A 55,859-nucleotide genomic window follows, 5' to 3' on the forward strand; every position below is an offset into this window, starting at 1 on the left:
TCAGAAATGCTTCTGACATCCACGGATCAATGCGTTCTGCCTTCTTCACCATGTCATCACCACTAACATTAGCAACATTGATAAAACAGCGATGCCTATTTCGAGTTCTTTCATGCTGCAACCCTCGCTTTGATTCGCTCTTGATAAAGCTTTTCGTAATAAGCCTGAGCATGAGGAATTTTGTCTTTGATCTTCTGAATCATTGATTCATCACGCTCGTAGCGAACCGTTGTTAAACGCTCTCTAAGATCAATCTTGTCAACCAAATCAATTAGCTGATCTCGATCATCCCAATCGCTTGTCAACTCGACAGGGCAAGGGAGTAGCCAAAAATCAACTTCTGCAACTTCACAATCGTAAAGCCACATGTAGCCTTGCATCTGCCAGTCATAGCCAGCCTTCTTGGCTTTTTCCTGTGCTTCATCTTGGAAAAATGGATGTGTTCCAATATCCCAACAGCATTTTGTATCAATGATCAGCTTTCGATCTAAATCGAGAACATCGCACTCACCAGTGATAAAGTCGTTATTAACTCGACCACTGTGTTTTGTAAGCTTACGAAAGCGAACCTTACCGGATAGATCAATTGCAATTTCTTCAAGTGCATTACCTTTAGCTGTGTACTGATTGCCCTTGAACGATCTGAAAGTTGTTAAATCTTCTTTAACAATTGTTCTAATCTCAGATTTTGCTGTATCAGACAAAGATTGATTCTTGAGTTGCTCAATGATTGAGTTCTCGCTATCTGAACGCTTACGCTTCTTGATTAACGTTTCAATTTCCTCAGTTCTAAGCTCTTGAGCGATGCTTTGAGCATCACCCATTAACTTAGATAAGCTGGAGCAGCGGAATAGTTTCATCACTGAGCCTCCACCGCTATACGTTGAGCATCAGTTAGGCTGTAACCATCTAAGATGAAATCTTTATCAACTGCCTGAGCATTCAGCTGATCTAACAAAGAATTAAAAGCATCATCATCAAGCATCGGTTTTTGCTCGATAGCTGCAACACTCTCCTGGTGATCAATGTATTCAAAATCATTTGTAGCAACATCATGAACAATTGCTTGATCAGCTAATTGAGCTGTTTGCATTTCAATTGAAAGTGGCGCTTGTTTTGAAAGCAAAAGCTTTGTAACTGTTTTAAGAGCCATTGCCTCAAAGTTATCTTTCCACACGCCACCATATTTGAATGATTGACTGTACTTTCCTGCATGTTTAAGGATTTCATCCTTGCTCATGTAAAGTTCGGCAGTAAAACCATTTAGCAACTTAAAGAAAGCAACATATCCGATTGCTTCACCTTTGTTTTCAATAGTCCAATCAAACTCATATCCGAGCAGGGGATTAGCAGAAACTAATTGACCCTCATAAACAGGAGTAGCAGCAATACGTGAAAACTGTCCTGAACGTTGAGCTAATTGAATAAAGCCCTTGTAGCCCATTTGGAATTGAGCTTCATTGCTTTCCTGCCAACGTCCTTGACCATCTTTAAACTTACGTTTGTAAGGTACGATGTATGCAAAACCCAAGTTGCTGTTGATTGGCAAATCAAGCGTAGCTGCCATCATTGCAGCATTCACCACGGTTGCAGGTACCGCATTTTTTAGGTGTGCTTGATTAGCAACTTGCATCACTGATGCTAAGAAACCTTGTGTCTTCTTCCCTAAAATTTCCTCAAACTTTTGACGAATCTTTGAATCACTAACATATGCCTTGATTGATTTAGGATCATGTTCAGCAATTTGATTTTCTGTTTTCACTTGTGCATTCATAACCTTCTCCTTAAAGATCGTCGTATTCTGGATATTCGTCATAGAATGCAGCCACAGGATCTTTACCATTTTCCCAATCTTCTAGCCATGCCTCTTCATCAAAACAATCACTACCCGTATGAGCGTCAAACAATCCACTTAATACTGATAAGAAATCTTCTTTAGACATTTTTTTCATCTTCTTCTCCTAAAACGGCAATTCTTGTGTGGTGTCGTTATAAATAACTTCGATTTGACCTTGAGTTGCTTCTTCTACAAGCATTTTGAAATAAGCCAATGCCTCAGCTAGTGTTGTTTCAGTTGTTGAGGCGGGGCGACGAACCAGCGTCTCTACAGCTTCGAGAAGCTTTCTTTTTTGTTGAACTTCCATCTTCTTCTCCTAAGCTGCATTCTTTAAAAGCTGTTCTGTTCTTTTGGATTCAATCGCTTTGATTTCAGCAATCCAGTTTTCGTATTCTTTACGATCTAAATGATCGAATTGGTAAAGTGTCTCTACTGCTTGATTAAGCTCAGAAGTTGTATAAACACGGTCAAGCTTTGACTTCATGTTTGAGAGATATGATTGAGGGTTCATTCACACACTCCACACAGCAGGGCAGATCACTTTGTAAAGCACGATCAGAGCTGCAAAAAAACTTAAGAACAAAAAGAACATTACGACTGCGAATTCTTTGTGAGGGTTAGTCATTGCTGTTCTCCGTGTTTAGTTGAGCATTTAACCTGTTGTAGACATCTCGGAATAAGGCCCATTGCGCTTTATCTTTGATTTCCCGAATGTAGCGATGAGCAACTACCTTTTTCTTTAAATCCCAAACAATTCGAGCCTTTTCAACACCAACAACAAAAAAGAAGTTAGGATTTTTTCGCCATTGAGTTAGAATTCCTTTTTCAACCAAATCCATGATTTCTTTTGGAATTTCGCTAGATAACGCCTCAACATATGCAATTTTTGATTCTTCACGTTCAATTGCACTTTTAGTTTTCTCAACACTTTGCTTTAAATTTCGCAATGATTCATTTTGCTTATCCCACCGATCCAGAGTCACCCCGCCATTGCGCTTATCATTTAACGGCTGGCCATTGGCTGACTTAACATCTGCGAAGTGATTCACAAGCTTCTCATTAAAAAGAATTTCTTTCTTTTCTAATGATTTTTTCAAAACCTCTAATCTGCTCATAACCTTCTCCACGGAGCGCTTAAACGCGCTCTCTTAGTTCTTGTTCGATGACATGAACGATCTCTTGAACACTTCGGCTATCCAAGTAGTAGTTTTCAACTTCACCGTTTTCGTCGTAGACGCGAGGCTCTTTTATTTCAAGTACATCAACTTCATTCCAACTTCCGCCCACACCATTATTGTGGTTAGAGAACTCAGCCACATACTCAAACTCAACAACGTATTGCTCATTTAGAGTTTCGACAGCAGCAAAACTTTTCTTAACGTTGATGGATTCGAGTTTGAATGGGGCGGTTACTTCAATCCGCTCAACCAAAGGAGCAACAGATTGTTCTTTCGCTGGGCTGAATGCATAAGCTGCAGTAAGCATTCCCATTACTCCAAGTGCTGTGCACATTGGTTTGACCAAATTCGTTTTTATGTTCATACTTATCTCGCTCTTTGAGTAAAAGTCCCGCGTCGCCAAACTGTCGGGGCTTTTTTGTTGTCTGTGAGATAATAGTAAACACGGCGTTTACTGTAGTCAAGAGGAATATTAAACAAATGTTTATTTATTTTGTTTTCTTTTACTAAACATAGACATAAAAAAAGACCGCATATAGCGGCCTTTTAAAACATTTTGTTTATTTCTTTATGGTAATGAGTTTTGCACGTTGAAAGCGTAAGCAACAACACTAAACTCTTGATCCATTATTTCCTCAGCAGTCAAAATATCTTCTGGGTATTCTTCTTTATTTGCACTGACAATACGAACACCACCCTTAGGCATCCTATATAAATATTTAAATTTAAATAATCCACCGTGACTTATTGCATAGATTTTACCGTCAACAATATTTGTTCTCCCAACATCAACATAAACGGTAGCCCCATTGTTAATAACTGGCGACATAGAATCACCAAAAGCGGTTAAAGCATAAGCATTTGAGGCATCAACACCATATTGTCTAAGAGTTGACTTGCTTAGCCTTAATTTTCTTGTTTCATTTCCTACCATCTCAGATAACGACCCCGAACCGCACGATACTAAAACCTCTTTGTAAAAAGGTATTTCAACTTCATCATTATCTATTGGGGTATCTGAATCCCATTCTAATACTTTAGTCACACCTTCGTTTTTAGTGGCTTCACCCTTAAGTATCCAATTTGCAGAAACAGCATATTTTGCTGCTGCCTTCAATGCGCCTGCTTTAGACACACCTCTTTTTTTCCAGTTTGTAATTGTTTGTGGTGACTCATCAATAGCCTTTGCTGTTTCTTCTTGCGAAACACCACTTGCTTCTAAAAGCCTTATGACAGAAGGGTGAGCAGCCTTTTCTTCTTTCATCACAATATCCCGATTCATTAATTTCTGCATTATCTAAAAAAGTAAACACTTTGTGTTAAACAAATGATTTGACTTTAGGAAACATCATGTTTACTATTAACTAAACAAACGTTTACTAGAGGCGACCATGTCTATCGAAGCTGATAAAGAAATTCTCTTACGGCTTGGTGGCTCTACAAGAGTGGCAGAGCTACTGGGCTTCAAAGATAAACAGCGAGTTCAAAACTGGATGACTAGAGGGATACCAGCGAAGGTAAAACTCCAATATCCACATTTATTTCTTAACCAAAACATTCAGAGCAGCAAAGCTTCCGCTGCTTAAGGCCAAACAAATGAGTCTCGAAAAAAAATCTACGCATGTGCGTTTGTCTCCTGAAAACCACGAACGAGCAAAAGTTCTGGCTGAAATTAAAGGTAAAGACCTTGCTCAATATCTCGCTTATTTACTTGAGAAAGAAATAGCGGGTGAGTGGCATGTACTTAATTTACAAGCAAAATCATTTGAGCGCTTGGGATTAGGCGCTTTGATGCGGGATCTCTCTACAGAAGTAATTTTTGCTGAGGGATTGGAAGGGAATCACAGGGATTTAGACAAAGAAAAAGCCTGATGTACAAGATCAGGCTTCGGTATTCATCAATTAGGAACCAATGAATGAAATCAAATTTAGCACATAAGCAGGAGGAGGACAACGTTATTACGTTGCACCCATCTACTGCGTTGAAAAAAGAGCGACAAGCTATGTCAAAGAAAGAAGAGGGCTATACCAGAATGCCTAACTCTTTAATTGACGACCAGATAATGGCGCAATTAAACGATAAGGCTTTTAAATGCCTAATGCTCATAGTGCGTCAAACGTCTGGTTTTGATCGTGCATTTCACACAATAGCAATTACTCAGTTTCAGAAATACTGTGGCATCAAAAAACGTGACACGGTTATGTCATGCATCAAGGAACTCGAAGACAAAAAAATCGTTCTTGTTAATCGTAAAACTGGGTGTTTAAACGAGTATTCAATCAACCCTAACCAGTCCCAGCAAACGGTACTACCATCAAACAGTACTAGTACCATTAAAGGTGACGGGACTAGTACCGCGAAACGGGATGGGACCAGTCCCGTCAAACGGGGCACTATTAAAGAAACACTTAAAGAAACACTTAAAGAAAATATATATGTCGTGTTTGAGTTCTGGAAAGCAACTTTCAACAGCCAAAAAACTGTACTCACAGAAAAACGCAAAAAGAAAATCGAAGCGCGTCTTGAGCAAGGTTATTCAGTTGAAGACATCAAGCTTGCAATCACAAATTGCTCTAAGTCTGATTACCACATGGGCAAAAATGATCGTGGCACTGTCTACAACGATATCGAATTGATTTGTCGTGAACCTGAAAAGCTAGACCGATTCATCAGCATGAGCACACCAGTTCAATCAAAAACAACTCAACCAGTTCTGGACAACAGAAACGTAAACGACGCATGGGCACAAACCCAGACTCATTACGAAAATGTTGGGCCTGTTGAACTAGAGGAGTGGATGGTATGAATGCGATGTTCAATGCCGAGATTCTTCAAAGTCAAAAGATTTGCCCAGATCACAAAACTCAAATGATTGTGATGTTTGGGCGTGAAACTTGCCCAGCTTGCGCAGTTGAGTATGTGAACAAATCAAACAAAGAACATGAGAAACAAGTCAATCGCCAAGTTTGTGAGAAACACTTTGCTGGGGCGATGCTACCAAAGCGTCATGAAAATTCTGGATTCAGAAATTACACGACTGAATTGGCTGGTCAGAAAAATGCGCTAACCCAAACCGCAAACTACGCAAAGAAAATCGTGAATGGCTCTGTGGTCAATCTTGTGATGGTCGGTAGTACTGGTACAGGGAAAACCCATTTGTCATGCGCTACGGCCCGTACTTTGCTAGCAAAAGGAAAATACGCTCGCTACATCACATCTGAAGACATGGCTCAGAAGATCATGAAAGCATGGGACAAGGACACTAAGGACCAGTCAGAAGCATCGGTGATCTATGAGTTCACTCAATACGACTTATTGATTCTTGACGAGTATGGATTGCATGACCGTGAAAAGCGCTTAGAGCTAGTTCACAAAGTTCTTTACTCACGTTATGACGATGCCAAAGCAACAATGCTGATTTCAAACATGACGCTTGATCAGCTCAAAGCAGATCTTGGTGATCGTTTGTGGTCCAGATTCCAGCATGGCGGCTTAACAATCGTTGAGTGCAATTGGAATGACGGAAGAGTGGGAGGTGCAGCGTGAAAGTACAAGTCCGAGTTACCGATATTAACCGCCAGAAGATGCAATTCACTGTTGAAGCAATCGATGGCTCAAATTTGATATTAAAAAGATCATTTCAATTCAAGACTGAATCAAAAAAACATATTGAATCGGTGATCAATAAGGAACTTAAAACATTCAATAAGCCATCGTATGGCGGGATTGAAATTGTATTTATGTGTCGATTAGGAGTGTTGTCATGAGAGCCGCAAACGATAACAAAACGCTTGATTGGATTGAAGAAATAGGTGTTGCCAAGTATGAGCACAAATTCACACACGGCACAGTCTACGCATACAACAAACACAAATGCCGCTGTGAGTTTTGCAAAGAGGCTAAATCAATTAGCAATCAGCGCGCAGCACTCAAGAAAGCCGTAGTGGCTCAGGGGGTGATGGTATGAGTCATCTAAACAATCAAAATATGGATTGGTGTGAGTCGATTATTGATACAGGCTCATTGATTGCACTTAATCAAGAAATTGCGGTCGGTAGGACGCTAAACATTTTGTACTTCGCAGCCAATCAGACAACACCATTTCAAGCTGGGAATGTAGTTGGTTTGGTGGATGAAGTCTCAAATTCAACAATCACTAGATATCTAAACACTCTAGTCAAATTACAGCTCTTAGAAAAAGTTACTTGCTTCAAGTATCAGGCGACAGCTCGGGCTAAGAAAATGATGAACATTGGAGGTGCTCAATGAACAAGAAAAAACAACTTAGAACTTGGTTGGATATCGGTGTTGGGCGAGGTACAGCATTGGCAAACGCGATGCGTGTTAGTCGACAGTTTATTCACAGCACTTCACAAGGAAAGGCAGGTATTTCAGATCACCAATGGGCGGCAATAACTTTTGCAATGAACATTGTGGAGCTTGATGAGATGCGCAGCCAAAAGAGTATTGAGCACAACATCGTTAAAGCAGCTCGCAACAGTCACAACAAAGATAGTGAGATCAAGAACATGTCTTTGGTTGAATTGGATAAGTGGGTTGATGTGTTGGGGAGAGTGGCATGAACTACAGAACAATGATGACGCTAAGAAGTAAATATAATCAGGGGCTTAGAACAGAAGAAACTAAGCTGGCTAATCGAATGTACTTGAAGTTGAGAAGTTGCGGGTTGTTGAAAGCCGTTACTAAACGTGACTCAAGTGACGGAGAAGGGCGATGAAAGACCTTAGATTCAACATGAAAATTGAAGCTTTAACAACTGCTGCTGTAATGATTGATGAGATATCTGCTGGGGGATTGACTAATGAGCACCTTGGACTTTCAGAGGAAGAATTTCAAGTATTCCTTTCTGAGTGCTCAAAGCTGGGGAAAAGCCTAAACAAGCAGGCCATTCGTTTACTTAAAAAACGTAGAGACAACCAGGAGCAAAGCCAATGAATGCGATCCAATTCATAAAAGAGCACGGTGTTGATAAGGCGAGGGAAGTTGTTGAGGGTGCGCCTGAAGCATCAACTGCTTTCAATAGTGTTTCTGGCTCAACTATTTATTACCAGCTATGCGACAACTGGTGGTGGTACAACCCACTAAAGAAAGAGTGGGAGATGGACTATAGCAAGTCTATGCGAATTAACCTTTCGGACCTCAAGCGCGTCGTGGAGAGCGTGGAACTTATTGGAAATATCAAATCAGGTGTGAGTTATAAGTTTCATCCGAAAACTCAAGATGAGTATGAGCAATTTAAGGAACTTTTATATTCAATTAGTTGCATGTGTCAGCACGACTCATACGAGAACATTCAAACAATCACTATTAGAAGTTTTTACTTTAACTGTTATGCAACGACGGATTTATCTATTGGTGATTGCACAGAAATAAGTCTGAATCAGCTAAAACAAGCCATCGCAGACTACGAGGCAATCTATTCAAATGATGTGACGCACGAATTGAGCTTTGGTATTTCTCTTATGCCGTCAGAACGCCTTGCTTGTATTGATTTAACGCCAAGACCTGTAATTGACTGCGAAACCCTAGACTTTCCCGAAGATTATACGAGTCCTAATTGCAAGAAAATCGACTTGGAGCAGGTGAAGTGATGAGAAGTGAATTTGAGAAGTGGTATGTAGACACTTACTACACAACCAATGAATTAGTACCACCTGCGGATTTATTCAACTGTTATGAGGATACATATCTCAATAACGATGTGTATCACCAAAACCTTGTTTGGCAACACCAACAATCCAAAGTGGATGAGCTGAAAAAGCGGGTGGATGCGTTTAAAGATCACGCTGCAATGCTCAGAGAAGCGGCTAAATCACATGCATATACAGAGCGTGAGCAGAATATCCTGCTTAGTCAGGCGGATGACATTGATAAGATTTTAGAAGTAGAGCAAGCGCTCAAGGGTGATCAATACGATAAACATCGTGAGAAAGCAGAACAGGCTATTTCAAATGGCGCAAGTCTGACTAACCATAGGATTGAGTTATGAACACTACATTCAAAGATTCTCAGCGCATTAGATTAAAACATGTGGCGCGTTCAAGTGTGCCACAGAAGTTTAAGAAGACAACGAGCAAAGGCGAATTAATGCTTTGCCAGCAGCTAGACATAATGAAAATCGACTATGTGCAGGAGTATCGATTTAATCCTGATCGCAGATGGAAAGCAGACTTTCGCATTGAAGGATATCAAATCCTTGTTGAAGTCGAAGGTGGTGCGTTTAGCAATGGTCGTCATACACGTGGCGAAGGTTACACGTCTGATTGCGAGAAGTACTCAACAGCGGCTGCAATGGGCTGGACTGTGATCAGAGGCACTACGAATCAAGTTAAAGAGGGATTGGTGCTTAAGTGGATTGAGTTGGCTATGGCAAGGGCGGAGGTGGCGTGATGGATATAGAGTGGATTAATAAGCAAAGAGAAGAACTTGATCGGCTTCTTGGCAGTAAGTTCGATAAGAACACAATTAAGTTTGGAGTCCAGTTGCTGTCTGATCAAAAGGTCGGTGCAGCAATGGATATTGGCTTTGCAAGCTTTGATCGTACACCAGAAGACAAGAAGTTTTTGCTAGAAAAGATCAAGGTTCTTGAAGAAGAAAACAAAGAGTTAAAACGCAAATTAGTTATGAAAACTCTAGCATATAGATAATTGAGGTGGCGGTATGAATGCGGCAGTAAACACAAAAGTTATGGATTGGACAAAATATACAATTGACGGATGGTTAGAGCAGTTCGGCGCTTGGTGTGAAACTGTGCGCATGAAAGGTGGTGATTTGCCTGATGGTCTGCATATCAATCAAATCTACTGGTTGATGCGTGAGGCAGGAAAGGAGATGCCAAAAGGTAAGTCTTATATTCGCTGTGAGATCGATGACTATGAGGCTGATCAAGTGCAAAACCTCATTCGCTCTGTCTTTAACTCAAACAAGGTAGATTACACAACCAAGTTTGCTCTTATGTGTCTTGTTAAATGCAAGGTTGAGAATCGCTCATTGAGCATGGTGGCTGATATAACGAATCAATCAAAGGCGCAGGTGAATATCATGGTGAGTTGTGCTAGATTTTATCTTCTCGGTAAATATAACTTTTTAAAAATAGGCTAAGACATGTATAAAACAGAATTGATTAAATCACAAACAGCGAATGGAATAAAAAACAGAGTTCAAGCATGGCTTGATGATCAGAGCAGTCAAAATGCAAGACTTAAGCTTATCTCTGTGAGTTATACATTTGAACATGATCAAGGATACAGAGCATTTATTACTTATTTTGATTAACTTGACCGTTTAAACGCGGAATGATATATTTCTGTTATAGTGGACGAAGTTATAGTAATTCACTAATAAGTGGAGATACGCGTAATGGCGATGCTGTCAGACACCACTTTAAAAAAACTGGAGACCCAGTTTAAGAACTGACAAATCTTTGGCTGCTGGAAAGACAGCATAAAATATTAAAGCTCATCGAAAGGTGGGCTTTTTTGTTGTCTTAAATCCAACTAAAAACAATTAAAGTAATTTACAATAGAGAATATTTACTATTGAGAATCAATAACTTACAACACAATAAAGCTTGCTTGTTTTGTTTTGATCATGCATATTAACTATTCATTTATTTGGATGGAAAATAGTTATGAGTAAGGTTGAGATTGAGGTTGGGGAAGAGGTTAAGATTCTTCCTGAATTTAATAAATTCACAGTTGTTGCGATAAATGGAAATATAATTTCATGTAAGTTTGAGGATAGTGATGGGTTTGTTGGTGTAGTTAATCTTCCCAAAAATATACTAGGCACATTAGGTGCTGGATTTTTAGATTCATTGCTGTAGTTGGAAGCAAGATGTTAACCGCCCCTTAATTGGGGCTTTTTTATTGGTGAAATATGGACATAATCGAATCAAAGAAAAACCTCGAAATATATAAAAGCAATCTCAGCAAACTTCGTTCATACAATCATCTATTCAGCAGCTATTCATTCAAATCAGATTGCGAGCGTGAAGAACGTCAATTGAAAGAACGAATCGAGAACTTAGAAAATGCGCTCGACAAAGAGACTAAACGAAATAAGAAAGCTGCCATGCGTTAGGTGTGGTCAGAGTCCAAGTCAAGCGGCTCACTCTAATAGCTCGAAGCATGGTAAAGGTCGCGGCATCAAAGCGAGTGATGAGTTCACAGTACCGCTTTGCTATGCCTGCCATTCTGCATTTGATCAATTTAAATTAGGCAATAGACAAGAATCAGAAGCAATGTTTGATGTGTGGTTGGAAAAGACTGAAAGGATGTTGAATCTTAAAGATCAGGATGATGTTTTTTGATAAGATAGTTACTCTATTAATTAGGGCAACAATAATGGATATAAATCAAGCATATAGAGCAATTAGAAATAAAGATGGATTTGAAGTAATTAGGATTCCAAAATTTGGTGAAAATTATTTCCCCAAAGAATATCAAAGTGAAGGAAGAACCTTTTATAAAGCTCATTTTGAAATAAATAATCAAGATATTGTTATTTATGTTGATCAGCTAATGTATGGCGATATTGAATATCAACAAATTGAGCAAGAGTGGAAAAGACAATTTAATAGTTAAACAAAGCCACCCTCGGGTGGTTTTTTATTATGAGGTGAGCATGAAAACAAATAAACCAGAAATTGAAAGCAAGTTAATTAAAGAGTGCAAGGCTGAATCAATTAAAGCCGCTTTATCAATGCACGAAATATTAAAGAAGAAATACCCACAAGCAACGAAGTAGTGTAGAGGTGTGAGCATGAGAACAGCAGTGTTCACAATCAAAGATCACTCAGATATTACAAAAACAATTTCATATATACACACCAACTACACTCAAGCCAACTTTGAGAATAAACCTCTGGTTGTTGAGATCAAGCCATTTGAGAAAGACAGATCAAGAGCTCAAAACCGTTTGTACTGGTTGTGGATGGCTCAGTGGGCTAAACATCAAGGCACAGATAAAGATACAGAGCATCTTTACTTTAAGAAGAAGTTTCTTGCACGGATCTATGATCGTGATGATGTTGGTCAATACAAAGCAACATTTGCCGCTGTGCTGGCACTTAAGAAAGAAAACCACGCAATGTATCAGCAAGTCGCTGATGGGTTGAATGAACTGATAAGCACTACAGATGCAAGCGTTGCACAATTCACCGAATACTTAAACGATATACATGCATTTTGCTTGAAACAAGGGTGTTATTTGGAAGCGCCCGATGATCTTAAATATGCGTTGGAGAAATAACATGACAAACACAACTTTAGAATGCGGAACTGTTCCAAAAGGAACAAAAGTTAAAATTGATGGATGCCCATTTGTACTACAAGATGATGTACAGGTGGGAGCAGATCAAACGATCGTTGACCTTGCCATCAAAAACCAAAATGATTTTGAAAACGGTATCGGTGTTGTGGGTGAGAGTACAACTCGGGAGTAAATATGCAAGAACAAATCAAAGGCGCAGAACCTTTAAAAAATCTACGTCATGAAGAGTTCTGCCACGAATATTTAAAGACGCTTAGCCCAGCCGAAGCAGGGAAAGCAACTGGTTATAAAAACCGTCAAAATGCTTGGGATGTATTACAGCGTGATGATGTGCAAGAGCGAATTGCTTTTCTAAACACACAGCGTATGAACCGTGTTGATGTTGATGCCGACTATGTGCTTAAGCGTTTGGTTGAAATTGATCAGATGGATGTGTTGGACATCATGGATGACAACTACTGTTTCAAGCCAATCGGTGAGTGGCCAAAGATTTGGCGACAGTACGTGTCAAACATTGAGAACACTGAAGAATTTGAAGGGCATGGTGATGACAAGTCACAGACTGGATGGCTCAAAAAGATCAAGTGGCCCGACAAGGTTAAGAATCTTGAATTGCTTGGCAAGCATGTAGCAGTGGGTGCATTTAAAGAAAAGATTGAACATGATATTTCTGATCCACTTAAAGAGTTACTTGAGCGCGCAAGCGGGAATACACTAAAACCAAAAGGATGACGTTATGACATTGGACGAGCTTGAAAAAAACTTGTCTGATCCGTGGTGGCGTTTGACAAGTGGTTTTTTATATCAAATCCTGATCAAAGGGGATGAAGAAACAGAGGGCTTGAAAGCTCCATTCATACCTAATGAGCATCAAATAAACTTTATCGAAAATCTTTGGTATCGCAACATTATCTTAAAAGCACGTCAGCTTGGTTTTACCACGATGATTGCGATCTATTACCTTGATTGCTGTTTGTTCGGCAAGGGTGATACACGTGCGGGGATGATTGCTCAAGATAAGTATGCGGCAGATAAGCTTTTCCGAGACAAGGTTAAGTTTGCATATGACAACCTGCCACCCGAAATAAAAGCTCGATTCCCTTTAGCGCGTGATAGTGCAAGCGAGTTGCTATTTGCACATAACAACAGCTCTATCACTGTTGGAACTTCTATGCGCTCTGGTACGCTGCAATATTTGCACGTATCAGAGTTCGGTAAGATTTGTGCAAAATATCCCGACAAAGCCAAAGAGGTTTTGACTGGCTCAATTCCCGCTGTTGCCCCCAATGGTATTGTTGTTATTGAATCAACTGCGGAAGGTGATGAAGGCCATTTCTTTAACATGACCGAGACAGCACGTAAGAAAAAAGAAGCTGAAGCTGAATTAAGCCAAAAAGACTATCGCTTTCATTTCTACCCTTGGCACAAAGGCCAAGAGTACCAACTAGACGCTAATATTTACATCACTCAAAGCGAACATGATTACTTTGATCGTATTGAGCAAGCATGTGACGTAAAAATCAACCTATTGCAGCGTAATTGGTACATAGCGACACGTGACAATGACTTCCAAGGTTCATCCGAGTTGATGTGGCAAGAATACCCATCGACACCAGAGGAAGCATTTAAGAAATCAAAAGAAGGCTGTTGGTACACAGAGCAATTCATCAAAGTTCGTCGTGAACAGCGCATCTGCACGCTTCCAGTTCGCACTGATGTTCCTGTGAATACTTTTTGGGATATCGGTAATTCGGACGGTACTGCTATTTGGTTTCATCAACGTGTTGGTATGCAAGACCTGTTTATAGATTTTGAGGAAGGGTGGGGCGAGCCTTACGCTTACTTTGTAAAGATCATGCAAAGCAAAGGATATTTATGGGGCAAACACTACTTACCACATGATGGTGCTCATGCTCGTCAAGGTGAAAGTAAGAATCTGTCGCCCCAACAAATGCTAAAAAATTTAGGCTTAACAAGTGTAGAAATTGTGCCACGTGTTTCAGAGTTGCTTCACGGTATCAATCAAACACGTGTGGCATTAATGAACGATGTTTGGTTTGATATGGATCGTTGTAAAAATGGCTTAAAGCATCTCGAAAACTATACGAGAAAATTCAATTCACATGCTCAAACCTACACAAGCGAACCAGTCAAAACAGATGGGCACTCAGAAGCAGCAGATGCATTTAGACAGTTTGCTCAGATTAGAGATCAAGTCGGAAAAACCGCTAGAAAGACCTCGAAGCCCGCAAAATTCGCAAGGACATTTTCATGATAGATGACGAACAAAAACCTAAGAATGACGATGACGTAATTAGCCGTATTCATAAAATGTGTGAAGATGCGTCGGATTACTGGGCTGACAATTACGATAGAGCGCAAGAAGATCGTCGCTTTGTCACTATTGATGATGAGCAATGGCCTGAATCGGACCGAAAAGCGCGAAAAGCCGCGGGTATTCCGACACTGACATTTAATGTGCTGCGTACCTACTGTCGTCAACAAATCAACTCTGCGCGTTTGAATAGACAGCAAATCAAAGCTGAGCCTGTAGATGATGTTGCAGACCCAAAAGTTGCCAAAATCTTCAACGGTTTGATTCGTGACACAGAGATTTCAAGCGGTGCGGACAATGCTTATGACGCTGCGGTTGAGGGCGTGGTTTACGGTGGTTTTGGTGCTATTCGTGTACATGTTGACTATGTAAGCCCAGATAGCTTTCAGCAAGAGCCAAAGATTCTGACTATTCACAATCCTGACTCAGTTTACTTTGATCCATTGAGCAAAGAGCTAGACGGCTCTGATGCACGGTTTGTTATTCTTGAATCTTGGGTTTCGAAAGACGAAATCGCCGAACAATATGGCGAAGATGCAGTATCTAACTTTGATGAAAGCCAAGCAAAAGATACTTCATCAAGCAGTTGGTATAACTACGCAGACAAAGCAGTTCGGATTGCAGAAGTATTTGAGCTTCAGCGCAATTCAGCAGATCTTTATTTACTCATTGATGGCACAACAACTTTCGATAAACCTGATGATGACACACTAATCCAGAATAAACGCACAAGTTATAAAGAAGTATGTTGGTGGTACAAGGTTTCTGGAACAAAAGTTCTAGAAGATCGTGAGTTTATCGTGCCAATGTTGCCAATTGTGCCAGTGTATGGGGATGTTACGTGGGATGGTGAAACGCGCTATGTATATTCTATGATTCACTTTGCGCGTGATCCACAGCGTTTGTACAACTTTTGGAAATCATCAGAGGCACAGCAAATCGTTGAGGGTTTGCGCAAGCAGTACCTTGTTTCTGATCAGGCATCACAAGATCTTGAATGTTGGGATAATCCAAATGATCACCAAGTTTTACGCTATAACAGCGTGAGCGATGAAGACGGCACGCCATTGCCACCACCGCAGCAATTACCGTCGCTTTCAGCTTTAAGTGGCATTCTGAATGCAGCAGATGGAGCAAAGCAGGGCATTGAAGAAATTCTAAACATGCAGCCAGCAGCGATGGGGCAAAATGTTAATAATCAATCTGGTCGTGCAATTGGCTTGTTACAACAACGTGCTGATGTTAGTTTTTTCCATATCACAGACAATCTGAATAAATCACTTGCTCAACTTGGTCGTATTCTTATTGGTATTTACCAAAAAGCCTATTCAGTGCCTATGGTTAAGCGCATCACTGGAGAAGATAATAAAGCTGAACGTGTTCCGCTGAATACACCTGCACCGCCTGACGAAACAGATGGAGTGATTGATGGCATGCTGAATAATTTGACTGTAGGTCGATACGATATTCGTATGTCAACTGGTCCAAGTTACATCAGTCAGCGTCAAGAGAATAAGCAAGCTCTCACTGAATTGCTGCAATTTGTACCTCAAATCGGACAGGCTGCACCTGATTTGCTTGTCAAAGCTTTTGATGATGGAAATATGCTCGAGGATATTGTTGAGCGTATTAAGCGTTCACTTAATCCTGTATTAACACAAGAGGGTGAGGGAGATCCGCAAGTTGAAGCAGTAATGCAGCAATATCAGCAACAGATGCAAGAGTTGCAAGCAGCTTTACAGCAAAGTCAAGCTCAGTTAAACGATAAGAATGCTGAACTTCAGATTAAGTTTGATATTGAGAAACTCAAATCCGAGACGACATTACAAGTTGCTCAAATCAACAATGTAGCTAAAGCTCAACTTGAAGAGTTGAAAGGTGCTATTGAGTTGATCTTACAACAAATGCAACCTCCTGCTGAGTGGATGAATGTTGATCTTAAAGATGGACAGCCGCCCGAACCCATACCAGAACAAATCACTCCAAACCCTGCCGCTGAGCAGGGTTTTTTAATGCCTGATGAACAACAAATGATTGAACAGCAGATGTTGGAGCAACAGGCACAGCAACAAAATTTCGCACCCGATGACGGTCAGATTGGGATTGATGCGCAAAACATGGCTGTAAATGAACAAAACCCCGAACTTGACGGAATTCAAGGCATTAATCGTGAGTAAGCGCTATGAGTATTGAAGAAGAACAAACTGTAACCCCTGAAGATGTTGAAACAACACAAGCACCTGAACAAGAACCTGATTTAGAGAATGGTTCTGGTGAAAGTGCGGAAAATCAGGAGACCAACGGCACACCAGAAGATGGTGAGGTTAAAAAGGAAGAAGCAGCGCAAGCAAAACGTCAGAGTGCGATTGATAGGCGTTTTGCTCAACTGACTTGGGAGAAAAACGAAGCGATTCGCAAGGCCCAAGCTTTAGAACAGCAATACGGCAAACCCGAAGAACTCAAAGAGCCTTCAATGCAGGACTTTGATTCTATTGCGGACTGGCAAAATGCTTTATCAACTTATTTAACCCAAAAAGCTGAACAGGACACAGCAAAGCGTTTTGAACAGCAACGTCAAGAACAGTTTCAAATTGCTCAAGCGGCAAAACTAGAAACTGCTGAAGCCGAGTTTGCAAAAACACACCCTGATTACCAAAACCGTATCGGTGGTTTGGTTCACTACGCAGGTGGAGAGCTACCACAGCACTTATCAGATGCAGTGTTTGAACTAGGTGATGATGCGCCAGCAGTTTTATACGAATTAAGCAAAGACCCAACCGATGTAATGGATTTAATCAACTTATCGCCAATGGCGCAGTTAATCCGAATCGGCGAGGTGCGAGCAAGCATCAAAAACAATCCAAAACCAACACCTAAAGCACCACAGATTCCGCAACCAGTCAGTCTAGCTCAAAGCAAATCAAATGCTAAAAAAGACATTCATAAAATGTCTGATTCTGACTTCTTGCGCGAACGTGGCTTGTACTAATCAGGAAAATAAATATGACAAATAACGTTTTAACTCATGATGTTGTAGCAAAAGAAGCAGCGGCAATGCTGATTGAAGAATCAGTTTTTGTAAAATCAATCAACCGTGGTCGTGAGCAAGAGTTCAACAAAGACAAAGCGGGCTATAAGGTCGGCAGTCAAGTGCGAATTAAAATTCCACCAATTCCGATCGTGACTGAAGGCAAAGAGTACAACAGTGACGATGCTGATCTTAACGCTCAAGAAGAAACACGTATCTTAAAAGTAGATACGCAAAAGCATGTATCACTTCAATTCGGCGCAGCTGAACAGACACTAAACTTAACTCAATTCAAAGAGCGTTTCTTGCGTCCAGCGATTCAGTCTTTAGCAACAAGTATTGATGCAGACTTGCTTAAAAGAGCGATTGTTACTGTAAACAATGCAACTTTAATTGGTGGTAGTGAAGTTTCACCACTTGCGCCTTTCGGTCGTGCACGTGAGCAATTGGCACGTTCATTGACCCCGTCGGCTGGTCGTATTGCGTTGCTTTCGTCTGAGTTCACAAATGGTATTGTGGATTCATCTGGAACGCTTTTTAACCCGAATGCTGAAATTGCAAAGCAGTACAAAGAGGGTTATGTAGGTCGTGCACGTGGTTTTGATTTCGTTGAGTCAGAACACATCTATCGCCAAGAAAATGGCTTAACCACAGGCATTACAGTTAGTGGTGCTGGTCAAACTGGTGGAAACCTAACCGTAGGTGGTTTAACAAATGGTGATGTGATCAAAGCAGGTCAGGTGTTCACACTTGATGAAGTTGAGATGCTACACCCGCTCACGCGCAAATCGTATGGCAAGCCTATGCAGTTTGTTGTGCTCGAAGACGTGACCGCAGGCGGAGCAACAGCAACACTGAAAATCTATCCTGAAATCACACCAGACATGATCGGTTCTGACAAGCAAGCAAATGCGAATGTCTCTGCAAGCCCAGCAAGTGGTGTTGCATTGGTGTTTGTTGGTGGTGATGACGATGTGATTGATCAGGCGCTCTGCTACACCAAAGATGCATTTAGTGCTGCATTCGCGCCACTGAAAGTGCTTGCTGGTTGTGAGGGTTACACCTTCAACACTGAAACTATGGCGCTACGTGTACAAACAGGTGGCAACTGGGTAAGCGATTACGAAGGTACGCGTATCGATGTCTTGTACGGCTTTGAAACCATTCGCGGTAACCATGCTGCGCGTGTGGGTCGAATCGACTAACCACTAAACGACAAAACAAGTGACGACAAATGCCCCTTAATTGGGGCGTCGTCATTTTTGGAGTAATGAAAATGCAAGAATATCCAAAAGCCTTGTATATCGATAAAAAGAAAAGCTCTATCGCTAAAAATGCAGAGCATGAAAAAAAGCTTCGTGAAATCGGTTTTGTTGATTATTCAGAAGCGCCTGAACCTATTAATGAAAACATTGGTCAAACAGAGTCGCAAGTCAATGATGTTGACCTTATTCCTGTGGAGCAATTTGACGCCCTTGGTGAGAAATTGGCTGAAAAAGAACAACAGCTCAATGTTGTTGTATCTGAGCGAGACAAGCTTAAAGCAGAAAACGACGACCTTAAAGCTCAATTGAAAAAAGAGCAGGAATTGGTTGATAAGCTTGAAGCTGCCACAGCGCCAAAACAGCCAGAAAAGCCGCAAGATGCTGCTCCAGATTACAGCAAATTAACCGCAAAAGAGCTTCGGGAAATACTAGATGCGAAAGGCTTTAAATATTTGCAGCGCGACAATGTTGACACTTTACGCGCCTTGTTGACTCAACCAGTCAAAACGGAAGAATAACCATGAAAGTACGTGAACTTGTCCATGCTTCAGCGCGAATTTTAGGTGTAGTGGCTTCAGGTGAAAATATGCCTGATCATGAAATTAATGATGCTATTTCAGCTTTGAACATGATGTTGAGGCAATGGTCATCTTCACGTGATTATGTGTATGCCGCAGAAGAAATTGAGCTAGATCTAAGTCAAGCGGGCAATGTTTTTGATGTCGACGCAAAGCTCTTGATGAAACAGATCAAATTGAAATATGCAGATGATCAAGAGTGCTTTATTGATGTTGAGCGTGACATTGCATACTTAAATGGTGTGCCAGTTGTAATTTTTAGCAAAGGTATCGCTGGTTACGAAGTGAAAGTTCCAAAACACATCGGAGCTAAAAAGCTAATCTTACGATCACTCAAAGCGCCTAGCTTTCCTCTTAAACCACTTGATGATATAGAGATGCCCGATGTTAACTTTCGTGCGATTAAATACGCATTGGCAGTTGAACTAGCATCCGAATATCAAATGGCAGTTACAGCAGATATTAACCGCAACTACACACAAGCTATGCGCATTATGAAGCGAGTTAATACAACCTCTGTGCGTGCGAAACCTGAAAGAACATTAATGTCGATTAGCTATGGTGGGCGATATGATTAAACTGCCGCTTGTTGGTCCAGCGTACAAAATGAATGCTCAAACAATGAGTAGCCAAAATTGTATTAACTGGTATCCACAGACTATCGAATACCCAACAGGTTCACGTGTTGCGGCTTTAATGCCGACACCCGGTTTAAAGAAAATCTTTCAAGGTGACTCAGCAGCAATAAGGTGTCTGCACGTTTTATCGAATGGCGCATTATTGATTGTGATTGGCAAGAAGCTTTATCACAGCAAATCGAACCGATTTGATCCTCAGTTTATTGGCGAAGTTTCAGGTTTGGGCACGGTAAATGTAGCTGATAATGGTAATTTAGCAATATTAGTGAATGGCACATATTCTTATTCACTTGACTTGAAAACCTTAGGATTAACACGCTTATCAGGATCAAGCATTCCACGCTCCACCCATGTTTTATTTTTGGATGGGCGCTTCGTTGTAAACAAAGCTAAAACAGGCCAATTTCATTGGTCCGACTTGTACTCAAATAAATTTGATGCACTGTCTTATGCAACGGCAGAATCAAGCCCCGACACTATTACTGCGATAGTTTCGTTCAATCGTGAGTTGTGGTTATTTGGTTCTCAAACAGTTGAGCGTTATTACAGCAGTAGTTCGCAAAATGCGCCTTATGCGCGCTTATCAGGCGGTGCTATGGCGTTCGGCTGTTTATCTCCTGACAGCATTGTTGCATTGGCCACTGGTGTGATTTGGCTGAGTCTAAGTGAATTTGGCGGACATCAAATTGTAATGAGCGCAGGTGGTGTACCAGAGCGCATCTCAACACACGCCATTGAAGAAGAAATTGCGTCATTTAGCAAAACATCTGATGCGATTGCATATGCATATCAGCAGGAAGGCCATGTCTTTTATGTCATTTCCTTTCCATCAGCAAGCACTACATTTTGCTTTGATGTATCAACTGGATTATGGCATCAAAGATCATATGCAAATGCGCAAGGCTTTCATGAACGCCATCGCTCACAACACCACGCATTCTTTAACGGCATACACATTGTAGGTGACTACAAGAACGGCAAGTTATATCAACTTGATAAGCAGACGTACACAGATGATGGCGATCTGATCATGCGTGAGCGTACAGTTCAGGCAGTCATAACAGATGGCAAATTAACTCGCTTCAACAACCTTGAAATCGTTTGTGAAGTAGCTTTTAGTGGCAATCAAAACGCACCGACACCGCAACCACCCGATATTAGTTGTGATGGTGCAATAAGTAGCGTAAGGACTGGTGAGGTTATTCCAGAATCCATGACTTATGAAGAATATATTGCAGCAAATAGCGATCCTGAGTTAAGTCATATATTTACACTGAATGGTCAAGTTGTTCCTTTATCAACAATACTAGAAACTATTTCTTTTGAACCTGTATTCGATCCTCAGCCAAGTGATTTCATACCTCCTGAAATGATACCTGCTGGATATAAAGACCCTGCCGTTTTAGGGTGGGGTGTAATGACAGATTGGACGAACACCACAAACCAAACCCACAGGCTACAACTAGAATATAGTAAGTCAGTGCCGATGCAGTTGTTTTTTTGGCTAAACCCCACAGCAGATGGCAACAAGGTCTGCTTGTCACCCACTGACACCTGCTCTCCCACAGAGACTTCAGGTGTTAACTTATTCTCTGCTGACTATTCAAATAAGAATATTGAATACAAATTAAACGACGGGGATTTCTATCAAATTCAAATAGAAAACTTTGGTGAGTACCTCGCATCAGCCTTATTCAGCAGCGTGATGTACCATTCTGAATTTGACGCATTATTTACAGAAGGTGGGTTTGGTTACTTTGGTGTGCAAATCGAAAATTCAAACCTCACAATTTTCGGATCTGATGGCTTATCTGGGCCCGAACCCAATACGGTTACTCTCAGGGACGTTGTAGGAAACAGCATAATTTCCGATATGTTTGGGTTGAGTGAAATTGTTCTGCACTCATGCGGTTTTCAAATTTTTTTTGAATAAGGACGGTGAACTATGGAACCAAAATTAATGCTCAGTTGGTCAGATGATAACGGTCACACATGGTCGGAAAATCGTTTATTGCCACTTGGGAAAAAAGGCGAATATCGAAAGCGCGTCAGTGCAAAAAAACTTGGTGCTGGGCGTGATCGAGTATTTCGTTTGCGCTGCACTGAGCCAATAAACATCGTATTGATTGAGGGGCGTCTAGAATGAATAGCGGAATCCCTGCAAGAGATATAATGGTACAACAATCAGGCCAGATCACAACGATCTGGCTTATTTTTTTCGAGAGACTTTATTCTATTTATCTGCAGGCTGAGCAGAACAACGAAGAAGGCATTGCAGCAGTAAGAAAGATTGCTGACGATGCATATCAATTGGCTCAACAAGCAAATTCAATAAACACAACTCAACAAAATCAGATCAACGAGATATTAAAAAAAATTAATGGTCAGATTATTACAGGGGATCAGTTCAACAGCTTAGTCCAGAAAGTAAACACTATTGAACAAGATATTCAATCATTAACAAACCAATTAAACACCTTATCACAGCAATTTAGCTCAACAAATATTAGCAATCAGCAGAAGTTTGCATCAATTAATCAACAAATTAACAACTTAGCGCAATTGGTGGAAACGAAGATTGATGACGCCCCAGTGGACGGAAAAATCTACGGACGTAAGGATGCAGAATGGCACGAAGTGACTCAGGTCAGCTTATCTCTGCCATTTTGGCTATCAGTTGGATCTCAGTCAAATATTCAATTAACACCTGACTTCCAATTGCCTTTTTGGCTTGCTGACGGCACTCAATCAAATATACAAATGGTGGTGACATGACTATCCCAATTAAGCGTCGTGAACCTGGTCTAGGTGAGTTTGAAGAAACAGACAAAATCGGCTTTGAGCACGGTGGAACAAATGCAAGCAGTTTGCTTGAGGCTCAAGATAATCTTGGTATTTCATCCAAAGCCGAGCAATCAGATTTTTCAAGCCTGTTAAATGACGTTGTGGACCTGACAGAAGAAGTAGCAACTAAAGCAGATGCCGCAGCAGTAAATCAGGCACTCTCGTTAAAAGCTGATCTAGTTGACGGAGTAATCCCAGCAGCTCAATTGCCTAGTTTTGTTGATGATGTACTGAATGGAACATACATTGATGACGAAACATTCAATGATGAAAATGACGACCCATACACACCTGAAGATGGCAAGATCTATGTAGATACCACGACGAACAAAACATACCGTTGGAGTGGATCAATATATGTTGAAATCGGTGGGGGTGGTGTAGCACTTGGGGAGACAGCATCTACAGCTTATCGTGGTGATCGAGGCAAAGATGCCTATGATCATAGTTTGAGTCAAGGCAACCCACACAACACCACAACGAGTGAAATCACAGAAGGTAGCAAACTTTTCTTTACAGCAGATAGAGTGCGACAAACAACACTCGACGGCTTTAGTGCATCAACAGCAACATCAATTACAGCAGCAGATAATGTGCTGCAAGCATTAGGCAAAGCACAAGGGCAGCTTAATAAAGCTTGGGCGCCAACTTGGGTAAATGCTGACACGATTGGCACGTTATTTTCAGCGATTGATGCACATAATTTACAAGTCGCAAAAATCGATGGAATGTTGTTTTTCCGAGGTTGGTTCAGAAATAGTACAACTGCAATTCAAACTTCAAACCCAATTCTAGACATCACAGATAGCTCTTATCACGTTCAACATGACAACGTTGATACATTTCAAGCCATATCAAGCACCTTGCTTTACTGGGGAACGACTAATGGAACAATTCGGCTATCAGTAAACAACTCGACTGGTGTTCAGCAAATTGCAACAACGTCCGTTTTAAATGCCACCGCGTCGCACAGAAAAATAGGATCAGGCTTATGGTGCGCAGGCATGCTGAAAAACCCTTAGTTTGTATGGAGAAAAAAATGGATGCATTAAAGTCATTAATAAGCTCTGATTCCATTCCAACAGATAAAGACCCGTTTGATTACTATAAAAAAGTATTTGATTTGCAAAAAAGCCTTCTTGAACATGAGCAGTTGGATATACCTGTTGAGCACCATTTTGCACCTGGCAACTATGCACGTGAATGCTTTTTGCCTGCTGGTTCAGTGGTAATTGGAAAAGTTCATAGACATTCTCATGTAAATATCATTTCAAAAGGCAAGGTAACAGTTGCTACATCTGAGGGTCTGCATGAGTACGAAGCACCCTTGACGTTTATTAGTGAGGCTGGGGCTAAGCGAGCTTTGATTGTTCACGAGGATACAGTCTGGACTACAGTCCATCCAAATCCAACAGATACACAGGATCTTACACTGATTGAAGCTGATGTGATCGTTCCCGAATGTGAAGTTGAAGCATTTATTTTAAGTCTGAATCAGGAGAAAATATCATGTCATGGGTAGCAGCAGGAACCGCAGCGGTATCTATTGGTAGCAGCTTATATAGTGGTAGTAAAGCTAAAAAAGCAGCTCAAAAGGCAGCAGCAGCACAAGCAGCGGCAGCTAAAGAAGCATCAGGAATTCAAAGTAGCGCATATACAAATGCCGGCAGCTTACAATCCAATGCCGCAAAACAAGGCGCGGGAATTCTAAGCAAGGGTTATATTGATGCCAATAACGAGTATCGAGGTGGATTTGAAACCGCCAACAACACTTTAAATCAAGGTTTTAACCAAGCATCAAGTTACTTAAACCCTTATGCGCAGATGGGAAAACAAGCAAACTCTTTGCTTTCAAAAGGCTTATCGGATGGAAGTTTGACTCGAGCATTTGGTGCATCAGACTTTCAAGCCGATCCAGGTTATCAGTTTAGACAGCAGCAGGGCATGGATGGCATTCAATCAAGTGCTGCTGCGGGCGGTGGCTTGCTTTCAGGTGCGACTTTAAAGGCCTTAAACACTCATAACAGCAATCTAGCAAGTCAAGAATATCAAAACGCGTACAACCGCTTCGGTAATGACCAAAATAATGCATACAGTCGCTTGATGGGGGCAACACAGCTTGGTATGGGTGCATCAAACAATCTTAGCAACATGGCATACAACAATGCTACCAATATCGCAGGAAATCAAACCACGCTTTCACAATTATTGGCTTCAGGACTGCTTGGATCGTCCAATGCTAATGCAGCAGGTGTGACATCATCAGCAGGTTATGAGGCGAACGCACTTGTAAACTCAGCTAATGCAAGGGCACAAGGTCTTTATAATGCAGTAGGGGCAAATACCAACGGTATGATCCAAAGCTCAAAGATCAGCAATCAAACACTTGCTGATGCGCTGCAACAAGGTTCTCAGGCTGCTGGTGCAATCTATGGACACTACCAAAACAAGAAAACATCTTAAGGGTGGCTAAAATGCAAGGTACATATTTTAATCCAGAAGCAGTATTTCAGTTAAAGGTCCCAAACTCACAAGGAATTTCTGCTGGGTTTCAACAAGGCATGCAAATGCAAGATCAGTTTGCACAACAAAAGCAGCAAGCCATGTTGTCACAATTGCTTGCTCAAAATACTGGTGCCGATGGTCAAGTTGATTTAAACAAAGCTTTTCAAGCAGTTCAGTCAAACCCTAGGCAAGCGTATCAGCCAGGTATGGTAAATACGCTGGCGGGGCTTATTCAGCAGCAAAATGAATCTCGGCGTAAGTCATCAAACGATCAGTTGAAGTTTGATGCTGATATTAATAAAACCTACGCTGAAACAGGAAAAATTCAAAACGAGGGTACAGGCAAGGGATTAGAAAACAGTCAAAAGAGATATGGTGCTTTGAATCAAATATTTCAGTCTGTGGCACAAACTGGCAATAAAAGTAACGCGTTACTGGGTCTAATGCATGCGAATCAAGCTGGACTATTGAGCAACGAGGATTTCATGCAACAACGTAGAGTTGTAGAGGCGATGACACCAGAGCAACTAATGGAATATGGAAGCGGTATTAGTTTTGGCAATGCTAAAGATCCTGCGAGCTTATTATTCACCTCTGCTGATAGCAGGCTAAATAGCGAGACACAGCAGAATATTGCTGGCAATAGATTAGCTTATGATTACGCGAATCTAGGTTCGCAAGAGCAACGATTCTATGACGGCTTAGACAACAGCAATATTCAAGCTCAACTAAACCGCGAACAGCAATATGCTTTGCAAACAGGGCAAGGGAAACTTGTTACTGCCGCAGATGGAAAGTCTTATATTCAAGATTTCTATGGCAACATAACCCCAGCCACTGATGCAAACGGCCAGCATATTACCAAAAACACAAAATCTACAGAAGATCTGAGGAAAGAATCTGAGCGCTTGCAAAAAATGGAATCAATTTTAACCCAAGCAGAGTCGCTAATAGGTAAATCAACGAGCTCGGGCGCAGGCGCATTACTCGATGCTGGGGCTGGATTCTTTGGGGCATCACCGCAGGGCGCGGATAATCTAGCAGCACTAAAAGCACTGCAAGGTGCTTTGGTTATGATGATGCCTCGAATGGAAGGGCCGCAATCTGATAAAGATGTTCAACTTTATCGCGAGATGGCTGGTCGACTGGGAGAAGCAATTCCTGTCAGTCAGCGTATGGAGGCAATCAAAGTTATTCGTGATTTAAACGCCAAATACGCTGATATTCAGGGCGTGTCTAGTAGCCAGCAACGACCTAGTACGCAATATATGCCTGCAACAAAAAGTGATTTAGAGAAAGCAGCGAAAGAACTTGGTATGACACCACAAGAGGTGATGAAATTCTTGCGGCCATAATCTAAAACAGGTTATTCTTTCTCCTTAAACTTTGGGGAAAGAATAATGAAAAAACTAATTTCAGTAGCTGGATTGACAGTCGTCTTGAGTGCATGTGCAACCGCGCCAGTAGTACCAATAGGTACAAACACTTATTTAATATCACAAACTTCGGCAGGTGGTGTTTTTACCAATAATAGCAAACTAAAGTCAGATGTTCTTTTAAGGGCGAACGCTTTTGCAGAGAGCAAAGGTAAAGTAGCGATTCCAGTTACATCGACCGCCAAGTCTGCCATACCAGGAAGAATGGCGAGTTTTGAATATCAATTTACGCTAGTTGATAAGAACGACCCAAGGGCTACTGGTGGGGAGATCAAATCAACCCCTGATAATATCGAAGAACGAAGAATAGTATTAAAACAAGAATAACGGGAGGAGATGAAATGATATGGGTACTATTTATACTATTAATATACGTAGTTTATTATTTAAAAAAATCAAGGGATGATATCAAAAATCTATATAGGCAAATTGAGAAAAAGGATGAGCTTCTGCGGGACTTGATGCTTAAAAACACCAATGACTTCAATAGGAGTCAAGAAGGCTTAAAGAATAGATGCTCTAATTTGCACAAGAGATTAGTTGAGGTTGAAAAGCGTCAAAGTGGTTATTAAGGACTTTACCCACCCAATTTACGCCAATCCAGTTATGGACATGTGGGAATTCTTTGAAGAAAACTCTTATTTTAGACTTCTGAGGTATGAGCCGATTAAGGACGGTATTAGAGCCTTTTACGTAATTCCAAATTAGCACCTTCGGGTGCTTTTTTATTACCCAAGGAAAAGTTATGGCAACAAGACAGCAAATTGAACAAATGCTTGGCAATCCAAATGTGAGAAAAATGCTTGATTTGATTGCCAAAACTGAGGGCGTAGCTCATGGATACAACACCCTGTTCGGCAATCAACGTATCGACAACCTTTCTGCTCACCCAAACATAAGAAAACAATTTAAACAAACCGATGGCAAGACTAACTATACAACAGCAGCAGGCCGCTACCAGTTTCTAAAAAACACATGGGATGGTTTAGCTAAACAGTATGGACTAAATGACTTCTCATCAAAATCTCAAGACGTTGGGGCAATTGCATTGCTCGCTCAAAACGGTGCTTTACCCCATGTTTTGAAAGGTGATTTCAATACCGCAATTCAAAAGTCTGGAGGTACATGGGCTTCTTTACCTTCATCCCCTTATGCTCAGCCGAAAAAGTCTTGGGAGCAAACTAATAAATTATTGGGAAGCCAACAAACACATACAGGAGTGCACAAAGTGACAACAAGAGCATTGAATGCAAACGACATTGTAAATCTTGTGCGTCAAAAACAACCACAACAAAAACCACCATCAAGCGGAACATCAGGTTTAAATGCAGCGCAAATAGTCGCACTTGTTAAAGAACAGCAGCGCTCTAATTTCAAGCCTTTTGATTGGAAGGCATCAGAGAAAGAGGCTACAGCAAAGCAAGCCAATGAAGCAGGGCCGACCAAGTTTTGGGAGTCGGCTTTGCTTGGTGTTTCTGATCTGGGAGCAGGGGTTTTACAAGGAACATCCTATGCCGCCGACAAGATCAGTAGTGGCGTAAATTCGGTTCTAGGAACAAATCTTGATACTGGTTCTTATGATCGAGTAACCAAGAAACGTACCGCAGTAGATGAGTGGCATGAAGCGCGCAGACAAGCACACGACCAAGGTTATGATGTGACACGTCTTGGGGGGCAAATTGCAGCAACAGCACCCATGGCAGCACTTGGGAGAACATATCAGGGCGCTAAAGTACTTTCAGGTGCTGGTGCACGAGTAGCTGGACAAAACGCAGCAGTAGGTGCGGCAATGGGTGGCGTAGGATTTGCTGAGGATGCAAACCAACGACTAGGAAATACAGCTTTAGGGGCTATTGGTGGCGCAGCAGGTGGTGCATTAGGAGAAAAAATCGGTCAAGGTGTTACAGCAATTGCTAGAAAAGTTAAACCTCAAAATACACAGAAAATACTTCAGCAGATTGATGAGAAACTTGATAAGGCATTGCAGCAGCAGGGCATGAGCTTGGGTGAGCTTTCGGATGATGTTGTGCGAGGACTAAGATCTGATGCTGAAAAGTTGCTTAAATCAGGAAAGGATTTAAATGCTGATGCGGTTGCACGTAAAGCTGTGCTTGACCGACTCGGATTAAAAGGGACGAGGGCGCAGGTAAGTGGTAATGCACAAGACTGGCAAAAACAAGCAGAATTGGCAAAAATCAGTGGCTCAGGTGATCAGCTCAGAGATAAGTTAATCGATGATAATGTGCAGCTTCAACGCTTATTAAATGAAGCCACTGAAAAAACTGGTGGAAAGGCAACAGATCAATATGGGGCAATGAAAAATGCTCTTGATTCTGTAAACACCCAACTTCAACAAAATAAAGGCTTCATCGGTGCAGCGTACGATGTAGCAAGAAAGGCTGATGGCAATAACATTGTACTGGATGGTCGTGGCTTTGCGAATGACGCTTTTACGAAACTCGACGAACAATATGCAGCTACAAGTTTGCCTGCTGGCATTCAAAAGATTCTAAAGGATGTGGCAGACAATCCTGATAAGTTCACTCTTGGAAAATCTGAAGAACTAATTAAGATTCTCAATAGAGAGTACAAATCATCTTTACAAATGGGGCAACCAACAAGCGCAACACACTCAATCGGTCTTGTTCGTGATGCGCTGGAAGGTCGACAAAAGGAAGCAATGCAGGGGATTTTGTCGAGCGGAAATGATGCTGCTCAAGCATATCAATTTGCACGGCAAGCCAATAAATTTAATATGGAGCAGATTGAGGGAATGCCGCTTCTTCAAGATGCAAGAAAAGGTATAGAGCCTGATAAATTATTCAATAAACACATATTGAATGGCAACGTTAAAGAGCTAGACAAAACAATTGATTTGCTTAACAACATTAATCCTCAAGCGGTTGGCGATATAAAGCAACAGGTGCTTGAGTATATTTCTAGTAAAGCTGTCAATCAAAACGGTCAGTTCAGTCCTGCTGGCATGAAGCGAGCACTTGATGCAATTAGTGATCGACGCTTGCAGACAATGTTCAGTACAGATGAGCTTAAAAACATTAAGGACATTAGCAAGGCTGGTCATTATCTAGTAACTCAACCACCGCACTCCTACGTCAATAATTCAAATACAGCTTCGGCAGTCATGAATTATTTCAGCGGCATTATTAATAAGCCAGGTGTAAGAATGTTGCTTGCACCAATCAAGGATGTTCAAGACAGTAGGGCTGTTAATCAAGCGTTAAGCCCTGATCTATCAGGGCGACAATTACTGCAATCACTAACTCAACAAGAGCGAGCATTGATTGATCGATTAGTACGAGCTGGTGTCATAACTGGTGCTGAAACAAGCAATCAGTAAATACTATACCCATCGCAAGCCGCCTTAATTGGCGGTTTTTCTATTTATAAAGGTGAAAAAATGGCAGCAGCATATCCACTTGCGCCAGTGAAATACCGCGCGTTTGATAATAATGGCGAGCCATTAATTGGCGGTCAAGTCTTTGCATATGAGTCGGGCAGCACAACAGAACCAAAAGACACATATCCAGATCGTTCTATGGAAAGCCTTAATACATGGCCAGTGATACTTGATGACACAGGTAGCGCAGCAATCTACATCTCTGGTGATTATTATTTTCGAGTACTTGACGCAGATGGTAATTTAATCGAGGAGGGAGATGGTATATCTGACCCCGAATCGGTTGCGCAAGCTTTAATTGATGGCACATCGGGCGGTTCGAACAACATAGAACAACGTGTTGCTGATCTTGAAGATGCACGTGATGAACATACTGATCAGATCAACGATTTAATTGACGATACGTCACTACTACGTACCGATCTCAATAAAGAAGTTGAAATAGATCGAGACGCAGCAATTGACGCAGCAATTGAAGCTTTGTCTCAAACATTTGATGAACAGCTATCGCAAGCGATAGAAAGCATGCGCATTAAAGTTGGTGATATTTATATCTCCCTAACCGCAACGGATCCAAATTCACGGCTGGGATATGGTACATGGGAACTTGTTTCAAAAGGCAAGGCAATAGTTGGTCTGTCTGATCAATCCCTTGATCCAGCTTGGACCAAAATTCTCGGCGGTACATTTGGGGCATATCTACACACTTTGGCTATAAATGAATTGCCAGCACACAACCATGCAGTAGGATTTTCAACAAGCACAGCAGGCAGTGGAACAATTGACGGAAAATCAAGCGGGGTAGACGGAACAAATAATACAGAAAATACAGGTGGGGGCGAACCACACAACAACGTACAGCCATCAATGGTCTTTGCAATTTGGCGACGAACTGCATAATTTTGGGGAAGTCTATGTGGGAAGAGTTTTTAAAATACACAAAAGAAATATACGAGGCGTTTGGGATTGCGTTTGCTTCGTTCTTGATGGCGTTCACGATGGCATTGATACGAACTAAACGGAAGCATGGCAAAGCAGACTGGTTAGAGGCGGGCATGTGTGGTCTGTTTGCCGTGGGTACTTGGTCTTTGCTGATGTGGTTTAACGTACCAGAAATGGTGGCAGTGGGGGCGGCTTCGGCAATTGGATTTAAAGGCACACATTTTGTAAGTGATTTAATTGATAAAAAGACAGGTGGAGATAATGAAATTAATCGATAACTGGAAACAGTCATACAAACTGAAATCTGTACAAGTAGGCGCATTAAGCGCTTTTTTTTATGCTCTGATTTTGTTCTCTGAGCAGTTCTTAAACGTGTGGTTTGTGATTCCTCAAGAGCTTAAAAACTCGATTCCTGAGCAGTGGAAAGAAATAGTCGGCTGCTTTGTAGGTGTTGCGATGATTTTAGCGCGATTAAAGAAACAGCCTGAATTGCATGGGGGTGAAGAATGAGCAAGCTAACATTTGAGGAAGCTTTTAAACGTCTTATTGGCCACGAAGGTCGATTTACAAATGATCGTAACGACCGTGGCAACTGGACCACTGGCATCATTGGCAAAGGGCAACTGAAGGGCACGAAATACGGAATTTCAGCAATGACTTACCCGAATCTTGATATTAAGAATTTGACGCTTGATCAGGCGAAACAGATCTACAAACGTGATTGGTGGAATGGTTTAGCAGCCAAAAATATCAATGCGGCAATTGTATTTCAGGTTTGGGACTTTGCAATAAATGCAGGTATGGCAACAGCTAAACGAAAATTACAGTCTGCGGTTGGTGTAGCAGATGACGGCATCATTGGTCCGCTCACTATCAAAGCAATCAATGACGCTGATCTCAATGATGTATTGATGAAATTCAATGCAGAACGTTTGACTTACTACACAAAGCTTTCAACTTGGGGGCGTTATGGGAAAGGATGGACGAATCGAGTCGCAGGGCAATTACAATACGCAGCAGTCGATAATTAAAGTGAACTGCAAGCGTTCTAAATTTGCATTAGTCGTCACAGTGCTGTGCATACTCTTATCAAGCTGCACAGCACACTCAATCAAAACAAACGTTAGCATTAGTGTTTGTTTGCAGTGTTATCAGCATTAATTAACTCTCAATAGTCCAGACCATGTAAATGGGTTTCTACTTAATTTGTCTCGGCTCATTGACCAGCCACGGTTAGGAAGGAAACTTGGTCCAATACCTATTTTCCTTTTTCCAAATTTTTCCTGAATCCCTTCGAAAGCTTTCATCAAGTTTTCTTTTTCTTCTACTTTACTCATGTCAGTTAGTAAGTCATAGATATGCGATGCTTTTGGCTCCAAACACGTCAGCACAACGCCACATTTCTTGAATAAGATGTCTTGTTTATAAACGTGGGTAATCATGATCGATGCAGCTTTCACGAGGTCTGTGACGCAATCAGTGGGCTGTGGGAATGCGAACGAAACTGACTGGTTGTAGTAGGGCATATTCTTATCAAATGGATTGGATTGGGCGAAAACTAGGATGCATCCACATAAAGATTCATCGGCTCTTAAGCGCTTACAAGCATCTTGAGCATGCATCGCGATTGCTTCTTTTAAGTCTTGAATATTTGTCACTCGTTGGCCAAAAGATCGGCTTGAAATGATTTGCTTCTTACTCGGTGGAGTATGCTCAATCTCAATGCATGAAATGCCTTGTAATTCATTTACAGTTCTAGCCATTACGATGCTAAATAGCTTCTGCATCTGAATTGGGTTACTGCAAGCTAAATCAAATACTGTATTAATACCCATGCTTTGTAGCTTCTTAGTATGCTTCCTGCCAACACCCCACACTTCACTTACATCTATTCTCGATAGATAGTCTTCTTTATTGCATGGATCCATTCGCACTAGATCACAAACACCATTAGATTGCTTATTCTTCTTGGCAATGTGGTTTGCAATTTTTGCTTCTGTTTTGCTGCGACCAATTCCAACACATACTGGTAAGCCCAGCCATTGCCACAATACATTTTTCATCTCATGGCCGTATGCGGCTAAGTCTCTGTAATTTTCAAAAGAAGTGAGGTCTAAAAAACATTCATCAATCGAATACTGTTCAACTTCTTTGTTTGCAACAAAACCCGCAAGAATATTATGAAAGCGACGACTCATTTCAGCATATAGAGCATAGTTACTCGACATCACAACAACGTTGTTCTGTTCAACAATATCTTTAATTTGGAATAGAGGTACTCCCATTTTAATCCCGAGGTCTTTGGCTTCTTGCGAACGAGCAACAGCACACCCATCGTTATTACTTAGAACAATGACAGGGCGGTCGTTTAGCTTAGGATTAAATACACGCTCACAAGAAACGTAGCAGTTGTTCACGTCAACTAATGCAAAGATTCTCTCTCTCATACCAATCTTGAAAAAGTTACAAATTCAAGTTTTATGTTAGAGTTGTGCTGTTATGAATTCAAATTTAAAAAACTGTGGATAAACAAGAGGGCGACATTCGGTGTCGCCATAAGATGTGCATTTGGTCGGAAACTAACCGCCCCAACTATCAACATGATCAGCCCACCACTGCATCATTTCTCTACGATCACTTAGATGTTGAGCATGATTGTATGAGGCTCTCGTTTTGTTATCTGAAGCATGAGCCAGTTGAAGCTCAACCCAATCTTGATTAAATCCATTTTCATTGGCAACGGTTGAAGCAGTAGCACGTAAAGAATGCATCGTAAAATCAAACTTCATATTTTGTAATGCACTATTTAAAGTTGTTTTTCCCATCATGTCGCCATCCTCTCCAGGGAAAATATATTCACTTTTGGGATATAGCGAAAACTGCTCTTTTAGTAAGTTAAACATTTGGTCTGATAAAGGAACAATATGTATTCTATTCTTCTTCATATTGCGCTTACCGGCCAAAATATCAGCTCTAGAAACTGCAGGAATAATCCAAGTCTTATCATCAAAATTTATATATTCTTTTAATGCCCGTCTAATCTCAATACTTCGCAACCATGTATAAGCTGCGGCTTTAATAGCGTTTCGCGTGCTAGTTAGACCGCCATATTGATTTAGCTTACTAGATAACTCGCGTTTTTCGACTTCCGTAAGAGGCCGCGCATGTATCACGTCAGGCTGTTTTAAATATCCCCGTAATGCATATGTTGGGTCGAGTGAAATTCGTTTCGTGATGATAGCGTAACGCATTACCTCACCAATCATTTGACGAACAAAGATGCCTCTATTCTCACCAGTACCTTTACCAGTTTTCCTAATTCTAGCTGTAGTGCTATCAAGCACATTCTTTATATCGATTGAATCAATTTCATGGATTGGCTTGCTACCGATAATAGGAAAGACATCTCTATTAAAGTAACTGTTTCGGCGTTGGAACCACTCTTCAGAATGTTGTCCTTTTTTAGACTCCAAATATTCAGCAGTAACTAAAAAGAAAGTTCCATTACTCGCTTTGAGTGCTTCAAGTCGCTCATGTTGAAGATAGCTCGATGGATCTGTACCATTAGCCAGTTGCTTTCGATATTCCAAAGTCTTTAAACGAGCTTCAGCTAAAGTAGTTTCTGGGTATTGACCAATGGTAAGCATTTTTGCTTTAGTAAGGAATCGATAGCGGTAACGCCAAAATTTACCACCAGATGGTCGAACTTCTACACATAATCCTGAATGATCTGCAACTCTGTAAATTTTTTCTTTAGGCTTTAATTGTTTGATTTTAAGATCGTTTAACATGATGTGTGAGTAAGGGTGTTTGTAGATGAAGTTACTCACAATCTTACTCACAAAATTTAGTAATGTCATGTAATGCTAGGTGTGAATAGGTTAGATTAAAAAATTAATATGTCTGATATAATAAAAATTAAGTAATACAAGGTAATAGAACGTTATTGCCACGTTAGGCATGATGTAATTACATCTTCGTCTAGATCAAAAAATCCCTGCATTTGCAGGGATTTTTTATGTCTGAAATTTATGATTTTATATCTGAATATCATCACGAAGTAATGCTCAGCATTTTGATGAGAAAATCGAGATTTGATTTGTCAATTTGCTTGGCGCTAAGGATAATACGTGCAGATTAATTTATGGGACGCACTGCATGAAAATTATCGCAGATGAAAATTTGGCATTTACCGATTATTTCTTTGCGGAATTTGCAGAAATACAGCATAAAGCAGGGCGTACATTGACGCATCAGGATGTACAAGATGCAGATGCACTATTGGTACGATCGGTTACTAAAGTCGATCAGGCTTTGATTGATCAAACTAAGATTCAATTTGTTGGTAGTGCAACCATTGGAACAGATCATCTCGATATCCACGCTTTAGAACATCACAATATTGCTTGGAGTAATGCCGCAGGCTGTAATGCCCAAGCAGTTGCTGAATATGTGATTACTGCTTTATTACATTTAAACATCGAATTATTAGAAAAAGACAATCAATTTACTTTAGCGATTGTGGGCTTAGGCAACGTCGGGAGTAGACTTGCAGTGATGGCACAACTGCTGGGTTGGCGAGTGATCGGCTACGATCCGTATGTGCAACTTGATGGTATTGAAAATGTCTCTTTCAATGAACTTTTGAAACGTGCAGATGCGATTTCACTTCATGTGCCTTTAACAAAGACAGGTGAATATCCAACCCAGCATTTATTTGATGACGCTGCCTTTTCTGCGATGAAAGCATCAGCAATCTTAATCAACAGTGCACGTGGTCCCGTAATTAATCAGTCCGCACTCATGACAGATATTGAGAAAACCAAACGTCAAGTGGTACTGGATGTATTTGAATTTGAACCCGAGATTCCTCAAGATTTATTGGATCTATTGGCTTTGGCGACACCACATATTGCGGGTTATAGTCTGGAAGGTAAGGCGAGAGGCACACAGATGATTTATGATGCTTTTTGCCAGAAATTCGGCTACACCGCATCGAAGCGATTTGAAAGTCAGTTACCGAGCGTTGAGCAATACTTTGATCATCAGGATTTAAAAGAGGCACTCAAACAGCACCTCACACAAATTTATAATATTGCTGAAGATGATGCGCAAATCAGAGCGTGTGTCCAAGATGGAAAGGTACAGCAGTCAGCATTTGATTTACTCCGTAAAAACTATCCATTGCGCCGCGAGTGGGCCGCACACGGAGGTCCAAAAGCATGAGTCAAAATATGAAAACTTATCAACCGACCTGTTCCATTGAAGCACTAAAAGCGCGTGCCGCAATGTATCAGAAGATTCGCCAGTTCTTTGCTGAGCGTGATGTCATGGAAGTCGAAACCCCGATTTTGTCCCAAGCGGGGGTGACTGATGTACATTTGGCATCGGTTCAGGTGCAGCGGCATATTCATGGAAAATCAAGCACCCAATACTTACAAACTTCTCCTGAATTTCCTATGAAACGTTTGTTGGCGAGTGGTAGTGGTCCGATCTATCAAATCTGTAAAGTTTTTCGTGATGATGAACATGGACGTAAGCACAATAGCGAATTTACCATGTTGGAATGGTATCGTCCTGCATTGGATTTAAAAGGTTTAATGCATGAAACAGCCGACCTGTTAGAAAACTGTTTGGCACATCGTTTTGGGGAAATACGTCCTATTATTCTCAGTTATAAACATGCATTTCAGGATCGTTTAGAGATCAATCCATTACAAGCCACGTTAAAGCAATTGAAAGATACCGCCAATAGAGTCGGACTGAATCTTGATTTGGGCGATGATCGTCTTGGCTATATGGATTTATTATTTTCGCATTTTGTAGAGCCAAGCTTAGGTTTTGATGCACCTGTATTTTTAACGGATTTTCCACCTGAAATGGCATCATTGGCAAAAGTCAAAACTGATCAAGATGGTGAACTGGTTGCTGCACGTTTTGAGGTCTATATAGAGGGCTTAGAGCTGGCAAATGCCTATGATGAATTGTTGGATGCGGATGTGTTGGCTTCACGTTTTGAAGCAGATAATATGCAACGTGCTGAACAAGGTTTGCCTGTAATTCCTACAGATCAGCATTTATTAGCCGCACTGCCAAAAATGCCTGAATGCTCAGGGATTGCTTTGGGAATAGACCGCTTACTGATGGTGGCGATGAATCAAGTTAAAATTGATCAAGTCATCGCCTTCCCAGCAGAAATTGCATAGTTGCATATGCTGTGTATTTTGTACGTAAATGTTAAATCCATTTGATTTTTACGAGTTGCGTTTTTATACAGCCATATGATTTGGTTAAAGCGGGTTGACGTTGAAATGATTAAAATCGATTAGATTAATGGTGATTAAGCTGTTAGATCAGATTTGATGCGTATATTTAAAAAAACAAGCCTCAGTTTGAGGCTTGTTTTTTATGTTTTTAAAAGGGTAATTTGGTCAGCTGGTTGAGGAAATGAGGAACCACTCTTGGTTCTAAGATAATCGTCACCACAATCCCGTAGGCTGCTCCCCATAAGTGGGCGCTATGGTTGATATTACTATTACCTCGTTTGCCTGACCAGACGCTATAAGCCACATATAAAATGGCAAAGATAATGGCTGGAACAGGAATAAAGAACACAAAAATCAGGTTCCAAGGCTGGAATAAAATATAGGCGAATAAAACCGCAGAAACAGCACCAGATGCGCCAAGACTTGCCCAGTGCGTATCATGTCGATGTTTTAAGTAGCTTGGTAGAATCGCAAAAATTAATCCACCTAAATAAAACAGCACAAAGCCCATGTCATAGAAAAACTGACGGTAAAAACTTTCAATGATATTGCCAAAGAAAAACAGCGTGATCATGTTGAAAAGTAAATGTGTGCCATCTGCATGAATGAAGCCATGAGAGATAAAACGATCATATTGTCCGCGTTGCATTGCCGGAGGCCAAAAGATCAAACGGTTCATCACACGTGAGTTGGAAAATGCCAGTAAAGAAATTGCCACTGTGATAATAATCAGCGTCACAGTATGATTAAAGGGTAGATGTAACATAAACGTTTCGAATTTGATCAGTGTCTAGGCAATAATGCCATTAAAAAGCGAATTAACAATGATCTTGCATAGAATTCCTACAAAAATGGTTGATTTTTTTTAATTACCCTCCATCTTCGGTTAATATAACGACATCAGCTTGAGGATTAATGTTATGTCGACTGAGAACACCAACACTGCCGCAGCAGAACAAATTCCAAACCTTTTAATTACTCCCTCTGCACAAGAGTATTTGAGCGATTTATTAGAAAAGCAAAATACTCCAGGAATTGGCGTTCGTGTTTTTGTAGAGCATCCGGGTACGCCACGTGCTGAGTGCTGTATGGCTTACAGCGCACCAGATGAAGTTGCACCAACCGATTACAAACAGGATTATCCAGATTTTCCTGCTTATGTAGATGCGCCATCAATTCCGTATTTAGTCGATGCGGTGATTGACTACAACAAAGATCGTTTTGGTGGTCAATTGACTTTCCGCGCACCGAACTCAAAAGTTCCGCGTGTGGGGCCTGATGCATCTATTGAAGAACGTATTACCTACATCTTACAATCTGAAATTAACCCAGGATTGGAAGGGCATGGCGGTAATTGTAGTTTGGTTGAGGTTAAAGATGATCCTGAACACGGCCTTACAGCTGTCTTGAAATTTGGTGGTGGCTGTCAAGGTTGTTCAGCGATTGATGTGACCTTGAAACAGGGCGTTGAAACCACTTTACAACAGCATATCCCTGAATTAAAACGTGTGGTGGATCAGACCGACCATACGCAAGCAGAAGGTGCTTATTTTAAATAATAAAAACTTGAAAATTACTGTATATTAAGAAAGCCCTTTTAAGGGCTTTTTTTTATTTTCAGTGGAAATAAACTATTTTTTCTTTATTTAACTTGCACATATAACTATAGAATATGAATTAATAAATAATAATAATTATCATTTGTATTGAGTTTTATTTGATTTTTGTTAGACTCTTCATGAATTTTTAAACAAGACTTAAGTTTTATCTTAATTAGGTGGGAATATGTCCAAGAAAATAGCTCGTCAGTCGGTACTCGCAGTCTCTGTTTTAAGTAGTATGTTGACGTTTGCATATGCAGCAGAAACTCAAACAAAGAAAGATGCGATGCAATTAGACACAATTGTCGTCACTGCGAGCGGGTTCGAGCAGGACATTAAAAAGGCAGCCGCGTCAATTTCCGTTCTCACACAAGAAGAAATCAATAAGAAAGCATATCGTGATGTGACAGATGCACTAAAAGATGTACCAGGCGTTGTTGTAACTGGCGGTGGTAGCTCAAGCGATATTAGTATTCGTGGTATGGGCAGTGCTTATACGGTGATCATGGTCGATGGGAAAAAAATAAATACCCGTTCAGTTCGACCAAATAGCGATAACTCAGGGATTGAACAAGGTTGGTTACCGAATATTGGTGCAATCGAACGCATTGAAGTGATTCGTGGTCCAATGTCTGGATTGTATGGTTCAGATGCAATGGGGGGGGTAATTAACATCATTACCAAAAAAAATGCCACGGAATGGACGGGATCAATCAAACTTGATACCACACTACAAGAGAACTCAAACTCAGGTAACTTATATCAGTCAAATGCATATATTTCAGGGCCGTTGATTGCCAATCTTTTATCATTTAAAGCCAATGGTTTATTTTCCCAACGTGATGAAGATGATATCTATGGTGGTTATAAGAAACAAAAAATGCGCGCAGGCGGTGCGGTATTTAGCTTAACACCGAATGATGATCACACCATTGATTTGGAATATCAACGCTCTATTCAAGCGCGTAATGCAACCGTGGGCAAAACGATTGAAAACAAACCAAATAAGCGCGGTGAGTATCCTACAGATTCATTCACTAATTATTACCGTACAGAATATAGCTTAACGCATCGCGGTCAAATTGGTGCTGTAGAAACAAATTCCTATATTCAGCGTGAAGAAAATGATAATCCATCACGCAATATGGAAGCGACCAACACCACATTTAATACAATCAATAAGGTAAATTTTGATCGTCATAGCCTTAGTTTTGGCGGCATGTATTTAAAAGAAGAATTAGATGATCAAGGTAACCAATTGAGTGTGGGTGGTGCAAAACCTATTTCACATCTTGATCGTTATAGCTGGGCATTATTTGCTGAAAATGCGTGGAATATTGTTGATGACTTTACTTTAACCAGTTCAATTCGTTTGGATAAAGACGAAAAGTTTGGTGATCATTGGAGTCCAAAGGTTTATGGGGTTTGGGGCTTGAATGATAATTGGGTGATTAAAGGTGGTGTGTCGACGGGTTATAAAACACCAGCACTACGTGCAACTGTTGCAGAATGGGGACAAGCTACAGGTGGAGGCCAAAGTAATGGCGTTATTGTCGGAAATCCTGATTTAAAACCTGAGAAAAGTGTGAACTATGAAGTTTCATTTAACTGGGACAATCTCGATAATCTAAATGCAGGTTTAACAATTTTTAACAGCGAATTTAAAGATAAAATTACTGAAGTAAGAACGTGTCAGGGAGATGCTGGGTCACGTGGCTGTGATTGGTTGGGCGAGAAGTTCGATTTTGTCAGTCTGCGTGAAAATGTGGATAAAGCCAATATGCGTGGTGCTGAAATGACTTTTGGTTGGAAAGTTTTGCCAAATGTGAACTTACGTGCCAATTATACCTTTACCGATACAGAACAAAAAAGCGGGATAAATAAAGGCAAACCGCTAAATGAAATGCCAAAACATATGTTTAATACCACCGCAGATTGGGAGATCAATGATCAGTTCTCAAGTTGGGGGCGAGTCAACTACCGCAGCAAAACCTCTGATTATTTAAGCCGTACCGAGATGGCAAAGGGTAAACCTGCTTATACGATGGTTGATGTGGGATTGAACTATAAACCAACACGAAATATCGCCTTTGCGGCGGGTGTTTACAATCTGTTTGATAAAGAGATTGATACAGAGACTTATAATTATGTACTCGATGGTCGCCGTTACAATCTTGGCGTGACGTATAGCTTCTAAGTTCGATATGGCGCAAACAAGGCGCATTAAGCGCCTTGTTTTTTGAATATTTCAGTCACATGTTCTGAATAATAAAACTTTTCCAAATATGCACGAGCACGTTGTCTCAAATAACCCGTTTGAATGACGTGTCCTAAGATAGGCGCTAATAAGTTGCTTAATTCATTTTCAATTAAATTTTCGTCAATATTTAGATCACGTAATAACAGATCAAAAGTCCGTTCTTGGTTGCGTGCATACCATGCATAAACACCATCATGAACTTGTTGTTTTAAATAATCTGTTTGACGAATATGCTCCCAAATATCATGTCCCATGCCGACCGTTTTAGGTAAATCCTGTACTTCGACATAATTCCGCAATACCGATAAAGGCATGACTTTAATTTTATGCCAAAGATTGGCTTGAAAATGATAGAGCTTATCATCGTTAAAATGTTGATTTAAAACGCGCTCGCTCATTTGGCTGATTTTTAAAATATTTTTCTGCAAATAGTGACCAATGGTTTCATTGAGATTAGAGTCCGTCACTGTTTCCAAAACCGATTTGCCCATTTTCATAAAATGCCCGACACCTGGAACACGTTTAGACATCACTGAATTATCTAAATAGTCTTGAATCGAGTGTTGAATCAGTTGCGTAATCAGTGCAGAAAAAGCAGGATTATTGACTATGGTTCGAATCAGACGTTGGCGATGACCACTTTTACTAGCAACGTATTGTGCAATCGAATCGATGGTTAATACAGGAATAACTTCTTCGATGGTTGTTTGATCATTGAGCGGATGGATGAGCGCGAAACGGATGTGCTCAGTAATTTGCTCAACTAAAAATGAGCTTGCAGGAGTTGCTAAAATTTGTTTTTCAAGCAGTTCAAAAATCTGCGGAAAGGACCAAATATGCTGGAGTTGTTGTAAACGTAAACAATGATAGAACTGTTTAAACTCATGCTGAATCGTTTCTGTTTGTGCAAACTCCTGATCAAGGAAATCAAGTTGCGCATCGATCAGTTGTTCTATCATTGGATGTTTAGACATAAAATTTCAAATCACTTATTTAAATTTATGGCGACGGGGCAGTTGCAGGTTTCGCTGTTTGAATCTTGTTCAAGAAAGGCAAATATTGCTGCACCACCAATTGATCTGCTTCTAACATCGGCATGTGACCGACTTTATCCAAAATCACAGGAGGTTGGGCATTTTTCAATAGTGATTTGAGTTCAGATGCAACTTCTACATTGATGATCTTATCTTGTTTTCCCCACAGAATTAGGGTGGGTGCATCGATCGCTCTGGTTAACAAAGCAAATGAATCAGGCGTATACAATTTATTCAGCGCAATTACCTGTTCAATCATTTTCTTGGTTTGCTCGACTTGCCCAATCATCATTTGCTCTTGGGCTTGCGCAATTTCTTTTGGAATAAAAGGCGGAGCATACATGGCTTGTTGCATGAGGAAGTTAAAATCACCTTTTTTACTCACCACCATATTTCTAATTTGATTTGGATCTTTTAAATAAGGTGTTGTTGCTGTCCGATACACACCAGCTGCATTGACTAAGAATAAGCTCTTGGTCTCAAATGAATATTGGCCTGCGTAGAGCATAGCGACAGAACCACCCAATGAATGACCAGCGATATGTGCTGGACCTGTGAGGTTCGCTGCTTCAATAAAACGGCGTAATTTTTCGGTGACATTCGGAACTGAATAATCAAATTCTTTCGGAACTTGGGTTTCACCACTGGCAGGTAGGTCTGGAATAATGACATGATAATTTGCGGTCAACGCCTGTGCAACTCGATTCCAGTTGTCTCGACTGCCTGCTAAACCATGAATTAAAACGATGATTGGTTTCCCTGCTTGACCGCCTTCGCTATAAGACCATGTGATATCGCCTACTTTTAATGTTTTGCTTTGCAGGCCAGCCCATGCTCGTTCTTGTTGTAATAAATTTTGAAAACTCATCTCAATTTCAGCAGCTTGAGTTGTGCTTATTGCAACTGCTGATAGGCTGCAAGCCAGTAAGGCGGCAGTGAATGTCTTACGCAATGGCACCGAAAATAGGATATTCATCTTTGCTCAGTCCTTGATCTATTCTTAAATCAATTGATTATTGAGGATGTTACTCGGGGAGTCATTTGCATAATCTACAGATGTATGGAAATTCTTGCCAATGAAATCATCATTTATCGGTCATTTTTATGATCAAAGGCGTGTCCTTTGTTCGATGAGTTTCTATTTTGGTCAGTGACTTTCAACCTTACGCAGATTAAACTCTTTTCTCATGTTAATCATAGATGGATTGTACGCATGCTCACTGCCAAAGAAACTCTAGAACGTTTAAAAGCTGGTAATGCTCGTTTTGTGAAAGGGGAAGCAACCCAACAGAAATTGCTCACGCACCAAGAGCGCGCCGAGATGGCTAGTGAACAAAATCCTTTTGCGATTATTTTAGGTTGTTCAGATTCGCGCGTGCCTGCTGAAATGGTGTTTGATCAGGGCTTAGGTGATTTATTTGTAATACGTGTAGCAGGCAATATTGTTGCACCGTCGCAAGTGGGCAGCGTCGAGTTTGCCGCTGAACGATATGATTGTGCAGTGGTTGTTGTTTTAGGGCATAGTCATTGTGGTGCGATCCAAGCAACAATTGATACGCTAAAGAATCCAGATCAACCGCCATCATCAAATCTGATGTCAATTGTGAATCGTGTACGTCCTTCGGTAGAAATTTTGATGCAAACTGAATTAAAAGATGATTTGAAAAAGTTATCTGCCCATGCAGTTCGTTCTAATGTTTTCGCATCGGTGAATCAGTTACGTCATGGTTCAAGTGTGTTGGAAAGTTTAATTGAGAAAGGCAAGATGATCGTTGTTGGGGCAGAGTATTCGCTTGAAACGGGTGAAGTGACGTTCTTTGATTTTTAAAATAATATAAATGGCTAACTTTCAAGTTAGCCACTTTTCTATTTAGGTTGTTTTTCACGCTGTTCATCAAAGCAGTGGTGGTGATGTTATGAATATTAAACCAGCATCAGAAGCTTCACTCAAAGATTGGTTAAAACTAAGAATAAAGCTTTGGAATGATCTTGAAGAATCACATTTGCAAGAGATGCATCAGTTATTGGCTGAAAAGCATGCATTACAATTATTAGCCTATTCTGATGATCACGCGGTTGCGATGCTAGAAGCATCTATTCGGTATGAATATGTAAACGGGACAGAGACTTCTCCCGTAGCATTTCTAGAAGGCATTTATGTACTTCCAGAATATCGTCGCTTAGGTATAGCAACTTTACTTGTTCGTCAGGTTGAGGCGTGGGCAAAACAATTTTCTTGTACTGAGTTTGCATCTGATGCAGCATTGGACAATGTCATCAGTCATGAAATGCATCGTGCATTGGGTTTTCAAGAAACTGAAAGAGTTGTTTATTTTATTAAAAAAATAGATTAATCAAACTTAGGGCACAACGTTTTACAGCGCCCCTCGAATATACGGATAAGCCAAGTTAAGCATAATCGATTGTGCTTTGGCATTTGGGTGAACCTGATCATTTTGCATTAAACTTTTATTACCTGCGACACCTTCTAAAAAGAAGGGCAGTAACTTAATGCGATATTGCTGGCTTACAACTTTATAATTATTTTCAAAAGCGGTGCTATATGCCGTTCCATAATTTGGTGGTATTTTCATACCAAACAGTAAAACATTGGCCTTTTGTTTCTGACTGAGTTGTACCAACTGAGCTAAATTTTTTTGAATCATTTGTGGTGGTTGCCCACGTAATCCATCATTTCCCCCCAGCTCAATGACCACAATTTCAGGTTTATAGGTCTGCAATAGTTTCGGTAATCTTGCCAGCGCGCCACTGGTGGTTTCTCCACTGACACTTGCATTGACCACCTTGTGCTGTTTCGGATACTGTTGGTCTAAACGTTGTTGTAATAGGTGAACCCAACCTTGTTTGGCATCAATACCATAACCTGCACTCAGGCTATCACCCAATATCAAAATCGTCTTTGCCGAAACCAGTGTTGGTAATAAACATATCAGTAGTGTGGCAAGCAGTTTAGACATAGATAAGATCACTTTAGGTGTTTGCATAACCGTTAAAAATTTGTTCTACAGGATACCTAACATCATGCCACAACCGATTATTTCTGCCCGAAAAGTTACACAAAATATTCAAATTAATCAGCAAACTCTAACCATTTTAAAAGAGATTGATTTAGATATTTTTGAGGGAGAGCAAATTGCGATTACAGGTCGGTCAGGTTCAGGAAAATCCACGCTCTTGGGGATTTTAGCCACCTTGGATAGACCAAGTTTGGGAGAGTTATGGGTCTGTGAACAAGCGGTACATGCTTTAACTGAAGAGCAACGTGCACAGGTTCGATTAGAAAATATTGGTTTTGTTTTTCAGTCTTTTCAGCTTCTACCTCAGCTCAGTGCTTTAGAAAATGTCATGCTGCCATTACGTTTACAACCAGATTTTAATTTTAAACATGCAGAACAAAAAGCATTAGCTTGGTTAGAGCGTGTGGGCTTGATTCGTCAGGCACAACAAACGCCCAAAGTTTTGTCTGGTGGTGAACAACAACGCGTGGCCATCGCCCGTGCATTGATTGCTGAACCCAAAATTATTTTCGCAGATGAACCGACAGGAAATTTGGATGGGCAAACGGCAGAAGAGATTGAGCAACTTTTATTTGATTTAAATAAAGAACTTGGCACAACTTTAGTGCTGGTGACGCATGATCAAAATTTAGCTGCATTATGTCAACGTCATGTCAGACTTGTGGATGGTCAAATTCAAGAAATCATCAAAGCTGAAGATGAGAGCGCCGAGGAAAGGGTATGAATTCGATTGTAAAACCCTTACTGCTACAAAGTTTTCGTACAGGTGGATTGTATTTATTGATTATTGCGCTCTCCCTCGCGATTAGCGCAACCACAGCTTTAAAATTTAGCAATACTCAAGTCCAAAATGCCGTGACCTTGCAAGCAGCGGAAATGCTCGGTGCAGATCTAGTTCTATCAGATCAAGAACCGATTCAGTCTAACTGGCTGCAACACGCCGAAAAACTGAACTTGCAACAGGCCTTTGTGACCATATTTGGATCAATGGCACATACCCAAGATCAGTTTGTGATGGTCAATGTCAAAGCTGTAGATGACAGCTTCCCCTTACGTGGGAAACTAGAGATTTCACCTCAAGCTAAATCCATTCAACCTGGGCAAGTCTGGTTAAGTCCAAGAGCAATGGATTTATTGCATGCCAAGTTAGGTGATCAGATTGCCATTGCGGATGGTGAATTTACGGTTACAGGCGTGATTGAGCATGATTCAAATCAAGAACTTGGTTTTTCAGGTTTTTCGCCCACGGTGATTATTCATCGTGCAGATATTGCAAAAACCAATGCCGTGCAAATTGGCAGCCGTATTGAATATCGGTTGTTAATGGCAGGTTTGCCTGAACAAGTGAATGCCTTTCAACAGATATTTAAACAAGACACTGGTCATGAGCAGCCTTTAGATCAGGCAGTTGATCAACAGATTGAAAATACTGAACAAACATCATTAAAGCTACGAGATGCCAGCCAATCTAATACTCGGTTAATGAAACCAATTGAAAATCTGGATACTTTTCTACAGCTCGCCAATTTATTGACGATTCTACTTTGTGGTATTGCAATTGCTCTGACCAGTCAACGTTATGTACAACAAAACCAAGATCACATTGCTTTGATGCGCTGTTTGGGCGCAAGTAAAAGGCAAATTCTAGTTGGGTATATGCTATTGCTTGGTATCGTCAGTGCGTTGTCGATCGTGATTGGTAGTTTGATGGGGATCGCTTTGGGCTATGGGCTATTGCAATTGATGCTACAGCTGATTCCCCAATTACAACTCAGCTTTGCAATGAGTGATTTACTCATGGCATTGCCGATTGCGATTTTTACCAGTGTGATGGTGCTGATTGGTTTTATCTTGCCGAGTATTTGGGAGTTACTGAATACACCACCCATTCGAGTCATACGCCAACAAGTGCGCTCGCGAAAATCTCATATTGCGATGTTTGCTGTTGGGGTTGCCAGTCTGGTGATTTTTAGTTTGGTATTGAGTGATAATATTCAGTTAAGTTTGTTGGTGTTAAGCGCGATTTTAGCCCTTTGTGCCGTGCTCTATGCTGTGATTTGGTTATTACTGAAAGCAATTAAACAACTCAAACACCCATTATCAGCTTATGTTCGTATCCCGCATCAAACTGCATTACAGATTACGGCTTTGGCTTTAGGTTTGAGTTTGATTACGGTACTGAGTGTTTTAAGAACCGATCTACTTGAACGTTGGCAGCAACAGCTACCAGAAGGGACCCCCAATCAATTTGTCTATGGGTTACCTCCTTTTGATATGCCACAACTCAAACAACAACTTGAACAAAATCAATGGCAATCAACGCCGCTTTATCCCAATATTCGTGGGCGTTTAATTGCGAAGAATGGTGAAGCATTTGCACCTGAATTGATTCAGCAAAATAACTCGTTACGCCGTGAGCTAAACTTGACTCAATCAGCACATTTTCCGACTGACAATGTCATTACAAAGGGGGCGAAAGAATTTAGTCAAGTTGCTCAAGTTTCAGTGGAAGAAAAGTTAGCTAATGAGCTTGATATTCATATCGGTGATCAACTCAGTTTTAGTCTGCCAGAGGGAACGTTACAAGCGACGGTGATTAATTTACGTGCAGTGGAATGGGAAAGCTTTAGTCCAAACTTCTTCTTTATTTTTTCTCCAGAAACGATGGATGAAAATGCAGGCAGCTACTTAGGAAGCTTTTATGTACCGCCTGCTGAACAAGCAAAAATGGTGCAACTGATTCAACAATTCTCCAATACGGTATTTATTGATGTTGGGCGGATTTTGGATGAAGTGAAGCGTTTAATGAATGTGTTGGTTCAGATCGTGACTGTACTGGCGATGCTGGTTGGGTTATCAGGTATCTTGGTGCTGATCGCCTGTTTGAATGTGTTGATGGATGAGCGCCGTAAAGAGGTGGCATTATTACGTTCTTTTGGTATCGCCAAAAATAAATTAAAACGAATGCTGAGTTTGGAAATCGGTTTTATTGGATTATTGGCGGGTATCGTCGCATGTCTTTTTGCTGAGGTGATCAGTGCAATTGCCAGTCACAAGATGCAAATGGCCGTGCAATGGCATCCTGAAATCTGGTTGATTTTACCGTTAACGATGATGTTGATTTGTACTTTGATTGGTCGTTATCGTCTCAGCTATTTATGTGATATTCCACCATTGCAGAGCTTGAGGGAAATCAACCAATCTTAAAAATTATGTAATGATTTAGATGCAAGATATTCTGTTATTTTGCATCTAAATCCTAATATGCTTTAAAAAACTTCGTTTGATCAAAAATCAGAGGGTGGCATAATCTGTGGATTCCAGACGATTTCCCAAAGATGGCCATTGGGATCAAGAAAGTATCCTGCGTAACCGCCATAAAAAGTATCCTGGGCTTGTTTCACGATGACAGCACCTGCTTTTTTCGCAGTTTCCATAATTTCATCAACCTCACTTTTATTGCTGACATTATGTCCAATCGACATGGCGGTTGAACTAATGGGTTGCTGAATTAATCCTGCATCAATCGCGAGATCTTCTTGAGCAAAGATTGCGAGTTTTAGTCCGCGTTGAAGATCAAAGAAAGCAACAGCGCCATGTTCAAACTCCTGACCTACAATACCTTCTGTTTGTAGCCCAAGACCATCACGGTAGAAAATAAGCGATTGTTCTAGATCGGTAACGCCAAGCGTTAAAATGGAAATGTGTGGTTTCATATTTGTGCCCCTTTTGATGTCATAGATGTACCTACATGAAGTGAGTACATTATTCGTCATGGGCCGTTAGTCGAATAACGGAAGAACTCGTATCAACGAGGGAATGGGCCAACCGTCCCAAACCTAATCTGTTTTTGACAAAAAAAGCATAATAAATGGATGGATTTTAGTCAATGTTGAAAGGGTAGTATGTAAATGAATGGATTAAATTGGGCGGTGATTTGTTTGAGATGATCGCCCAATTTAATTGTTTAAGCGATTTTAATTGAGTTTATTTTGCATCAAAATCTCATACCATAATGGATGAAGTTCAATGCTTAACTGGGTACAGTAAAAATAGAATGCTGCGAGTAATAACGTCGCAATGAAGATCGCTGTGATTTGGATGAAATTGGTTTTCACAACTTTTTGACTGAAATACCAAGCGCCTGCGAGAAAAGCCCCCATGATCATACCGCCAATATGTGCAGCATTATTGATGCCTGAAACGGTAAAACCAAATACGAGGTTGATGCCCATAATCAAGAGTAGAGATTTTTTATCTAACAAAAACCGTTGTCGTGGCAAAGTTGGAAATAGGGAGATAACCGTCAGTGCAGCACCTAAGCCCATGACTGCGCCTGATGCACCTGCACTGATTTTCGGTAATAGCTTTACATCAAAGTGTTGTAATAATTGATAGGCATCTAAAATACTCAGATAGCTGGAAAGCACACTGCCCATTAACCCTGCTAGAAAATACAGAGCAATATAATAAGTCCGACCAAACAGTTGTTCGGCAATACTACCAAAAATGTATAATGCCCACATATTCAGCATCAAGTGAATCATTCCGAAATGAAAAAACATGCTGCTGAGTAGTCGTTCGGGCTGACCCAAAAACGTCAGAGGTGTGAAATCCGCACCCCAAGCAATTGCATCAACAGGTGAAGGATCGGTAATATTCACACCTGTGAGAATTTGCCAACTAAATAATCCGACATTGACGGCGATCAATAGCGCGGTAAACCACCATGTTTGCATCTGTAATTTTTGATTGATTTGTGGTGGAGTTGTTTCAGTCATATGCTTGGCGAGTCATTGAAATAAAAAATAGCTTAGCATGAATCAATGTCTGTTGATATTTCACAGACAAATGCAGAAGGAGTGATGCACTTTAATGAAAGCCTTTTTAGCCCGTGTTGTGATGCTGATCATCGGCGTGATTTTACTCATTCAGCTTTGGATTTTTAGTAGTTTAGTGTGGTGGCGAACTCACCCTGTAAACACAACCATGTTTATGCGTTTAGACTATTGGTCTGACTTGAAACCGATTCAGCACGACTGGCGTGATTATGATCAGATTAGCGATAACTTCAAACATGCAGTTCTAGCTGGGGAAGATGCAAAATTTATTCATCATCATGGTTTTGACTGGGCGGGTATTCAACATGCCTTAGAACGAAATAATAAAAAGGGTGAGGTGGTGGCTGGTGGTTCGACCATTTCACAACAATTAGCGAAAAACTTATTTCTGTATAACAAGCGTTCATTTATTCGTAAGGGACAAGAAGCAGTCGCGACATGGATGATGGAACGGGTATGGTCAAAACGTCGAATTTTAGAAGTGTATATGAACTCAGTTGAATTCGGACAGAACATTTATGGCGTAGAGGCTGCAGCGCAATATTATTATGGTAAAAGTTCAAAAAGCTTAACCCGTGAGCAAGCGGCCTTTCTCGCTGCATTACTACCTAATCCTAAATATTACCAAGACAACCGCAATGATCGAAAGCTGCAATACCGTAAACGTGTGATTTTGAAATATATGAATGGCACACAAAAACCACAATAAATAATTTAAATGCGAAAAAGCCCAATATTTTTGGGCTTTTTTACCAAATTGACATAATTTTGCAGCATACTTAAATTATCACTTGATGAATGATAATGCACAAGGTTCAGTATGAATACTGCAGTGACGACAACAGCGCCAATAGAATACAGTTACAACGATCGTTATATTAATCGAGAACTTTCCATTCTTGATTTCCATTTACGTGTGCTTGAACAGGCGGTTGATCCACTTCATCCATTATTGGAACGGATGAATTTCCTGCTGATTTTTTCACGTAACTTAGATGAGTTTTTTGAAATTCGCGTAGCAGGAGTGATGGAGCAATTGACTCTAGGCAATGAAAGCCGTACGCCTGATGGTTTTACCCCTAAGCAGGTTTTGGAGCAAATCTCCATCACAGCACATGCCGCGATTGAACATCAATATCGTATTCTCAATGAAGAAATTTTGCCGAAGTTACGTGAAGAAGATATTTGTTTTTTACGTCGTGGTGAATTAACACCTGCACAGTCTGCTTGGATTAAAAAATATTTCCAAGAGCAAGTTGCACCTGTTTTAACACCGATTAGTCTTGATCCAGCACATCCATTTCCCCGTTTAGTGAACAAAAGCCTCAACTTTGTGGTGACATTAGAAGGTAAAGATGCCTTTGGTCGTCAAATTGATTTGGCTGTTGTTCCTGCACCACGCTCGTTACCGCGTGTCGTACGTTTACCTGATGAACTTACTGAGGGTAAAGAACATCATGTGATGCTGTCTGCCATTATCCATGAGCATGTATCCGACTTGTTCCCAGGCATGACGGCAACAGGATGTTATCAATTTCGAGTCACACGTAACGCCGACTTGGCTTTGAACGAAGATGTTGAAGATTTGGCCAAAGCCTTGAAAGGTGAGTTGAGTTCGCGTCGCTTTGGACGTGCGGTACGTTTGGAAGTCACACAGAATTGTCCAAAGCATATCTATGATTATTTATTGGCTGAATTTGAGTTGGGAGAAGAGCAACTATATAAAGTTGATGGCCCAGTCAATTTGGCGCGTTTATTGTCAAACTTTAAACGTCCGCATTTGCGCTATGACTCGCATACGCCAGTTTTGCCAAGAGTATTTAAGAAGTCTGAAAGCATCTTTGCGGCGATGCAAAAACAAGAGATTTTATTACATCATCCGTTTGAGTCTTTTGCGCCTGTGATTCAATTATTACGTGAAGCGGCACGTGATCCACAGGTGTTAGCAATTAAACAAACCTTGTATCGTAGTGGTGCAGACTCGGAAATTGTACAGGTGCTTGCCGAAGCTGCCCGTAATGGCAAGGAAGTAACAGCGGTCATTGAATTACGTGCGCGCTTTGATGAAGAATCCAATATTGAAGTCGCCAATGTGCTGCAAGAAGCGGGCGCTGTGGTGGTGTATGGTATCGTGGGTTATAAAACCCATGCCAAGATGATCTTGGTGGTACGCCGAGAAAATAATAAATTGGTTCGTTATGTGCATTTGGGCACAGGTAACTATCATGCAGGTAATGCTCGAATCTATACTGATTATGGGCTCATGACCACCGATAAAGAACTCTGTGAAGATGTACATCGCGTGTTCCAAGAGTTGACGGGTATGGGCAAGATGGCAAAACTGAAAAAGTTATTGCACGCGCCATTTACCTTACATGCACATTTGATTAACTTTATCGATGATGAAATTGCCAACGTGAAAGCGGGTAAACCTGCACAAATTATTATTAAAGTGAATGCGTTAACTGAAGTTCAACTTATTAATAAGTTGTATGAAGCGTCACAAGCTGGTGTACAAATTGATTTAATCATCCGTTCAATTTGCTGTTTGCGCCCAGGTTTGCCAAATTTATCCGAAAATATCCGTGTTCGTTCTATCGTCGGACGCTTTTTAGAACATACTCGTGTCTATTATTTTAGTAATAATGGTAATCCACGAATTTATTGTTCGAGTGCTGACTGGATGGATCGCAACTTATTTAATCGTGTAGAAGCCTGTTTTCCTATTGAAGAGCCTGCTTTGAAAAAACGGATTTATCAGCAAGGCTTATTGAATTATCTCAAAGACAATCAACAAGCGTGGTTATTGCAAGCAGATGGGACGTGGCAACGTGCGACACCAGCAGAGGGCGAAGAGCCTTATAATGCACAGAGAGCGTTGTTAGAATTATTTAAATAGACTGCAATAAAAAAAATCGACCTATTGGGGTCGATTTTTTTATTAATTTTTTACCGTGTTGTGATTTCTACAATCAGTTGATTGACTAAATCGGCAGCTTCTAATTCTCGAATTTGAGCCACATTGCTTCCCGCCCAAAATGAACCATAGCTAAAATCATCGTGTTGGTTAGCAATCCCCATCAGTTGTTTGGCTAAATCATAGCTATATGGGTATGCCGGTACAGTGGGACGATGCGGGCTATCAATTTGGGTATGCCATGTTCCGAGCAAACCACGCGCAGGTCGTCCTGATAAACTAGCGCTGATTTGGGTGATTTTTTGACTAAATAATGCTTTGCGATAAGCTGCGTTGGCACTGGAACTTTTACATTGCACAAATGCGGTACCGAGTTGTACAGCCGAGGCACCCAGTTTAAACATGGTTTTTGCTTGATCTCCATTCATGATGCCACCTGCTGCGACCACAGGGCAGGTACAATGTTGGGTGAGCAGTTGAACAAGATCACTGGTTTTAATTGCAGCATCAACATGTTGATTGAAAATACCGCGATGTCCACCTGCCTCAATACCTTGCGCAATAATGATATCAATGCCAGCAGCCTCAATTTGTTGTGCCTCAATCAGGTTGGTTGCTGAAACCATAGTGATAATTCCAGCCTGTTTGAGTGCTTGAATTTGATGTGGATGAGGAATTCCGAAATGAAAACTGACTGCTTTGGGTTTGGTTTCTAAAACGACATTGAGGAAATCATCATTTTCTAAAAAACTCGGATAGATGCAATTCAATTGTGTGGGAGACGTTGCATCAAATTTAGCAAATTCAGGCTGTAAATATTCAATCCATTGCTTCGCAATTTCAGCATTGAGTGGTTCTGGCTGATGGCAAAAAAAGTTGACTTGAAATGGGAGGTCCGTCAGTTCTTGCGTTTTTAAAATTTGCGCTTTGGCTGATTCAGGGGTATTTGCACCGAGGCCTAAAGAACCGAGAGCACCCTGATTGGAAACTTCTGCCGCGAGTGTTGGTGTAGAAACACCGGCCATAGGAGCCAGAAAAATAGGATGTTTTATTTCAAATAATTCTAAAATTGACATGTCATTTTCCTAATTGCTTTTAAATCAACATAGCTTAGATTTAAAAAAAATAGCAAATAATAATGGTTATTTAGTTGAGGAATGCAAAGCTTATAGGAAAATAAACAGGTGTTTGACCAATCATCGGTCAAACACCCAGAAAAGAGATTATTGGTAAGCAAGCATCAATAAGCCTTTAAAGAGTCCAGCGATGATCGCTAACCCTAAAAAGCCAACCAGCCACAAGCCAATGAACCATTTGATTTGTGATTTTTTCATTTGACTTCACCTCAATGATAGCCGTCGTCACCAATACGAACTTTGTCTCTAAAAATCCAGTAACCCCAAAAGGTGTAGACCAAGATGATTGGAATCATAATGCCTGCACCAACTAACGAAAATAGCTGACTATTTCTTGGGGCAGCAGCTTCCCATATCGTGACCGACGGCGGGATGATGTATGGCCAAAGACTGATGACAAAACCTGAGTAAGCAAGAAACATCAGCATGAGGGTATAAATGAAAGGTTTATATTCACTTCGTTTTACACAGGCACGCCATGCTAGGAACGTAAAGGCGATTACTAAAATTGGAACAGGACTAAAATAAATTAATTGCGGTAAAGCAAACCATTTCTCAGCGATTGCTGGCTGACTATAAGGCGTGTACAAGCTGACGGCAACGAAAATAGCCAATAGGGTGAAGATCAGTTTTGGCATCAGGTTGTACATTTTGTTTTGCAATTCCTGATCTGTTTTCAGGATGAGCCAGCCACAACCTAAAGCTGCATACATCACTACCACACCGAAACCCGTAAACAGTGCAAAAGGAGTCAGCCAGTCTAAACCGCCACCGACGTATATACCATTCTCTGTTTTTAAGCCCTGAATATAAGCACCTAAAATCACGCCTTGGAAGAAACTCGCCAGCGTTGAACCCCAGATAAAGGCCATATCCCAAAGTGCTTTAGAACGATTCGCTTTGAAACGAAACTCAAATGCAACACCTCTAAAGATTAAGGCAATCACCATTAAGGTAATTGGCATATATAGTGCGGATAAAACCGTGGCGTAAACGATTGGAAACGCAGCGAACAAACCTGCACCGCCTAACACCATCCATGTTTCATTGCCATCCCAAACAGGTGCAACGGTATTCATCATCACGTCTCGTTCTTGTTTTCCTTTTATAAAAGGGAACAAAATGCCGATACCGAGATCAAAACCATCGAGCACCACATAGATCAATACACCAAAGGCAATGATCATTGCCCAAATGAGAGAAATATCCAACATGTTATTCTCCTTTGCCTTGATCTTTGTTTTCAAGACTGTCATCAACAGCGCTTAAAGGACGCATTGGAGTTTTGAAATGTCCAACGCCTCCAGTCTCTGGTATTGGTGTATCGATAAACTGAGGACCTTTGTGCATTAGCTTGAGGATGTAGTAAATACCTGTACCAAAGACGATGGTATAGACCACTACAAAGATAATCAGCGTGAGTCCAACTTGTTCAGCAGAAACACTGGATAAGGCATCTTTAGTCCG

70 protein-coding genes and 1 pseudogene (2 of these 71 cut by a window edge) are annotated in these 55,859 nt (G+C 40.8%); 51 read left to right on the forward strand and 20 right to left on the reverse strand.

All coding sequences use genetic code 11. The annotated features are described in order from the left end of the window. The 9 genes from EXE30_RS06680 to EXE30_RS06715 all read right to left on the reverse strand — a co-directional run. Window positions 1–52, reverse strand: partial view of a hypothetical protein gene (locus tag EXE30_RS06680; protein WP_130161725.1) — the 5' portion only. The gene continues 173 nt to the left of window position 1, outside the view; 52 of the gene's 225 nt are visible here — the first part of the coding sequence; its start codon is at window positions 50–52; its stop codon lies off the left edge, out of view. A 58-nt stretch (window positions 53–110) separates the two neighbouring features. Beyond that, a complete protein-coding gene (locus tag EXE30_RS06685) occupies window positions 111–860 on the reverse strand; it encodes a hypothetical protein (RefSeq protein ID WP_228256111.1) in 750 nt (249 codons plus the stop codon). After that, window positions 860–1,774: a recombinase RecT gene (locus tag EXE30_RS06690; RefSeq protein WP_130161726.1), complete on the reverse strand. Its 915-nt coding sequence runs from the start codon at window positions 1,772–1,774 to the stop codon at window positions 860–862. Before EXE30_RS06690 ends, EXE30_RS06685 begins: the two co-directional genes overlap by 1 nt. Before the next feature lie 10 nt (window positions 1,775–1,784). Beyond that, window positions 1,785–1,952 (reverse strand): hypothetical protein, encoded by a 168-nt coding sequence (locus tag EXE30_RS15865; RefSeq protein WP_165382379.1) that lies wholly within the window; start codon window positions 1,950–1,952, stop codon window positions 1,785–1,787. A 9-nt stretch (window positions 1,953–1,961) separates the two neighbouring features. After that, window positions 1,962–2,144, reverse strand: coding sequence for a hypothetical protein (locus EXE30_RS06695; RefSeq protein ID WP_130161727.1), 183 nt, complete (start codon window positions 2,142–2,144; stop codon window positions 1,962–1,964). Window positions 2,145–2,153: 9 nt separating this feature from the next. Beyond that, entirely contained in the window at window positions 2,154–2,348 is a 195-nt protein-coding gene (locus EXE30_RS06700; protein ID WP_130161728.1) for a hypothetical protein, read from the reverse strand. 106 nt (window positions 2,349–2,454) lie between these two features. Then, on the reverse strand, window positions 2,455–2,952 hold the full coding sequence (locus tag EXE30_RS06705; RefSeq protein WP_130161729.1) for a hypothetical protein: 498 nt from the start codon (window positions 2,950–2,952) through the stop codon (window positions 2,455–2,457). Between the two features lie 19 nt (window positions 2,953–2,971). Then, entirely contained in the window at window positions 2,972–3,379 is a 408-nt protein-coding gene (locus tag EXE30_RS06710) for a hypothetical protein (RefSeq protein ID WP_130161730.1), read from the reverse strand. Window positions 3,380–3,583: 204 nt separating this feature from the next. Further along, window positions 3,584–4,279, reverse strand: coding sequence for a S24 family peptidase (locus EXE30_RS06715; RefSeq protein WP_130161731.1), 696 nt, complete (start codon window positions 4,277–4,279; stop codon window positions 3,584–3,586). A gap of 127 nt (window positions 4,280–4,406) precedes the next feature. On the opposite strand from EXE30_RS06715, the gene EXE30_RS06720 reads away from it, so the two are divergent. The 41 genes and pseudogenes from EXE30_RS06720 to EXE30_RS06915 all read left to right on the forward strand — a co-directional run bounded on the left by EXE30_RS06720 (window position 4,407) and on the right by EXE30_RS06915 (window position 32,330). After that, on the forward strand, window positions 4,407–4,601 hold the full coding sequence (locus EXE30_RS06720; protein ID WP_130161732.1) for a hypothetical protein: 195 nt from the start codon (window positions 4,407–4,409) through the stop codon (window positions 4,599–4,601). A 10-nt stretch (window positions 4,602–4,611) separates the two neighbouring features. Continuing rightward, window positions 4,612–4,887: a hypothetical protein gene (locus tag EXE30_RS06725; RefSeq protein ID WP_130161733.1), complete on the forward strand. Its 276-nt coding sequence runs from the start codon at window positions 4,612–4,614 to the stop codon at window positions 4,885–4,887. Between the two features lie 44 nt (window positions 4,888–4,931). After that, entirely contained in the window at window positions 4,932–5,822 is an 891-nt protein-coding gene (locus tag EXE30_RS06730) for a replication protein (protein ID WP_130161734.1), read from the forward strand. Next, the gene (locus EXE30_RS06735; RefSeq protein ID WP_130161735.1) at window positions 5,819–6,562 is read left to right on the forward strand and encodes an ATP-binding protein; all 744 of its coding nucleotides are present in this window, start codon (window positions 5,819–5,821) and stop codon (window positions 6,560–6,562) included. Before EXE30_RS06730 ends, EXE30_RS06735 begins: the two co-directional genes overlap by 4 nt. Next, a complete protein-coding gene (locus EXE30_RS06740; RefSeq protein WP_130161736.1) occupies window positions 6,559–6,783 on the forward strand; it encodes a hypothetical protein in 225 nt (74 codons plus the stop codon). The genes EXE30_RS06735 and EXE30_RS06740 overlap by 4 nt, the downstream gene beginning before the upstream one ends. Beyond that, on the forward strand, window positions 6,780–6,983 hold the full coding sequence (locus EXE30_RS06745; protein ID WP_130161737.1) for a hypothetical protein: 204 nt from the start codon (window positions 6,780–6,782) through the stop codon (window positions 6,981–6,983). The genes EXE30_RS06740 and EXE30_RS06745 overlap by 4 nt, the downstream gene beginning before the upstream one ends. Continuing rightward, window positions 6,980–7,285, forward strand: a complete 306-nt coding sequence (locus tag EXE30_RS06750) for a hypothetical protein (protein WP_130161738.1) — start codon at window positions 6,980–6,982, stop codon at window positions 7,283–7,285. The genes EXE30_RS06745 and EXE30_RS06750 overlap by 4 nt, the downstream gene beginning before the upstream one ends. Beyond that, on the forward strand, window positions 7,282–7,599 hold the full coding sequence (locus EXE30_RS06755; RefSeq protein ID WP_130161739.1) for a hypothetical protein: 318 nt from the start codon (window positions 7,282–7,284) through the stop codon (window positions 7,597–7,599). The genes EXE30_RS06750 and EXE30_RS06755 overlap by 4 nt, the downstream gene beginning before the upstream one ends. A 151-nt stretch (window positions 7,600–7,750) precedes the next feature. Then, the gene (locus tag EXE30_RS06760; protein WP_130161740.1) at window positions 7,751–7,972 is read left to right on the forward strand and encodes a hypothetical protein; all 222 of its coding nucleotides are present in this window, start codon (window positions 7,751–7,753) and stop codon (window positions 7,970–7,972) included. After that, the gene (locus tag EXE30_RS06765) at window positions 7,969–8,628 is read left to right on the forward strand and encodes a hypothetical protein (RefSeq protein WP_130161741.1); all 660 of its coding nucleotides are present in this window, start codon (window positions 7,969–7,971) and stop codon (window positions 8,626–8,628) included. The genes EXE30_RS06760 and EXE30_RS06765 overlap by 4 nt, the downstream gene beginning before the upstream one ends. Then, window positions 8,628–9,026, forward strand: coding sequence for a hypothetical protein (locus EXE30_RS06770; protein ID WP_130161742.1), 399 nt, complete (start codon window positions 8,628–8,630; stop codon window positions 9,024–9,026). Before EXE30_RS06765 ends, EXE30_RS06770 begins: the two co-directional genes overlap by 1 nt. Then, window positions 9,023–9,427 carry a hypothetical protein gene (locus EXE30_RS06775; protein WP_130161743.1) on the forward strand — a complete coding sequence of 135 codons (405 nt, stop codon included), beginning with the start codon at window positions 9,023–9,025 and terminating at the stop codon, window positions 9,425–9,427. The genes EXE30_RS06770 and EXE30_RS06775 overlap by 4 nt, the downstream gene beginning before the upstream one ends. Beyond that, the gene (locus EXE30_RS06780; protein ID WP_130161744.1) at window positions 9,427–9,684 is read left to right on the forward strand and encodes a hypothetical protein; all 258 of its coding nucleotides are present in this window, start codon (window positions 9,427–9,429) and stop codon (window positions 9,682–9,684) included. The genes EXE30_RS06775 and EXE30_RS06780 overlap by 1 nt, the downstream gene beginning before the upstream one ends. Window positions 9,685–9,697: 13 nt before the next feature. Further along, window positions 9,698–10,138 carry a hypothetical protein gene (locus EXE30_RS06785; protein WP_130161745.1) on the forward strand — a complete coding sequence of 147 codons (441 nt, stop codon included), beginning with the start codon at window positions 9,698–9,700 and terminating at the stop codon, window positions 10,136–10,138. Window positions 10,139–10,141: 3 nt separating this feature from the next. Then, the gene (locus EXE30_RS15870; protein WP_165382381.1) at window positions 10,142–10,312 is read left to right on the forward strand and encodes a hypothetical protein; all 171 of its coding nucleotides are present in this window, start codon (window positions 10,142–10,144) and stop codon (window positions 10,310–10,312) included. 355 nt (window positions 10,313–10,667) lie between these two features. Beyond that, on the forward strand, window positions 10,668–10,862 hold the full coding sequence (locus EXE30_RS06790; RefSeq protein WP_130161746.1) for a hypothetical protein: 195 nt from the start codon (window positions 10,668–10,670) through the stop codon (window positions 10,860–10,862). 207 nt (window positions 10,863–11,069) lie between these two features. Beyond that, window positions 11,070–11,348: a DUF968 domain-containing protein gene (locus tag EXE30_RS06800; protein ID WP_130161748.1), complete on the forward strand. Its 279-nt coding sequence runs from the start codon at window positions 11,070–11,072 to the stop codon at window positions 11,346–11,348. A 34-nt stretch (window positions 11,349–11,382) separates the two neighbouring features. Continuing rightward, window positions 11,383–11,622 carry a hypothetical protein gene (locus EXE30_RS06805; protein WP_130161749.1) on the forward strand — a complete coding sequence of 80 codons (240 nt, stop codon included), beginning with the start codon at window positions 11,383–11,385 and terminating at the stop codon, window positions 11,620–11,622. A 40-nt stretch (window positions 11,623–11,662) separates the two neighbouring features. Then, entirely contained in the window at window positions 11,663–11,785 is a 123-nt protein-coding gene (locus tag EXE30_RS16120) for a hypothetical protein (protein ID WP_265937115.1), read from the forward strand. A gap of 15 nt (window positions 11,786–11,800) precedes the next feature. Then, window positions 11,801–12,289, forward strand: coding sequence for a hypothetical protein (locus tag EXE30_RS06810; RefSeq protein ID WP_130161750.1), 489 nt, complete (start codon window positions 11,801–11,803; stop codon window positions 12,287–12,289). A gap of 1 nt (window position 12,290) precedes the next feature. Beyond that, window positions 12,291–12,482 (forward strand): hypothetical protein, encoded by a 192-nt coding sequence (locus tag EXE30_RS06815; RefSeq protein ID WP_130161751.1) that lies wholly within the window; start codon window positions 12,291–12,293, stop codon window positions 12,480–12,482. A 2-nt stretch (window positions 12,483–12,484) separates the two neighbouring features. Further along, complete coding sequence (locus EXE30_RS06820; RefSeq protein ID WP_130161752.1) at window positions 12,485–13,042, forward strand: terminase small subunit; 558 nt, start codon at window positions 12,485–12,487, stop codon at window positions 13,040–13,042. A gap of 4 nt (window positions 13,043–13,046) precedes the next feature. Then, entirely contained in the window at window positions 13,047–14,585 is a 1,539-nt protein-coding gene (locus EXE30_RS06825; RefSeq protein ID WP_130161753.1) for a terminase, read from the forward strand. After that, entirely contained in the window at window positions 14,582–16,822 is a 2,241-nt protein-coding gene (locus EXE30_RS06830) for a portal protein (RefSeq protein WP_130161754.1), read from the forward strand. Before EXE30_RS06825 ends, EXE30_RS06830 begins: the two co-directional genes overlap by 4 nt. Before the next feature lie 5 nt (window positions 16,823–16,827). Continuing rightward, a complete protein-coding gene (locus EXE30_RS06835) occupies window positions 16,828–17,634 on the forward strand; it encodes a hypothetical protein (protein ID WP_130161755.1) in 807 nt (268 codons plus the stop codon). Between the two features lie 14 nt (window positions 17,635–17,648). Further along, complete coding sequence (locus EXE30_RS06840) at window positions 17,649–18,878, forward strand: P22 phage major capsid protein family protein (RefSeq protein ID WP_130161756.1); 1,230 nt, start codon at window positions 17,649–17,651, stop codon at window positions 18,876–18,878. 71 nt (window positions 18,879–18,949) lie between these two features. Next, on the forward strand, window positions 18,950–19,456 hold the full coding sequence (locus EXE30_RS06845; RefSeq protein ID WP_130161757.1) for a hypothetical protein: 507 nt from the start codon (window positions 18,950–18,952) through the stop codon (window positions 19,454–19,456). Between the two features lie 2 nt (window positions 19,457–19,458). After that, window positions 19,459–20,094, forward strand: a complete 636-nt coding sequence (locus EXE30_RS06850; protein ID WP_130161758.1) for a hypothetical protein — start codon at window positions 19,459–19,461, stop codon at window positions 20,092–20,094. Beyond that, entirely contained in the window at window positions 20,087–22,087 is a 2,001-nt protein-coding gene (locus EXE30_RS06855; protein WP_165382382.1) for a packaged DNA stabilization protein, read from the forward strand. Before EXE30_RS06850 ends, EXE30_RS06855 begins: the two co-directional genes overlap by 8 nt. A 12-nt stretch (window positions 22,088–22,099) precedes the next feature. Next, on the forward strand, window positions 22,100–22,300 hold the full coding sequence (locus EXE30_RS06860; protein ID WP_130161760.1) for a hypothetical protein: 201 nt from the start codon (window positions 22,100–22,102) through the stop codon (window positions 22,298–22,300). Next, a complete protein-coding gene (locus tag EXE30_RS06865) occupies window positions 22,297–22,929 on the forward strand; it encodes a hypothetical protein (protein ID WP_130161761.1) in 633 nt (210 codons plus the stop codon). Before EXE30_RS06860 ends, EXE30_RS06865 begins: the two co-directional genes overlap by 4 nt. Further along, window positions 22,926–24,020, forward strand: coding sequence for a hypothetical protein (locus EXE30_RS06870; protein WP_130161762.1), 1,095 nt, complete (start codon window positions 22,926–22,928; stop codon window positions 24,018–24,020). Before EXE30_RS06865 ends, EXE30_RS06870 begins: the two co-directional genes overlap by 4 nt. Window positions 24,021–24,037: 17 nt before the next feature. After that, window positions 24,038–24,520: a hypothetical protein gene (locus EXE30_RS06875; RefSeq protein ID WP_130161763.1), complete on the forward strand. Its 483-nt coding sequence runs from the start codon at window positions 24,038–24,040 to the stop codon at window positions 24,518–24,520. Then, window positions 24,508–25,461 (forward strand): hypothetical protein, encoded by a 954-nt coding sequence (locus EXE30_RS06880; protein ID WP_130161764.1) that lies wholly within the window; start codon window positions 24,508–24,510, stop codon window positions 25,459–25,461. Before EXE30_RS06875 ends, EXE30_RS06880 begins: the two co-directional genes overlap by 13 nt. Before the next feature lie 11 nt (window positions 25,462–25,472). Further along, window positions 25,473–26,858, forward strand: a complete 1,386-nt coding sequence (locus EXE30_RS06885) for a hypothetical protein (protein ID WP_130161765.1) — start codon at window positions 25,473–25,475, stop codon at window positions 26,856–26,858. Window positions 26,859–26,903: 45 nt separating this feature from the next. After that, window positions 26,904–27,266: a lipoprotein gene (locus EXE30_RS06890; protein WP_130161766.1), complete on the forward strand. Its 363-nt coding sequence runs from the start codon at window positions 26,904–26,906 to the stop codon at window positions 27,264–27,266. A 418-nt stretch (window positions 27,267–27,684) separates the two neighbouring features. Beyond that, window positions 27,685–30,297, forward strand: coding sequence for a glycoside hydrolase family 24 protein (locus EXE30_RS16065; RefSeq protein WP_228256112.1), 2,613 nt, complete (start codon window positions 27,685–27,687; stop codon window positions 30,295–30,297). Window positions 30,298–30,357: 60 nt separating this feature from the next. Then, entirely contained in the window at window positions 30,358–31,257 is a 900-nt protein-coding gene (locus EXE30_RS06900) for a phage baseplate protein (RefSeq protein WP_130161767.1), read from the forward strand. Window positions 31,258–31,271: 14 nt separating this feature from the next. After that, entirely contained in the window at window positions 31,272–31,577 is a 306-nt protein-coding gene (locus EXE30_RS06905) for a phage holin family protein (protein WP_130161768.1), read from the forward strand. Further along, window positions 31,561–31,794 (forward strand): annotated as a pseudogene (locus EXE30_RS06910) (DUF7940 domain-containing protein); the annotation flags it as partial. The gene EXE30_RS06905 and the pseudogene EXE30_RS06910, both read left to right, overlap by 17 nt. A gap of 11 nt (window positions 31,795–31,805) precedes the next feature. Further along, window positions 31,806–32,330, forward strand: a complete 525-nt coding sequence (locus tag EXE30_RS06915) for a glycoside hydrolase family 108 protein (RefSeq protein WP_130161769.1) — start codon at window positions 31,806–31,808, stop codon at window positions 32,328–32,330. A gap of 126 nt (window positions 32,331–32,456) precedes the next feature. Here EXE30_RS06915 and EXE30_RS06920 read toward each other — a convergent pair whose 3' ends face one another. Together EXE30_RS06920 and EXE30_RS06925 are read right to left on the reverse strand one after the other, a co-directional pair. Then, window positions 32,457–33,746, reverse strand: coding sequence for a Y-family DNA polymerase (locus EXE30_RS06920; protein ID WP_130161770.1), 1,290 nt, complete (start codon window positions 33,744–33,746; stop codon window positions 32,457–32,459). Between the two features lie 132 nt (window positions 33,747–33,878). Next, on the reverse strand, window positions 33,879–35,090 hold the full coding sequence (locus EXE30_RS06925) for a tyrosine-type recombinase/integrase (protein WP_130161833.1): 1,212 nt from the start codon (window positions 35,088–35,090) through the stop codon (window positions 33,879–33,881). A gap of 367 nt (window positions 35,091–35,457) precedes the next feature. Here EXE30_RS06925 and EXE30_RS06930 point away from each other — a divergent pair, with 367 nt between their 5' ends. Both EXE30_RS06930 and epmA read left to right on the forward strand, forming a co-directional pair. Next, window positions 35,458–36,525 carry a 4-phosphoerythronate dehydrogenase gene (locus EXE30_RS06930; RefSeq protein ID WP_130161771.1) on the forward strand — a complete coding sequence of 356 codons (1,068 nt, stop codon included), beginning with the start codon at window positions 35,458–35,460 and terminating at the stop codon, window positions 36,523–36,525. Then, entirely contained in the window at window positions 36,522–37,505 is a 984-nt protein-coding gene (epmA, locus tag EXE30_RS06935; protein WP_130161772.1) for an EF-P lysine aminoacylase EpmA, read from the forward strand. Before EXE30_RS06930 ends, epmA begins: the two co-directional genes overlap by 4 nt. Before the next feature lie 208 nt (window positions 37,506–37,713). Here epmA and EXE30_RS06940 read toward each other — a convergent pair whose 3' ends face one another. Then, on the reverse strand, window positions 37,714–38,331 hold the full coding sequence (locus EXE30_RS06940) for a rhomboid family intramembrane serine protease (protein ID WP_130161773.1): 618 nt from the start codon (window positions 38,329–38,331) through the stop codon (window positions 37,714–37,716). A 154-nt stretch (window positions 38,332–38,485) separates the two neighbouring features. Between EXE30_RS06940 and nfuA the strand changes: the two genes are divergently transcribed. After that, window positions 38,486–39,124 carry a Fe-S biogenesis protein NfuA gene (gene nfuA, locus EXE30_RS06945; RefSeq protein WP_004670351.1) on the forward strand — a complete coding sequence of 213 codons (639 nt, stop codon included), beginning with the start codon at window positions 38,486–38,488 and terminating at the stop codon, window positions 39,122–39,124. A 226-nt stretch (window positions 39,125–39,350) separates the two neighbouring features. Beyond that, window positions 39,351–41,363 carry a ligand-gated channel protein gene (locus tag EXE30_RS06950; protein ID WP_130161774.1) on the forward strand — a complete coding sequence of 671 codons (2,013 nt, stop codon included), beginning with the start codon at window positions 39,351–39,353 and terminating at the stop codon, window positions 41,361–41,363. Between the two features lie 26 nt (window positions 41,364–41,389). On the opposite strand, the gene EXE30_RS06955 is transcribed toward EXE30_RS06950, so the two are convergent. Beyond that, a complete protein-coding gene (locus EXE30_RS06955; RefSeq protein WP_130161775.1) occupies window positions 41,390–42,400 on the reverse strand; it encodes a hypothetical protein in 1,011 nt (336 codons plus the stop codon). A gap of 25 nt (window positions 42,401–42,425) precedes the next feature. After that, window positions 42,426–43,436, reverse strand: coding sequence for an alpha/beta fold hydrolase (locus EXE30_RS06960; protein ID WP_130161776.1), 1,011 nt, complete (start codon window positions 43,434–43,436; stop codon window positions 42,426–42,428). A gap of 237 nt (window positions 43,437–43,673) precedes the next feature. Here EXE30_RS06960 and EXE30_RS06965 point away from each other — a divergent pair, with 237 nt between their 5' ends. After that, entirely contained in the window at window positions 43,674–44,288 is a 615-nt protein-coding gene (locus EXE30_RS06965) for a carbonic anhydrase (protein WP_130161777.1), read from the forward strand. A gap of 88 nt (window positions 44,289–44,376) precedes the next feature. Next, window positions 44,377–44,814 carry an AAC(6')-Ighjkrstuvwx family aminoglycoside N-acetyltransferase gene (gene aac(6')-I, locus EXE30_RS06970; RefSeq protein WP_130161778.1) on the forward strand — a complete coding sequence of 146 codons (438 nt, stop codon included), beginning with the start codon at window positions 44,377–44,379 and terminating at the stop codon, window positions 44,812–44,814. A 21-nt stretch (window positions 44,815–44,835) separates the two neighbouring features. Here aac(6')-I and EXE30_RS06975 read toward each other — a convergent pair whose 3' ends face one another. Beyond that, on the reverse strand, window positions 44,836–45,465 hold the full coding sequence (locus EXE30_RS06975) for an arylesterase (protein WP_130161779.1): 630 nt from the start codon (window positions 45,463–45,465) through the stop codon (window positions 44,836–44,838). A gap of 37 nt (window positions 45,466–45,502) precedes the next feature. On the opposite strand from EXE30_RS06975, the gene EXE30_RS06980 reads away from it, so the two are divergent. Next, window positions 45,503–46,222: an ABC transporter ATP-binding protein gene (locus EXE30_RS06980; RefSeq protein WP_130161780.1), complete on the forward strand. Its 720-nt coding sequence runs from the start codon at window positions 45,503–45,505 to the stop codon at window positions 46,220–46,222. After that, entirely contained in the window at window positions 46,219–48,705 is a 2,487-nt protein-coding gene (locus tag EXE30_RS06985) for an ABC transporter permease (RefSeq protein ID WP_130161781.1), read from the forward strand. Before EXE30_RS06980 ends, EXE30_RS06985 begins: the two co-directional genes overlap by 4 nt. An 80-nt stretch (window positions 48,706–48,785) precedes the next feature. Here the strand turns inward: EXE30_RS06985 and EXE30_RS06990 are convergent, their stop codons facing one another. After that, window positions 48,786–49,214 carry a VOC family protein gene (locus tag EXE30_RS06990; protein ID WP_130161782.1) on the reverse strand — a complete coding sequence of 143 codons (429 nt, stop codon included), beginning with the start codon at window positions 49,212–49,214 and terminating at the stop codon, window positions 48,786–48,788. 261 nt (window positions 49,215–49,475) lie between these two features. Beyond that, window positions 49,476–50,279 carry a rhomboid family intramembrane serine protease gene (locus EXE30_RS06995; RefSeq protein WP_130161783.1) on the reverse strand — a complete coding sequence of 268 codons (804 nt, stop codon included), beginning with the start codon at window positions 50,277–50,279 and terminating at the stop codon, window positions 49,476–49,478. A 94-nt stretch (window positions 50,280–50,373) separates the two neighbouring features. Here EXE30_RS06995 and mtgA point away from each other — a divergent pair, with 94 nt between their 5' ends. Then, window positions 50,374–51,048: a monofunctional biosynthetic peptidoglycan transglycosylase gene (gene mtgA / locus EXE30_RS07000; protein ID WP_130161784.1), complete on the forward strand. Its 675-nt coding sequence runs from the start codon at window positions 50,374–50,376 to the stop codon at window positions 51,046–51,048. Between the two features lie 111 nt (window positions 51,049–51,159). Continuing rightward, on the forward strand, window positions 51,160–53,238 hold the full coding sequence (gene ppk1 / locus EXE30_RS07005) for a polyphosphate kinase 1 (RefSeq protein WP_130161785.1): 2,079 nt from the start codon (window positions 51,160–51,162) through the stop codon (window positions 53,236–53,238). Window positions 53,239–53,288: 50 nt separating this feature from the next. On the opposite strand, the gene EXE30_RS07010 is transcribed toward ppk1, so the two are convergent. From EXE30_RS07010 to EXE30_RS07020, 3 genes are all read right to left on the reverse strand, one after another. Beyond that, entirely contained in the window at window positions 53,289–54,332 is a 1,044-nt protein-coding gene (locus EXE30_RS07010; protein ID WP_130161786.1) for an NAD(P)H-dependent flavin oxidoreductase, read from the reverse strand. A 269-nt stretch (window positions 54,333–54,601) separates the two neighbouring features. Continuing rightward, complete coding sequence (cydB, locus tag EXE30_RS07015; protein ID WP_130161787.1) at window positions 54,602–55,606, reverse strand: cytochrome d ubiquinol oxidase subunit II; 1,005 nt, start codon at window positions 55,604–55,606, stop codon at window positions 54,602–54,604. Window position 55,607: 1 nt separating this feature from the next. Then, on the reverse strand, window positions 55,608–55,859 hold the 3' portion of the coding sequence (locus EXE30_RS07020) for a cytochrome ubiquinol oxidase subunit I (RefSeq protein WP_005197855.1). 1,182 nt of this gene lie beyond the right edge of the window; the window shows 252 of its 1,434 coding nt (coding positions 1,183–1,434); its start codon lies beyond the right edge, outside the window — the gene reads right to left on this strand; it ends in the stop codon at window positions 55,608–55,610.

Origin of the sequence: Acinetobacter halotolerans (genome assembly GCF_004208515.1) — a bacterium.
In the GTDB taxonomy this organism is placed as follows: domain Bacteria; phylum Pseudomonadota; class Gammaproteobacteria; order Pseudomonadales; family Moraxellaceae; genus Acinetobacter; species Acinetobacter halotolerans.

Coding starts and splice junctions, on each gene's coding strand:
- EXE30_RS06685 (WP_228256111.1), bottom strand. CDS start 860: ATGAAACTATTCCGCTGCTCCAGCTTATCTAAGTTAATGGGTGATGCT.
- EXE30_RS06690 (WP_130161726.1), bottom strand. CDS start 1,774: ATGAATGCACAAGTGAAAACAGAAAATCAAATTGCTGAACATGATCCT.
- EXE30_RS15865 (WP_165382379.1), bottom strand. CDS start 1,952: ATGAAAAAAATGTCTAAAGAAGATTTCTTATCAGTATTAAGTGGATTG.
- EXE30_RS06695 (WP_130161727.1), bottom strand. CDS start 2,144: ATGGAAGTTCAACAAAAAAGAAAGCTTCTCGAAGCTGTAGAGACGCTG.
- EXE30_RS06700 (WP_130161728.1), bottom strand. CDS start 2,348: ATGAACCCTCAATCATATCTCTCAAACATGAAGTCAAAGCTTGACCGT.
- EXE30_RS06705 (WP_130161729.1), bottom strand. CDS start 2,952: ATGAGCAGATTAGAGGTTTTGAAAAAATCATTAGAAAAGAAAGAAATT.
- EXE30_RS06710 (WP_130161730.1), bottom strand. CDS start 3,379: ATGAACATAAAAACGAATTTGGTCAAACCAATGTGCACAGCACTTGGA.
- EXE30_RS06715 (WP_130161731.1), bottom strand. CDS start 4,279: ATGAAAGAAGAAAAGGCTGCTCACCCTTCTGTCATAAGGCTTTTAGAA.
- EXE30_RS06720 (WP_130161732.1), top strand. CDS start 4,407: ATGTCTATCGAAGCTGATAAAGAAATTCTCTTACGGCTTGGTGGCTCT.
- EXE30_RS06725 (WP_130161733.1), top strand. CDS start 4,612: ATGAGTCTCGAAAAAAAATCTACGCATGTGCGTTTGTCTCCTGAAAAC.
- EXE30_RS06730 (WP_130161734.1), top strand. CDS start 4,932: ATGAAATCAAATTTAGCACATAAGCAGGAGGAGGACAACGTTATTACG.
- EXE30_RS06735 (WP_130161735.1), top strand. CDS start 5,819: ATGAATGCGATGTTCAATGCCGAGATTCTTCAAAGTCAAAAGATTTGC.
- EXE30_RS06745 (WP_130161737.1), top strand. CDS start 6,780: ATGAGAGCCGCAAACGATAACAAAACGCTTGATTGGATTGAAGAAATA.
- EXE30_RS06750 (WP_130161738.1), top strand. CDS start 6,980: ATGAGTCATCTAAACAATCAAAATATGGATTGGTGTGAGTCGATTATT.
- EXE30_RS06755 (WP_130161739.1), top strand. CDS start 7,282: ATGAACAAGAAAAAACAACTTAGAACTTGGTTGGATATCGGTGTTGGG.
- EXE30_RS06760 (WP_130161740.1), top strand. CDS start 7,751: ATGAAAGACCTTAGATTCAACATGAAAATTGAAGCTTTAACAACTGCT.
- EXE30_RS06765 (WP_130161741.1), top strand. CDS start 7,969: ATGAATGCGATCCAATTCATAAAAGAGCACGGTGTTGATAAGGCGAGG.
- EXE30_RS06770 (WP_130161742.1), top strand. CDS start 8,628: ATGAGAAGTGAATTTGAGAAGTGGTATGTAGACACTTACTACACAACC.
- EXE30_RS06775 (WP_130161743.1), top strand. CDS start 9,023: ATGAACACTACATTCAAAGATTCTCAGCGCATTAGATTAAAACATGTG.
- EXE30_RS06780 (WP_130161744.1), top strand. CDS start 9,427: ATGGATATAGAGTGGATTAATAAGCAAAGAGAAGAACTTGATCGGCTT.
- EXE30_RS06785 (WP_130161745.1), top strand. CDS start 9,698: ATGAATGCGGCAGTAAACACAAAAGTTATGGATTGGACAAAATATACA.
- EXE30_RS15870 (WP_165382381.1), top strand. CDS start 10,142: ATGTATAAAACAGAATTGATTAAATCACAAACAGCGAATGGAATAAAA.
- EXE30_RS06790 (WP_130161746.1), top strand. CDS start 10,668: ATGAGTAAGGTTGAGATTGAGGTTGGGGAAGAGGTTAAGATTCTTCCT.
- EXE30_RS06800 (WP_130161748.1), top strand. CDS start 11,070: ATGCGCTCGACAAAGAGACTAAACGAAATAAGAAAGCTGCCATGCGTT.
- EXE30_RS06805 (WP_130161749.1), top strand. CDS start 11,383: ATGGATATAAATCAAGCATATAGAGCAATTAGAAATAAAGATGGATTT.
- EXE30_RS16120 (WP_265937115.1), top strand. CDS start 11,663: ATGAAAACAAATAAACCAGAAATTGAAAGCAAGTTAATTAAAGAGTGC.
- EXE30_RS06810 (WP_130161750.1), top strand. CDS start 11,801: ATGAGAACAGCAGTGTTCACAATCAAAGATCACTCAGATATTACAAAA.
- EXE30_RS06815 (WP_130161751.1), top strand. CDS start 12,291: ATGACAAACACAACTTTAGAATGCGGAACTGTTCCAAAAGGAACAAAA.
- EXE30_RS06820 (WP_130161752.1), top strand. CDS start 12,485: ATGCAAGAACAAATCAAAGGCGCAGAACCTTTAAAAAATCTACGTCAT.
- EXE30_RS06825 (WP_130161753.1), top strand. CDS start 13,047: ATGACATTGGACGAGCTTGAAAAAAACTTGTCTGATCCGTGGTGGCGT.
- EXE30_RS06830 (WP_130161754.1), top strand. CDS start 14,582: ATGATAGATGACGAACAAAAACCTAAGAATGACGATGACGTAATTAGC.
- EXE30_RS06835 (WP_130161755.1), top strand. CDS start 16,828: ATGAGTATTGAAGAAGAACAAACTGTAACCCCTGAAGATGTTGAAACA.
- EXE30_RS06840 (WP_130161756.1), top strand. CDS start 17,649: ATGACAAATAACGTTTTAACTCATGATGTTGTAGCAAAAGAAGCAGCG.
- EXE30_RS06845 (WP_130161757.1), top strand. CDS start 18,950: ATGCAAGAATATCCAAAAGCCTTGTATATCGATAAAAAGAAAAGCTCT.
- EXE30_RS06850 (WP_130161758.1), top strand. CDS start 19,459: ATGAAAGTACGTGAACTTGTCCATGCTTCAGCGCGAATTTTAGGTGTA.
- EXE30_RS06855 (WP_165382382.1), top strand. CDS start 20,087: ATGATTAAACTGCCGCTTGTTGGTCCAGCGTACAAAATGAATGCTCAA.
- EXE30_RS06860 (WP_130161760.1), top strand. CDS start 22,100: ATGGAACCAAAATTAATGCTCAGTTGGTCAGATGATAACGGTCACACA.
- EXE30_RS06865 (WP_130161761.1), top strand. CDS start 22,297: ATGAATAGCGGAATCCCTGCAAGAGATATAATGGTACAACAATCAGGC.
- EXE30_RS06870 (WP_130161762.1), top strand. CDS start 22,926: ATGACTATCCCAATTAAGCGTCGTGAACCTGGTCTAGGTGAGTTTGAA.
- EXE30_RS06875 (WP_130161763.1), top strand. CDS start 24,038: ATGGATGCATTAAAGTCATTAATAAGCTCTGATTCCATTCCAACAGAT.
- EXE30_RS06880 (WP_130161764.1), top strand. CDS start 24,508: ATGTCATGGGTAGCAGCAGGAACCGCAGCGGTATCTATTGGTAGCAGC.
- EXE30_RS06885 (WP_130161765.1), top strand. CDS start 25,473: ATGCAAGGTACATATTTTAATCCAGAAGCAGTATTTCAGTTAAAGGTC.
- EXE30_RS06890 (WP_130161766.1), top strand. CDS start 26,904: ATGAAAAAACTAATTTCAGTAGCTGGATTGACAGTCGTCTTGAGTGCA.
- EXE30_RS16065 (WP_228256112.1), top strand. CDS start 27,685: ATGGCAACAAGACAGCAAATTGAACAAATGCTTGGCAATCCAAATGTG.
- EXE30_RS06900 (WP_130161767.1), top strand. CDS start 30,358: ATGGCAGCAGCATATCCACTTGCGCCAGTGAAATACCGCGCGTTTGAT.
- EXE30_RS06905 (WP_130161768.1), top strand. CDS start 31,272: ATGTGGGAAGAGTTTTTAAAATACACAAAAGAAATATACGAGGCGTTT.
- EXE30_RS06915 (WP_130161769.1), top strand. CDS start 31,806: ATGAGCAAGCTAACATTTGAGGAAGCTTTTAAACGTCTTATTGGCCAC.
- EXE30_RS06920 (WP_130161770.1), bottom strand. CDS start 33,746: ATGAGAGAGAGAATCTTTGCATTAGTTGACGTGAACAACTGCTACGTT.
- EXE30_RS06925 (WP_130161833.1), bottom strand. CDS start 35,090: ATGTTAAACGATCTTAAAATCAAACAATTAAAGCCTAAAGAAAAAATT.
- EXE30_RS06930 (WP_130161771.1), top strand. CDS start 35,458: ATGAAAATTATCGCAGATGAAAATTTGGCATTTACCGATTATTTCTTT.
- epmA (WP_130161772.1), top strand. CDS start 36,522: ATGAGTCAAAATATGAAAACTTATCAACCGACCTGTTCCATTGAAGCA.
- EXE30_RS06940 (WP_130161773.1), bottom strand. CDS start 38,331: ATGTTACATCTACCCTTTAATCATACTGTGACGCTGATTATTATCACA.
- nfuA (WP_004670351.1), top strand. CDS start 38,486: ATGTCGACTGAGAACACCAACACTGCCGCAGCAGAACAAATTCCAAAC.
- EXE30_RS06950 (WP_130161774.1), top strand. CDS start 39,351: ATGTCCAAGAAAATAGCTCGTCAGTCGGTACTCGCAGTCTCTGTTTTA.
- EXE30_RS06955 (WP_130161775.1), bottom strand. CDS start 42,400: ATGTCTAAACATCCAATGATAGAACAACTGATCGATGCGCAACTTGAT.
- EXE30_RS06960 (WP_130161776.1), bottom strand. CDS start 43,436: ATGAATATCCTATTTTCGGTGCCATTGCGTAAGACATTCACTGCCGCC.
- EXE30_RS06965 (WP_130161777.1), top strand. CDS start 43,674: ATGCTCACTGCCAAAGAAACTCTAGAACGTTTAAAAGCTGGTAATGCT.
- EXE30_RS06975 (WP_130161779.1), bottom strand. CDS start 45,465: ATGCAAACACCTAAAGTGATCTTATCTATGTCTAAACTGCTTGCCACA.
- EXE30_RS06980 (WP_130161780.1), top strand. CDS start 45,503: ATGCCACAACCGATTATTTCTGCCCGAAAAGTTACACAAAATATTCAA.
- EXE30_RS06985 (WP_130161781.1), top strand. CDS start 46,219: ATGAATTCGATTGTAAAACCCTTACTGCTACAAAGTTTTCGTACAGGT.
- EXE30_RS06990 (WP_130161782.1), bottom strand. CDS start 49,214: ATGAAACCACACATTTCCATTTTAACGCTTGGCGTTACCGATCTAGAA.
- EXE30_RS06995 (WP_130161783.1), bottom strand. CDS start 50,279: ATGACTGAAACAACTCCACCACAAATCAATCAAAAATTACAGATGCAA.
- mtgA (WP_130161784.1), top strand. CDS start 50,374: ATGAAAGCCTTTTTAGCCCGTGTTGTGATGCTGATCATCGGCGTGATT.
- ppk1 (WP_130161785.1), top strand. CDS start 51,160: ATGAATACTGCAGTGACGACAACAGCGCCAATAGAATACAGTTACAAC.
- EXE30_RS07010 (WP_130161786.1), bottom strand. CDS start 54,332: ATGTCAATTTTAGAATTATTTGAAATAAAACATCCTATTTTTCTGGCT.
- cydB (WP_130161787.1), bottom strand. CDS start 55,606: ATGTTGGATATTTCTCTCATTTGGGCAATGATCATTGCCTTTGGTGTA.